Consider the following 52,837-nt stretch of genomic DNA (forward strand, 5'->3'; position numbering starts at 1 on the left):
GTCCGGACGCAGGCAGTCCTCGACCGCGTCGCCTTCCTTCAGGAACTCGGGGTTGGAGACCACGTCGAACGGAATCACCGCGCCACGCTCGGCCAGCGCCTGGGCGATGGTCGCGCGCACCTTGTCGACCGTGCCCACCGGCACGGTCGACTTGTTGACCACCACCGCGTAACGGTCCAGGTGCTGGCCAATGCTGCGCGCCACTTCCAGCACATAGCGCAGGTCGGCGCTGCCGTCCTCGTCCGGCGGCGTGCCCACGGCGATGAAGATCACGTCGCCGTGGTGTACCGCAGGCTCAGCCTCGGTGGTGAAATCCAGCCGGCCGCTCTCGTGGTTGCGCTTGACCATCGGCGAGAGGCCCGGCTCGTAGATCGGCACTTCGCCGCTCTTCAGCCGCGCGACCTTGCCCGCGTCCACGTCCACGCAAAGCACGCGGTTGCCCATCTCCGCCAGGCAGGTGCCGGTGACCAGGCCCACGTAGCCGGTGCCGAACAGGGTGACATTCATCATCCGGGCAAACGCTCCAGAACAAAACGATCGCGGATTCTAACAGGCGCCACCCATGGCGATCGCAAAAAGAAAGGGCGCGGATCGCTCCGCGCCCTTGCCTGTCCGTGCGACGGGGACTTACTTGCCCGCCTGGTCCTGACCACCGGCCGGGGTCGGGCCGGTCTTCACCAGGGTCACGTCGAAAATAATCGTGGCGTTCGGCGGGAAGCCGTTCTGCGGCTGCGCGCCGTAGGCCAGGTTCGACGGGATGTAGAGCATGTAGTGCGCGCCGGTCTTCATCAGCTCGAGACCCTCGCGGAAACCCGGGATCACGCCCTGCAGCGGAATCGAAGCCGGCCCCTTGTCGTGGTCGCCCGACGCATCGAACTTCTCGCCATCGACGAAGGTACCCACATAGTTCACCTGCACGGTGTCGTTCGGGCCCGGACGCGCGCCAGTGCCTTCGCTGATCACCTTGTACTGCAGGCCCGACGCGGTGGTCTTCACGCCCGGGGCGGTCTTGTTCTTGGCGAGGAAGGCTTCACCCTTGGACTTGTTCTCGGAGGCGACCTTCTCGTACTGCGCCTTGGCCTTGGCCTGCAGCTTTGCGACGAAAGCGTCGCGCACGCTCTTGGCCTCGGCTTCGCTCATGGTCGGCTTCTGGCCCGACAGCGCCGACTGCACGGCGCGGGCGACCGTCGCCGGGTCGACTTCCTCGCGCACCAGCGGCGGCAGCTGGCCGGCCAGATCCCAACCGACCACATAGCTGGCCTTGGTCTTGTCGACCGTAGCGCCCGACTTGGCGGACTGGGCGTGGACCCCCGCGGTCATGCCCAGCGCAACGGCCAGGGTGGCCGCCGTCAGCGTGGGACGCAGAAAATGCTTCATTGAAGAAACTCCCTCGTGTTTGGATATGCCGGCAATGCGGCCGGGCCTCCCCGATGGAGGCAGGCGGGGCATTGTGAGGCGCGTCGAGCGGTCTTGGCAACGACACCGGCTGTCGACCGTCATGGTTTGGAAAGGTTCCCTTCACTCGTCCGGCGACGGCCGCTCCAGGGTGTCGCGCAGGGCCGCCTGCAGCCTGGCGTGCATCTTCACCAGCGCACGCCACAGCACCGCCGACAACAGCACCCCGGCCACCAGCAGCACGATCGCCACGCCACGCGGAGGCAGGATGGCCGACCCGAGCACGCTCACCAGCAACCCGAGCGCCAGCAACGTGCCCAGCGGAATGAGCCGCGCCAGCAGGCTGCGGATGGCATGCGTGTAGCCGCCGGCGAACTGCTCGCGGATACCCAGCTCCGCCAGCAGCATGCCCAGCGCTTCGGCCTTGCGGTAGATGGCGATCAGCATCGGCAGCGACAGGAACAAGGCCGCGGCGAAGATCAACGAATGCCGCGTCTCGCGCCCTACGCCGAACGTCGAGAACCACGCCCAGTTGTGCGCATTGACATAAGCGCCGATCACGAAGAGCGTCACCACCAGCACCACATTGATCCCGATATGCCAGAGCAGTCGGCGCAGCATGGCGGCGATCATCGCGTTCTGCTCGACCGGCCGCAGGCTGCCCAGCCAGTTCGCGTAACTGGTCAGCAGCAACCGCAGCGGACCGGGCGTGACACGCCGCATGCCGTCGACAATGCCGTCGGCGCGCCCCACCAGATACGGCGACGCGGCCATGCACACCACCGACACCGCCACGGCGATCGGGTAGATGAAGTCGCTGATGACCCCGAGCGAGGCACCCAGGGCGGCAATCACGAACGAGAATTCGCCGATCTGCGCCATGCTCAGGCCCGTGCGGATCGAGGAGCGAACCTCCTGTCCCACCGCAACCATGCCCATACCGACCGCCAGGGTCTTGCCGACCATCACCACGATGGCGATCCCGAGCGCGGGCAACACGTACTGCCACAGCAGCGCCGGATCGATCTTCAGACCGATAGCCACGAAGAACAAAGCCGCGAACATGTCGCGAAGCGGCTCGACCAGCCGCATCACGCGGTGCGCATTGCGCGCCTCGGCGATCACCGCACCGGCCAGGAACGCGCCCAGTGCCACGCTGAAGCCCAACCACGCGGCGAATAGGCTGGCACCGAAACACACGCCAAGCGCACTCACCAGCAGCGTTTCGTCGCGGCCGAAACCGGCGACGTAATCGATGAGTCGCGGCAACAGCAACAAACCCAGGATCATCCCCGCGACCACGAACAGCCCGACCTGTCCCACCACGGTCAGTGCCGTCCCGGCCTCCATGGCTCCGCCGATCGCCACCGCACTGAGCACCGTGAGAATCACGATCGCCAGCACATCCTCGGCCACCAGGATGCCGACCACCCGCTGGGCAAACGGCAGGTGCCGCAAGCCGCCCTCGGCCAGGGTGCGCGTGGCGACCATGGTCGAAGACAGGGAGATCAGCGCGCCCAGGAACAGCGCGTCCATCCGGTTCCAGCCGAGCGCCTCGCCCAGGCCCGTGCCGACCCAGAACATCAGGCCGACCTCGATCACCGCGACCATCAGCACACCCATGCCGACCTCGCGCAGCTTGCGCACGCTGAACTCCAGGCCCAGCGTGAACATCAGCAGCACGACGCCAAGATTGGAGATGTCATCGATCGCGCGCGGGTCGCCCACCAGCACGCCAGGCGTGTGCGGGCCGATCAGTACACCGGCCAGGATGTAGCCCAGCAGCACGGGCTGGCGCAGGCGCTGGAACAACACGGTGGTGGCGCCCGCCACGATCATCACCATCGCCAGGTCGCGGATGAAACCGATCTCGTGCATGCATGCTCCGGCGCGTATGGCCGTCCAGCTTACGTCACAAGATGAAGGTGTCGATGCGGCGTCGCGCGCGTGACGGACACGCGCAAAATTTTTCTAAAAAAAGCTTGACGGAATCGCGAACCCTGCCTATTCTTTCGGGCTTCCAGCGGCGGGGCCATAGCTCAGCTGGGAGAGCGCCTGCATGGCATGCAGGAGGTCGGCGGTTCGATCCCGCCTGGCTCCACCAACCTAATCCGTCCCCATCGTCTAGAGGCCTAGGACATCACCCTTTCACGGTGGCGACCGGGGTTCGAATCCCCGTGGGGACGCCAGTCTAAACCTGACACCTACCATGGGCGTCCTGGTCAACTGGAAAAAGGTCGGATAGGCCCCGTTGGAAGCGCAAGAGAAGTGGAGCGGTAGTTCAGTCGGTTAGAATGCTGGCCTGTCACGCCGGAGGTCGCGGGTTCGAGTCCCGTCCGCTCCGCCACTAATGAGAAACCCGCCAAGTGCGGGTTTTTTGTTGGGCTTTATTTGTGCGCTCGTCCCTGAGCGCAACAGCAAAACCGGCATCCATGCCCGCCCTCTTCGCAAGGGCTTCGCCCTTGAATAGGACTCGGTCAACCGTCCGTTTCAATTCGCTCGAGCGTTCCGGCGGAATGCCCTTGTTCGGCCAGGTACTCCAGCCAGCGCGACAGAAACCCGTTCATCCGCAACCGATGCTGCAGCACCGTGTGCGCTTCCGGGAACGGTCCCAGCACCTGCCACAGATGCCGACCCGGATGGCAGTGCAACGCTTCGGCCACATGCGCGTCGGTGTACATGCGCAACTGCGCCGATGGCGTCGGATGCCCGGTGTGCGCATCCACGAAGCCGTAGGTCAGCTCCAGCTCCAGCGTATAGGGATGACGCTCCTGCACATGCATGTGCACGTCCAGACCGTCGTCCACGCTGGAGCGGTAACGTCCAGGCGCCAGCGTCTGCGGCGCGAACAAGTGCGCCAGGCGGTGATAGTTCTCCGCGTAAAGCCCCATCAGGAACTCGAAGCGTCCCGGGAGCAAGGCGGAGCGGTTGTCCAGTACGGCACTCATCAAGCTTGGATATACCTCAAAACATGGTGCGCTCGATACCGAAGCGCTCGAAGATCTTGCTGGCGATCTCCTCGATCGAAACGTGGGTGGTGTTGAGCGAGGAAATGCCCGCCTGGCGCATCAGCCGATCAGCCTGTTCCAACTCCCAGCGGCACTGCTGCACGGTGGCATAGCGGCTACCCGGCCGGCGTTGTTCACGGATCTGCGCCAGCCGCTGCGGGTCGATGGTGAGGCCGAACAGGCGATCCTTGTACGGCCTGAGCCGCTTGGGGAGTTCCAGCTTGTCCAGGTCGTCGTCGGTCAGGGGGTAGTTGGCGGCTTTCACGCCGTAATGCAAGGCCATGTACAGGCAGGTGGGCGTCTTGCCCGACCGCGACACGCCGATAAGGATCAGGTCGGCCTGCTCGTAGTCCACGTCCACACCGTCATCGTGCGCCAGTGCATAGTTGGTGGCGTTGATGCGTGCCTCGTACTTGTCGAAATCGACCAGGCCGTGGGAACGGTTGACTGCGCCTGAGCGCTTGGTCCCCAGCTCTTCTTCCAGCGGCCCGATGAACGGCGCGAACACGTCCAGCATCAGCGCGCCGCTCGCCGCCACGATCTCGCACAGGCCTCGATCGGCCATGGTGTTGACCACGATCGGACGCTCGCCGGTCTGCGCGTAACGCGTCTTGATCCGCAGCGCAGCGGCCTCGGCCTTATGCGAATCGTCCACGAACGGCAGGCGATGCTTGTCGAACTGGATACCCTCGAACTGCGCGAGGATGGAGTTGCCGATCGTCTCCGCCGTAATACCAGTGGAGTCGGAGATGAAGAAAACCGTACGTTGCATGACTGCCATCCATTTGTCCTCGCGGCCAGGCCTGGCACCTTAGCGCAAGCGCCAAAGCCTGTCCCCGCTTGACTCCGCGCTGACTGGTATGCAGTTGGCGCGGGATCGTGAACAAATGGTCTTCTTGTGCCATGCACCATCGACAGCGGACAATACCAGTCCTTTGCGGCCCGAAATGCCCGGCCTGCGCAGCACGTATTACCCAAGCTTTCCTTAAGGAGATTCCCTTGAACGACCTGGTGCTTTGGCTGGACAACCTGCGCATGACCGACCTGGGCAAGGTCGGCGGCAAGAACGCCTCGCTCGGCGAGATGATCGGCAACCTCGCCAAGCTCGGCGTATCGGTACCCGGCGGCTTCGCCACCACGGCCGAGGCGTTCCAGCAATACCTGGACAAGAGCGGCGTCGCCAAGCGCATCCGCGCCCGGCTCGATGGCCTGGACGTGGAAGACGTCGAGGCGCTGACCGCCGCCGGCAAGGAGATCCGCAGCTGGGTCACCGAAACGCCGCTGCCGCAGGATCTGGACCAGGCGATCCGCGACGCATACGCCAAGCTGTGCAAGGACGCCGGCGCGGAGAACATCGCCGTTGCCGTGCGCTCCTCGGCCACCGCCGAGGACCTGCCCGACGCCAGCTTCGCCGGCCAGCAGGAAACCTTCCTCAACGTGGTCGGCATCGACGACGTGCTGCACAAGGTCAAGGAAGTCTTCGCCTCGCTCTACAACGACCGCGCGATCGCCTACCGCGTGCACCAGGGCTTCAAGCACGAGGACGTGTTCCTCTCCGCCGGCGTGCAGCTGATGGTGCGTTCGGACATCGGCGCCTCCGGCGTGCTGTTCACGCTGGACACCGAGTCGGGCTTCCGCGACGTGGTGTTCGTCACCGGTTCCTACGGCCTGGGCGAGATGGTCGTGCAGGGCGCAGTGAACCCTGACGAGTTCTACGTCTTCAAGCCGACGCTGAAAGCCGGCAAGCCCGCCCTGCTCCGCCGCAGCCTCGGCGCCAAGCAGCAGCGGATGGTCTATTCGGACCAGCCGGGCGAGCGCGTGCGCATCGAGGAGACACCCGCCGAGCTGCGCAACAAGTTCTGCATCTCCGACGAGGACGTGCAGGAACTGGCCAAGCAGGCTCTCGTCATCGAGCAGCACTACGGCCGCCCGATGGACATCGAGTGGGCGAAGGACGGCAACACCGGCAAGCTCTACATCGTGCAGGCGCGCCCGGAGACGGTGAAGTCGCGCGCCCACGCCACGCAGCTCGAACGGTTCCAGCTCAACGAAAAGGGCAAGGTGCTGGCCGAGGGCCGCGCCATCGGCCAGAAGATCGGCTCGGGCAAGGCCCGCGTGGTCAAGTCGATCAGCCAGATGCATGAGTTCCAGAACGGCGACGTACTGGTCGCCGACATGACCGACCCCGACTGGGAGCCGATCATGAAGCGCGCCGCCGCCATCGTGACGAACCGCGGCGGCCGCACCTGCCACGCGGCGATCATCGCCCGCGAGTTGGGCGTGCCGGCGGTGGTCGGCACCGGCAACGCGCTGCAACTGATCCCGGATGGCGCGGAAGTGACCGTGTCCTGCGCCGAGGGCGACACCGGCATGATCTACGAGGGCAAGCTCGCCTTCGACCGCATCACTGCAGACCTGGGCGCCATGCCCGAAGCGCCGCTCAAGATCATGATGAACGTCGCCAACCCGGAGCGCGCGTTCGACTTCGGCATGCTGCCCAACGCCGGCATCGGCCTGGCCCGCCTGGAGATGATCATCGCCAGCCACATCGGCGTGCATCCGAAGGCGCTGCTCGAATACAACCGCCAGGACGCCGAGACCAAGGCGAAAATCGACGAGCGCATGGCGGGCTACGCCGATCCGGTGTCCTTCTACGTCGACCGGCTGGCCGAAGGCATCGCCACCATCGCCGCGTCGGTGTACCCCAAGCCGGTGATCGTGCGTCTGTCCGACTTCAAGTCGAACGAATACGCCGGCCTGATCGGCGGCTCGCGCTACGAGCCGCACGAAGAAAACCCGATGATCGGCTACCGCGGCGCCAGCCGCTACGTCGATCCGGGTTTCGCCGAATCCTTCGCGCTGGAGTGCAAAGCGGTCAAGAAGGTGCGCGAGACCATGGGCCTCACCAATGTGTGGGTGATGATCCCGTTCGTACGCACCTTGGGCGAAGGCCGCAAAGTGATCGAGGTCCTGGAGAAGAACGGCCTCAAGAAGGGCCAGGACGACCTCAAGGTCATCATGATGTGCGAGGTCCCGTCCAACGCCCTGCTCGCCGAGGAATTCCTCCAGATTTTCGACGGTTTCTCGATCGGCTCCAACGACCTCACCCAGCTCACGCTGGGTCTGGACCGCGACTCCGGCATCGTCGCCAGCCTGTTCGATGAGCGCGACCCGGCGGTCAAGAAGCTGCTCGCCATGGCCATCAAGACCGCCCGCGAGAAGGGCAAATACGTCGGCATCTGCGGCCAGGGCCCGAGCGACCATCCGGACCTGGCCGAATGGCTGATGGACCAGGGCATCGAATCGGTCTCGCTGAACCCCGACACGGTGGTCGACACCTGGCTGCGGCTGGCCAAGAAGAAGGCCGGTTGAGGTCGGAGCGGGCGTGCCGGGAGCGCTTGTCAGGACTCCCGGCTCCACGTAAAATCGCCGGCTCGCGTCGACCCGCGACCCTTTTGGAGAGGTGGCAGAGTGGTCGAATGTACCTGACTCGAAATCAGGCGTACGTGTAAGCGTACCGTGGGTTCGAATCCCACCCTCTCCGCCAGTTGAGACAAACGCCCCCTCGTGGGGCGTTTTGTTTTTCGCCTTTCTTTTGCGCAGCCCGGCGCCGTGGCATGCTGCGTGGCGCTCGCACCTTCAGGCACCCCATGATCGAGTTCGGACACGGCACCCACGTTGGCCTGCGCCGTACGCGCAACGAGGACACCTATTACGCCGATCCGGCACAGGGCCTGTTCCTCGTCGCCGATGGCATGGGCGGGCACCAGCACGGCGAGGTCGCCTCGGCGCTCGTGCGCGACGCCATCGTGGAGCAGGTCATGCGCGGGCGTGGTTTGGTGGAAGCGGTGCGCGGTGCGGGCGAGCATCTGTTCCGGCATTCCAGCGCCACGGCGGACCAGTTCCCGATGGGCACGACGGTGGCTGCGCTGCGCCTGACTGGCGACCGCTACGAGGTGGCCTGGGTCGGCGACAGCCGCATCTACCTTTGGCAGGGCGGCGCGCTGCGCCAGGTCAGCCACGACCATTCGCTGGTGCAGGAACTGGTGGCCGCCGGTCAGCTCGATCCGGCACTGGCCGACCGGCATCCGCAGCGCAACGTGCTTACGCAGGCGCTGGGCGTAACCTCGATCGAGCAACTGCATATCGGCATGGCAAGGGGCTCTGCCGAACCAGGCAGCCGCTTCGTGTTGTGCAGCGACGGCCTGACAGAGAGCCTGTCGGACGCCGCCATCGCCCGCATTGTCGGGCGTACCGACCTGGCTGCGCAGGAATGCGTCGATCACCTGCTCCTGGCCGCGCTGGACGGCAGCGCGGACGACAACATCACGGTGATTTTGGCGCGCGTCAGCTAGCGCCTGCGCGTTCTCGTTTCCTGCAAGCCGAGGAAGTGAGCGTCGCGCGCACCACGGCCCTCAAAAGCCGAACGGTTCAACGCATCCGGACACGCGCCCATGTAGGAGCGCCCTTGGGCGCGACCGCCAGCCACACCGAAACGTCGCGGTCGCGCCCAAGGGCGCTCCTACATAAAGCGGCGCATTCGGCGACGATCAGGCTTCGGACAGCGCCGGTTCGGGTTGTTCCAGTCGACGCCAAACGCTGCCGCCCTGGGCGGCCTTGTCCAGCGCATCCAGCCGGGTTTCGTGCGCGGCGATTTCGCTCGCGTCCGCACGCAGCACGCGCGGACGGCGCAGCAGCGTGACCGGCGTAAGCACGGCTGCACCGGCTTCCTCGTTGGCGCCTTCGAAGGCCAGGTCCAGCGCGACCTGACCGGAGGTCATGTACAGGTAGACGTCGGCCAGCAGCTGGGCGTCGATCAGGCCGCCGTGCAGATCGCGCGCGGAGTTGTCCACGCCCAGGCGCTTGCACAATGCATCCAGGCTGTTGCGCTGGCCGGGGTAGCGCTCGCGCGCCATCACCAGCGTGTCGATCACGCGGCAACGGTCGGCAATGCAGCCCAGGTGTGCGCCCACGCGCGCGAGCTCCGCATCGAGGAAGCCGACGTCGAAGCTCGCGTTGTGGATGATCAGCTCGGCGTCGCCGATGAACTCGAGGAACTCGTGCACGACCTCGGCAAAGCGCGGCTTGTCCAGCAGGAACTCGTCCTCGATGCCGGTGACCTGCCGCGCGCCCTCGTCGATCGCACGCTCGGGGTTGAGGTAGGTCTGCCAGTGCCGGCCGGTGGGGCGGCGTTCGATGAGCTCCACGCAGGCGATTTCGATCAACCGGTGACCCTGGCGCACTTCCAGGCCCGTGGTCTCGGTATCCAGAACGATCTGTCTCATGCCCTGCCCCTGTGGCGCTCGGCCTGCTCGCGCGCGGCGGTGTCGACGCGTTCGTTTTCCACGTGGCCCGTGTGGCCGCGCACCCACGCCCAGCGTACCTGATGCGGCGCCTTGGCCGCTGCCAACCGCTCCCACAGATCCTGGTTCTTAACCGGCTTCTTGTCGGACGTGCGCCAGCCGTTGGCGACCCACTTCGGCAGCCACTGCTCGATGCCCTGCATCACGTAGCGCGAGTCGGTGGTAAGCACGACCTTGCATGGGCGCGTGAGCGCTTCCAGCGCGCCGATCGCGGCCATCAGTTCCATGCGGTTGTTGGTGGTGTCCGCTTCGCCGCCGGAAAGCACACGCTCGACGCCCTTGGCGCGCAGCAGGGCAGCCCATCCGCCCGGCCCGGGGTTACCCAGGCACGCGCCGTCGGTAAACGCTTCGACTTCAGTCATCATTCCTCGCGAAGAAAAATCAGGCAGCGGCGCTGCGGCGCGCACCCGGCGCCAGGCCGGCGACCGGCGCCGCGGCAATCGCCCGCGGGCGCAGGCGGATCGGCGCGGCGGCCAGGCGGCGCTTGCGTGCGATCAACAGATAGCCGCCGCCGAGCGGCCCGCCGTGATGAGGCACTCCGGCCGAGCTCGGCCACATCGGGCCGACGCGTTGCACACGCTCGACATTGAGTTCGGCCCCGCGCAGCCAGTGGCCGATGCGCAGCGGGGACTCCAGGTTCACTCCGCGCTGGCCGCGCCAGAGCAGCCAAGGCAGCCAGCCGCTGGCCGGATGCATGCCGGTGAGCGCGAGCATCCCGCCCGGAGCAAGCACGCGGGCCGCCTCGCGCAACAGGAACGGCGGATCGGACGCCACTTCCACGGCATGGCTGAGCAGCACCAGGCCGAAGGCGTCGTCCATGAAGGGCAGCGGCTCGTCCAGGCGCGTGCGCAGGTCGCCGGTTCCCTGGTTGCCGTCCAGATGCAGATGGACCCAGCGGTCGAGCATCGGCAAGGCTGGCGGCCTGGCCCGCGCGATCGCCGATACCTGCAGCGCATACGCGCCAGCACAGCGTTGCAGCTCGGGGGCGAGCGCCTGCGCTTCTGCGGCAAGCAGGCCGCGCATCGGCTTGCTGTCGTAGATATCTTGATCGCGCTCGGCCATTGTCGCGCCCGTTTTGCCGCAAAAGCGAAGTGTAGCCGCTGGCGGTCGCAAGCGCGTCACAGGTCGCGGAACCGGCCGCCTGCCTGAACACAGGTCACACATTTAACGGCTCACTAACGAGCCACCGGGGTACGCCACTTATAGTCGGCCGGTTCGCGCAAGCCGGATGCCTGCGCCAGTCGATACGAAGACTGCGGAGACTTCCTTGCACGTCGTACCGTTACCGGCGCTTGCCGACAATTACATCTGGTTGCTGCACGACGATGGCGGCCGGGCGCTCGTGGTCGACCCGGGCGACGCCGGCCCTGTCGAGGCCGTCCTGTCCGGGCGAGCGCTGCAGTTGCGGGCGATCCTGCTGACTCACCATCACGGCGATCACATCGCCGGTGCCGCCGCTTTGCGCGAGCGCCACGGCGCGACCGTCTACGGTCCCCGCGACGAACGCATCAGCGGGGTCGACTGCCGCCTCGGCCATGGCGATGTGGTCACGCTGGACCTTCCGCAGGTGCGCTTCGAGGTCATCGAAGTCCCTGGCCACACCCGCAGCCACATCGCCTACGCCGGCGAAGGCCTGCTGTTCTGCGGCGATACCCTGTTCAGCCTCGGCTGCGGACGCCTGTTCGAAGGCACGCCGGCGCAGATGCTCGCCTCGCTCGAACGGCTGGCCGCGCTGCCGGGCGACCTGAAGGTCTGCTGCGGGCACGAGTACACCCAGGCCAACGGCCGCTTCGCCCGTGAGGTCGACCCGGCCAATTCCTCGCTGGCTGCCCGTTGCGACGAGGCCGCCGAGGCACGCGCGCACGGCCGCCCCACCCTTCCCGTGCCGCTGGCCAGCGAGCTGGCCTGCAATCCCTTCCTGCGCATCGACAGCGAGCCGCTGACCGACTGGGCCAGCCGGCGCCACGCCGGTGGCAGTCGGGTCGAACGCTTCGCCGCGTTGCGCGCCGCAAAGGACGCCTTCCAAGGATGAAACACATACTGCGCCCCCTGCCGCTCCTCCTGCCGCTGCTGCTCGCCGCCTGCGCCACCGCGCCGGTGCCCCAGGCCGCCCCGCCCCGCGTGGAAGCACCCACGACCCAGGTGCCCGAGGTGCGCGCCGCACCCGGTGCGCCGCAAGTGCCGGTGACCACCACCAACGTCTGGGAACGCCTGCGCGACAGCTTCGCGATGACCGATTGCGCCGCCGATCCGGCGATCGACACCTGGGCCCGCCGCTACACCCGCTCGCCCAGGCACTTCGAGGCGCAGATGCAGCGGATCCTGCCCCGGCTGGTGTACGTCGAGGCGAGCGCCATGCGCCACGGGGTGCCGGGCGAGTTCGCGCTGCTGCCATGGGTGGAGAGCCACTTCAACCCGGTGGCGCCGCAGAAGAAGCGTGCTGCCGGCATGTGGCAGATCATGCCCGGCACGGCGCGCCACATGGGCCTGAGCGTCGAACGCAGCTACGACGCACGGCTCGATCTGACCGAATCGACCGACAAGGTGATGACGCTGCTCAGCCACTACCACGACTACTTCCAGGACTGGCGCCTGGCCGACTATGCCTACAATGCCGGTCGTTACGGCATCGACCGCCTGGTCAACCGTGAAGGCGCACCGGCGGCCGAGCCCGCGGTGCCCACACTGCCGGTGCGCGCGAGCACCCGCGCGCACCTGGTCAAGCTGATGGCGATCGCCTGCGTGGTCCAGCAGCCGGACCGGTTCCACGTCACCCTGCCCACGCTCGATACCGACCAGCAGCTGGTTGCCGTCGAAGTGAACCGGCGCCTTTCCCTGAAAACCGTGGCCCGCCACGCGGGCCTGCCGCTGGAGTCGTTGACCGTCATCAACGCCGGCTACCGCGACGGCGTCATCGACACCCGCCACGGCGGTCGCGTGCTGTTGCCCCGCCGGCATGCCGAACAGCTGCGTACGACGCTGCTGGCGCAGGCGGTCGCTGATCCCAGCGAACGGGTCGCAAGCGTGAGCGCCACGCCGGCACTTCCGGATCTGGGCGACGACCATGCCCCCGCCACCCGCAAGGCGGAGCACATCCCGGCCACGCCCACGGCCGAAACGGCGGACCCGCCGGCTGTCCACGTGGTCCATCGCGGCGACACGCTGTTCGACCTCGCCCACCGCTATCACGTGCAGGTCGCGCAGCTGAAGCGCTGGAACCACCTGCGCGGCAACGCGATCCGCATCGGGCAGAAGCTCAAGGTCAGCGCGCCCGAATGAGGCATCGCCGGGCACTACCGGCGCGCGCTCGCCGGTAGCCTCGCCACGCCGGAACATCCGCCCGCTCCATGGATGCGTGTGCCATCGCCCGGCATCCCACAAGGGTGCGCGTGCCCGGCCCCCGTGCAGAAGCCCCTTGCCCGCGCCCCGGATCGTGGTGGCTCCCAGGCAGTTCCTGCCAAGGGCGTTTCGATACCCCTGCGGAAGCAGCCGGGTCGGTGATACAACAGTCGGCCTGCTTCCACGGGAAAGGAACACGCCCATGCCATCGCTGCGCCTCCACCGCTCCCTTGCCGCGCTGCTCGGCGGTCTCCTTCTCGCAGGCGCCGCCAGCGCCGCAACGCCCAAGCTTGCCGACCATCCCTGGCTGCTCAAGGCTGACCGCGTGTTCGACGCCCGCAGCGAGCAGGCACACGCCGGCTGGGTCGTGCTGGTCCAGGGGGACAGGATCGCGGCGGTCGGTCCGGCATCACAGGTGCAGCTGCCGCCCGGCACGCAAACCATCGACCTGCCCGGCACCACCTTGCTGCCCGGACTGATCGACGCGCACTCGCACATCTTCCTGCACCCGTACAACGAGACCCTGTGGAACGACCAGGTGCTCAAGGAGACGCTGCCCTACCGCACCATCGAAGCCGTGCAGCACGCACACGACACCCTGATGGCCGGCTTCACCACGCTGCGCGACCTGGGCACCGAAGGCGCCGGCTACGCCGACGTGGACGTCCAGCACGCCATCGACCAGGGCTTGATTCCCGGCCCGCATCTGTTCGTTGCCACCCGCGCGACCATCGCCGCGCACTGCTATGGCCCCGGCCCGTCCGGCTTCCGCAGCGACCTGGACCTGCCGCAAGGCGGCATCCCGGTCAGCGGCGTGCCGCAGATGATCGACGCGGTGCGCGACCAGGCCGGCCACGGTGCCGACTGGATCAAGATCTACGCCGACTACCACTGCGGCAAGAGCCACGGCTCGGTCCCCACCTTCAGCGAGGAAGAACTGAAGGCCGGCGTGGAAACCGCCCACTCGCTCGGGCTGCCGGTTTCCGTCCATGCCACGACCGCCGAAGGCATGCGCCGCGCCGTGCTGGCCGGCGTCGACACCATCGAGCACGGCTACGGCGGCACCCGCGAGGTGTTCGAGCTGATGAAGCACCATGGCGTGGCCTACCTGCCCACGCTGGAAGCCGAAGCGGCCTACGCCCAATACTTCCGCGGCTGGAAGCCCGGCCAGCCGCTGGATGCCGACATGCAGCAATCGGCCCGTGCCTTCAAGCTGGCGCTGGACGCCGGCGTCACCATCGGCAACGGCAGCGACGTGGGCGTGTTCACCCACGGCCAGAACTACAAGGAGCTGGAGTGGATGGTCCGCGACGGCATGCGCCCGGCGCAGGCGCTGCTTGCCGCCACCGCGGTCGACGCGAAGATCCTGCGGCAGCAGGACCGGCTCGGGCAGCTCAAGCCAGGACTGGAAGCCGACATCATCGCCGTGGAAGGGAATCCCACCGGCGACATCGGCGTGTTACGGCACGTGTCGTTCGTAATGAAGGACGGGGTGGTCTACAAACAAGGCGCGACGGAAAAGCCGCGCTGACCGTTCACTGCGAAGGAACCCATCGTGGACAAAGCGCTGGAGAAGCAGCTGATCGACCTCGACGATCACGACCAACGGATCCGGGCAGAGCTCGCGGCGGATGGTTCCTTGTTCGATGGCTACCATTCGCGGATGGAAGCGGTCCATCGCGCCAATGCCGCTCGGCTTCGGGCGATCATCGCGGATCACGGATGGCCTGGATTCTCGCTGGTCGGAGAGCGCGGCGCCCAGGCGGCCTGGCGCATTGCACAGCACTCGATCGGCGAACCGGCTTTCATGCGTCAATGCCGCGATCTGCTATGCCAGGCAAGCGCAAACCATGACGCGCATGCCTGGCAGCACGCATACATGGACGATCGGATCAGGGTATTGGAGGGTCTGCCCCAGCGATATGGGACACAGTTTCGCGATGGTGACCACGGCCCCGAGCCGTTTCCCATGGAAGACCCCGAGAACATCGAAGCGCGGCGGCAAGCGCTGGGCCTGCCACCTCTCACGGAAATCGTTGCTCGGGCCGGCAAGAATCCATCGCCGGTTCGAGGGGATCCAGCCACCCGCGAAGCCGAAGAGCTGGCTTGGCGCAAACGTGTGGGTTGGGTCTGACTCCCGCCCAGACCATGAACCAAGCGACGGCGAGCTTGCCGGGTGCGAGATCGCACCAGCCCTGGAGTTTCCGCCCGGATCGTCGCGCCACAGCTACCGTATTCCCACCACCATCGAGTCAGGCCCCACCAGATGTTCGACGCGCGTCTGGCGAAAGCCCGCCTCTTCCATCCACCCCGCGCAGTCGGCCCCGGTGTAGTCGAACCCGCCGGGCGTCTCGATCAGCATGTTGAGGCTCATCAGCAGGCCGAACGCGTTTTCCCTGCGCTCGTCGTCGATGATCGACTCGTACACCACCAGTGCGCCGCCCTCGGGCAACGCGTCGTAGGCCTTGCCGATCAGCATGCGTTTGGTCGGCAGGTCCCAGTCGTGCAGGATGTGGCCCATCAGCACGACATCCGCCTTTGGCAACTCCTGGTCGAAGAAGCTGCCCTGGGCGAACGCCACGCGGTCGTCGACGCCGATTGCGCGGATGTAGTTCTCGAAGATCGGACGTACCCCCGGCAGGTCGAAGCCGGTCCCGCGCAGATGCGGGTTGGCGAGCGCGATCTGCGCGGCGAGGTCGCCCTGCGCGGTGCCGACGTCCACGAAACTTCGATGGTCCTTCCACGGGAACTGCCGGGCGATCGCCAGGTTTGCGCCGCGGCTGATGCCGGTCATGGCGGCCAGGAACTGTTCCAGCCGGGCGGGATCGGCATACAGCGTGTCGAACAGGTTGGGGCCGCCGTGCGCGACCTCGTTCTGCGGCAGGCCGGTGCGCAGCGCCAGGGTCAGGCCGCGCCAGAACGGATACAGGCGGGTGTTGGCCATCTCCAGGATGCCGCCCACGTACGACGGCTTGGCGCGATCGAGGAACAGGTCGGTCTCGGCGGTATTCGCGTACACGCCATCGGTGCGCACGAGGAACCCGAGCGCAACCAGTGCGTCGAAGAAGTCGCGCGCCGAGCGCGGGTGCAGGCCCAGCGCGTCGCGCAGTCCCACCAGATCGGTCGGCCCGCGCGCGAGCTGGGTGAACACGCCGAGCTCGATCGCGCTCAGCAGGGTCTTGGAAGCCCAGAACGCCAGGCCGGTCTGCAGGATGGCATCGGGAGAAGGTTGCGCTTGCATGGGCTCGCTCCGTCCGTAACCGCGCTGGCGGTGGTGGGTGCGTCGGCCCGAGGGCATGCGTAACCGGAACCGGGGGGTTGGCGAAGCATCGTATGTCCCCTTACCTGGTGCGCAGGTCGGGGGCGGCACATCATGCCACCGGTTTCGTCCAATAGTGTTCACATGCGCCTCTGGACCCTCCACCCCAAGCACCTGGACCGCCAGGGCCTGCTCGCACTGTGGCGCGAGGGCCTGTTGGCGCGCGCCGTGCTGCGCGGCGAGACGCGCGGTTACCGGCAGCACCCGCAACTGGCGCGCTTTCGCGGCCACACGGCGCCGGAGCTGGCGATCGACGCCTATCTCGCCGCCGTGCAGGAGGAAGCCAGCGCGCGCGGCTATGCCTTCGACCGCAGCAAGCTCGGCGCGATCCAGGCCGTGGTTGGCATTGAGGCGACGTCCGGACAGCTGGCCTACGAGTGGGAGCACCTGCTGCGCAAGCTGGCCGTGCGCCATCCCGCGCTGGCCGAACGCTGGCGGGGCGAGGCGCCCGCGTGCCACCCGCTGTTCGTCATCGCGCCCGGGCCGATCGCGGCCTGGGAGCGCCCCTGAACCATCGCTTGGAACGCGGCCACGAGGCCCTATGTCCTTGGGATGCCCGCACGACCGAGCCCAGCCGCGCCCTTTGCCGGTTGCATCCACACGAGGTAGCTATGCCGACCTACAGCAAGACGCCCGAGGCGCTCGCCCGCCTCACCCCCGAGCAGTTCCGCGTGACCCAGCAGAACGGCACCGAGCGGCCGTTCGACAACGCCTTCAACGATCACCACGAGCCTGGCCTCTACGTCGACGTGGTTTCGGGCGAGCCGCTGTTCACCTCGCTGGACAAGTTTGACGGCCACTGCGGCTGGCCGAGCTTCAGCCGCCCGGTCGAGCCGGACCACGTGCTGGAGAAGCGCGACATGAGCCACGGCATGATCCGCACCGAGGTGCGCTCCAGCCACGGCGACAGCCACCTGGGCCACGTCTTCCCGGATGGCCCGCGCGAAACCGGCGGCCTGCGCTATTGCATCAACTCCGCCTCGCTGCGTTTCGTCCCGCTCGACGCGCTCGAGCGCGAGGGGTATGGCGACTACCGCAAGCTGTTCGACACGACAAAGGAGGCCCACCGATGAGCACCGAACGCGCCGTCCTCGCCGGCGGATGCTTCTGGGGCATGCAGGAACTGCTGCGCCACCAGCCGGGCGTGATTTCCACCCGCGTGGGCTATGCCGGCGGCGACGTGGCCAACGCCACCTACCGCAACCACGGCAGCCACGCCGAGGCGGTGGAGATCCTGTTCGACCCGCAGAAGATCAGCTTCCGCCGCCTGCTGGAGTTCTTCTTCCAGATCCACGACCCCACCACGCCCAACCGCCAGGGCAACGACCGCGGCACCAGCTACCGCTCGGCGATCTACTACACCACCGAGGAGCAGGAGCGCGTGGCCGAGGAGACCCTGGCCGACGTCAACGCCTCGGGCCTGTGGCCGGGCAAGGCGGTGACCGAGATCGAGCCGGCGGGCGATTTCTGGGAGGCCGAGCCGGAGCACCAGGACTATCTGCAGCATTACCCCACTGGCTATACCTGCCACTTCGTGCGGCCGGACTGGAAACTGCCGCGCCGCGCCGAGGCTGGCTGACGACACGACAGGCATGGCGGTTGCGCGCAGGGTGCGCTCCTGCACGCGACCGCCCTCCCCTGTAGGAGCGCACCCTGTGCGCCCCCGGGTCGCCCAGCACTGCCCATTCACAACGCCTTGAACTCGCGCCCGGTATCACGCGCAGGCCCTTCCCGCACGCAAGGGCAGCCAAGAACCCTGGAACCCAACCGGGCCCAGCCTGACGATCGAGGAAGCCATCCACGCCGCGGCCTGGCGCGTCACCAGCAAGCATCTGCCGCCTGCCCCGAGCGCTCGGGCCGGACACGGCCACTTCCCTTACCGACACCGCTGTGGCCTCTGCTGCAGCGCCTTTCGTTGTTCCCCGCCGAGGAACCGAACGCCGATGTCCCTGTTCCCCAAGTCACTGAAGAAAACCAGCCTGGCCGCCGCCAGGCGCCTGTACACCGAGCTGCAGCAGACGCAGCGCCAGGCGCACTACAACCAGCAGGCGCAAGCGGTGCTGCGCGCGGTGGAAAGCCAGCGCGGGCCCACCGACCGCTCGGCCGTGCGGCAGGCAGACGAGTACGCGCGGGAGGTGCTGGGCAGCGCCCGCTACGCGCCCTGGCTGCACGTCTACGCTGCGGTGAGCGGCAGCTTCCGCGAAGGCTGGATTCCCGACAATTACTACGGGCTAGTGGTCGATCCGCACAAGAGCGGCGAGGTGGCCAAGGTCGCGCTGATCAAGTCCTTCACCAACCGCATCCTCAACACCGAGGCGCTGCCGGACCTCGCCTACGTCATCGACGGCCTCTACTACGCGCGCGACTACCGCCCGGTGTCGCAGCGCGAACTGACCGACATCCTCTTCGCGCGCGACGACCGCGCCGTGTTCAAGGCCGACAACTCCTACCAGGGCCGCAGCGTGACCTTCATGACGCGCGAGGACTTCCCCGCGGAGGGCCATCTGCCACTGCCCGACGGCGTCTTCCAGGCGCCGATCCGCCAGCACGGCTTCTTCGCCGCGCTGAGCCCGAGCGCCACCGCCACGTTGCGCATCACCACCGCCCGCGAGCTCGACGGCAGCATCGCGGTGAAGGCCGCCTACCTGCGCCTGGGCCGCGTCGATGACGACATCGTGCGCAGCCGCAGCCACGTGCGCGTGGCGGTCGACCCGGCCAGCGGCGCGCTGGACGAAACCGGCTTCCTGCACGACTGGCGCACCATCGACGCGCACCCGGACACCGGCCTGCGCTTCGGCGGCCGGGTCATCCCGCACTTCGCCACGGCCACGCAACTGTGCCGCTCGCTGCACCAGGGTTGCCCGCACATGCCGTGCCTGGGCTGGGACCTGTGCATCGACGAGGACGACCAGCCGCGGCTGATGGAATGGAACGCACGCTACAACGACATCAAGTTCTCCGAGGCCACCCACGGCCCCTGCTTCCGCGGCCTGGGCTGGGAGAACCTGTGGAGACAGCACGCGGCCGCCTGAGTCCGCCCATCCCCGGCAGCCGATGCGCATCGTTTCCTGGAACGCCGAAAACCTCGCCCCCTGGCTGGCGGAGGGCTCCTCCGGCTTGCCGGACCTGCATGCCCGGCTGGGCTCGCCCGACGTGCTCTGCCTGCAGGAGGTGCGCATCCGGCCGCAGGACCAGCCACTGGTCGCACGGATGCAGTCCGCCCTGCCCGGCTTCACCTGCCACGCCTCGCTCAACCGCGATCCGCACAACGGCCGGTTCCGGGGCGGTCGTGCCTATGGCGTGGCGACCTGGCTACGTGACGGGTTCGAGGCTACGCCCCTGCGTTTTCCCTGGGACACCGAGGGGCGGGTGATCGTCACGTGCGTGCCCGCGCTGGGCATGGCGATCGCCAACGTCTACGCGGTCAACGGCACCGGCCGCCCGCACTGGGACGCCGAGCGCGACGCTCCGCACGGCGACCGCCACCAGTTCAAGCAACGCTTCATCGAGCGCCTGGGCGAGGAGATGCGGGTGCTGCAGGCCGGCGGCATGGCTCTGGTGCTGATCGGCGACTGGAATGTCTCCCGCACGCGCCAGGACACCACGCCACGCCTGCGCACGGAGGAGCCGCACGCGACCGCGCGGCATCGCTTCAACGAGGAGTTCATCGCCGGGCTGCGACTCATCGATGCCTTCCGCCAGCTGCACCCGGACGCACGCGCGTACACCTGGTTCCATCCGCGCAGCCGGCATTGGCTGGATGCGGCGCGGGTGGATTTCGCGCTGCTGGGCGAGGGGCTGCTGCCGCGCCTCGCCGGCGCCGGTATCGAGGACGACCCCGCCATGCGCCCTGGCAGCGACCACGCGCCATTGTGGGTCGAGCTTTGCGGGTGATTTGGAGCGGGACACCCGGCATAGCCGCCTCTCCCCGCAAGCCTTGGCCCCTCACCCCAGCCCTCTCCCCGGAGGGGAGAGGGAGCAGAGGCGCGTGACGAGCCCCTCAACCCGGGGCAGAAGCGCGCAACAAGCTGCCTCGCCCGGGGCAGAGGCGCGCAACAAGCTCCCTCTCCCCTCCGGGGAGAGGGCTGGGGTGAGGGGCCGGGGCTCGCCTCGAACTGCCCTGTGCGCCCCCGTGTCGATTTTCCACACCCTCGATCGTCTACAAGAGGCAACCCCGCCAGAGGAGCCCATGCCATGTCCTACATCGACGGTTTCGTGATCGCCGTACCCACAGCCAACCGGGAAAAGTTCATCGAGCACGCCCGCACGCTCGATCCCTACTTCCTCGAATACGGTGCCACGCGCGTGGTCGAGTGCTGGGGCGACGACGTACCCGAGGGCAAGGTCACCGACTTCCGTCGCGCCGTGCAGGCGACGTCGGAGGAAGTGGTGGTGTTCTCCTGGATCGAATGGCCCGACAAGGCCACGCGCGATGCCGGCATGGAAAAGATCATGAACGACCCGCGCCTGAGCCCGGAAAAGACCCCGATGCCGTTCGACGGCAAGCGGATGATCTTCGGCGGGTTCCGGCCCGTCGTCGCCGTCGGCCAATAACCTTGTAGGAGCCCGCTTGCGGGCGATGCTCCTTCTCCGGACGGAAGAAGAGCGTCGCCCGCAAGCGGGCTCCTACAGAGGGAACGCGGTCAGCCCGCCCGGTAGTAGTCCCGCTCCCGATAGCTGCGCGCGTACAGGCCGAACGCCAGCGCCGCCAGCAGCGCGAACGCGGCAAAGAAGAACATCTGGAACGCCACCGTGCTCATTCCGGTGCGCGCAATCGAATCGGTCACCGCGTCATTGCGCACGGCCGCGTTCGCCAGCAGCACCCACAGGTTGCCGATGGTGGTGGTGAGGTTCCAGAAACTCATCACCACGCCTTTCATCGACGCCGGCGCCTGGCTGTAGGCAAACTCCAGCCCGGTCGCGGAAACCAGCACTTCGCCGAAGGTGAGCAAGGCATAAGGCAAGACCTGCCACACGATCGACAGTGCATCGCCGCCATCGATCGCCAGCTGCAATCCGCCCACCACGATCCACGCCAGTCCGCTGAAGGCGATGCCCGCGGTCATCCGGCGCAGTGCGGTCGGCGCATATCCCCATCGCCGCAGCAGCGGGTAGAGCACCAGGTTGTTGAACGGGATCAGCAGCATCACCAGCATCGGGTTCAGCGCCTGCATCTGCGCCGGGTGGAACCAGTCGGGCATGCTCATGCGCCCGCCCTGCACCACCCAGGTCGACGCCTTCTGGTCGAACAGCGAGAAGAACGGCGTGGTCAGCGCGAAGATCACCAGCACGCGCAGCACGTTGCGCGCGCCGTCCACCGCCGCGTCCGGGTGTGCGCCGCGGGCGCGGTCCATCTGCATCCAGGCGCCGCCGCCGATGCCCGCGATCGCCGCGACCAGCGCGATGCAGGCGGCAATGACGAAACCCAGCCCCGGGATCAACGCAAAGGAGGCCAGCGCCGCGGCCACGCCGGCACTCGCCACCCACAAACCGGGCCGTGCCTGCCCCGGCCGCCGGCTGAGCAGCGCCGTGCGCACCACCTGCGAGAAGGCATCCCGGTCCGGCGGCGCGGGCGGCACCATCACGTACTGGCGGCGTCCCAGCCAGAACACCACCGTGGCGACGAACATCAACGCGCCGGGGATGCCGAACGCCACCGCCGCGCCGAACTGGCGCAGGAAGATCGGCATCAGCAGCGAGGCGAAGAACGAGCCGAAGTTGATGATCCAGTAGAAGGCGTCGAATACCACCTTGGCCAGATGCTTGTTCGACTGGTCGAACTGGTCGCCCACGAACGACGCCACCAGCGGCTTGATACCACCCGCGCCCAGCGCGATCAGGCCCAGCCCGATGAAGAAGCCAACGCGGTGGTCCTCGAACATCGCCAGGCAGGCGTGGCCCAGGCAATAGACCAGGCTCATCCACAGCACCGTGTGGTACTTGCCGAAGAAGCGGTCGGCGATCCAGCCGCCCAGCAGCGGGAAGAAATACACGCCGATGACGAAACTGTGGAACACATCCTTGGCCGCGAGCGTGCGCTCGGCCTCGGGCATGTAGGCCAGCAGGCTGCTGATCAGGAAGGGCGTGAGGATGTTGCGCATCCCGTAGAAGGAGAAGCGTTCGCAACCCTCGTTGCCGATGATGTAGCCGATCTGCCGCGGCAGGCGGCCGCGCGGTTCGTGGGTAGTGGTGCTCATCCGGGCTCCCGTGGATCGGGAGGGCCACCGCCGGCGCCTCCCCAGCGCCCGACTGTAGCAAGAAGCCCCGGCGTCCCGGGCGCCCGCCTGCCGGCGTCCGGGACACTGGCGCGGATTACTTGCCCGGCGCCATCACGGCCTTGAGCTTGTCGTTGTCCAGGTACTTGCTGAAGCCGGCAAAGCCGGCCGTCACGTGCGGATCGGACATCAAGCCGCGCATCGCCACCTGTCCCAGCGTGCCGAAGCTGGTTTCGATCGCCTGCGGGCCTTCGTACTGCACGGCATCGTGGGTCTGCTTGCCGCAGCTGTCGGTCATCAGGCGGACCAGCAGGTCGGCCATGCCGCGGTCGGCCTTGTCGCGCTCGGCGCTGCTGACCTGCGAGATGTCGCTGACCGCCGGATGCAGCGCGGCCACCAGAAAGATCCAGCGCACGAGCTGGATGCGATCCTGCTCGGAGGTGTGCGCCACGAGGCAGCGCCCGAGGTCGTCGGTGTAGACGCCCGCATGGCCGGCCTGGCTGGCCATCAGGCCCACGCTGACGACCAGCGTCTTGATGAAATGACGGTTCATTGGTTCCCCTGTGGCCCTGGCGGGCCTGCGTGGCTTACGACGCGACCATCGCGCCATTCATCCCCAGCGGCGCGATTATGCGGCAAGCGGGCGCGGCCATCGGCTAGGCGCTTTCGTCGTCGCCGACGACGCCCTCGATCCGCCGGTCGGGCACCAGCCACATCACGGCCACCGCCGTATAAAGCGCCTGCGCGACCCACGCTGCCCACAGGGTGGAAACGATGCCGAGCGCGTAGAGCACCGGGGAAAGCTTGCCCTTCCAGTCGCTGCCGATCGCACGCAGCAGCACCGAACCGGCGCCCTGCACGCGGATGAGCGTCCGCTGCAGCAGCCAGTACGCGATTGCCGCCATCAGCAGTACCACGCCGTAGGCGGCGGTGGGCGCGGCGGCGAAGTGGTTCTCGCCCATCCAGGCGGTGGCGAAGGGAAACAGCGACAGCCAGAACAGCAGATGCAGGTTCGCCCACAGCGCGCCGCCGGACACGCGCCCGGAGACCGCCAGCATGTGATGGTGGTTGTTCCAGTAGATGCCCACGTAGACGAAGCTCAGCACGTAGCTCAGCAGCACCGGCAGCAGCGGCGCCAGCGCCGCGGGCGAGCTGCCGTGCGGAACCTTCAACTCCAGCACCATGATGGTGATGATGATCGCGATCACGCCGTCGCTGAAGGCTTCCAGGCGGCCCTTGCCCATGCCGGGCCGGCGACCATGGTGTTTGCTGGCATCCATCCGATCCCCTCGTGGTCTGGCCGGGCCGCCACGAGCGCGGCGCCGGATGCTCGCGGACTCTATCAAGAAGACGCCTGCGGCATGGCCCGCATGTGACGCGCCCCTCACGGCCATTTCAGCCCCGGCGCGCGACCCTCGTCCGCCCACGTCGGCCCGCCGGCGTCCACCACTGCGAGGAGGCGCCGCCATGTCGCTCATCGATCTTGTCATGCAGTACGTCGGCACGCCGGCGCTGGAAAAAATCGCCGCACGCTTCGACCTCTCGCCGGCGATGGTGGAACGCGCCGCCCAGGCGCTGCTGCCAGCCCTGGCCGGCGGGCTCATGAAGCATGCGCAGGCCGGCTCCCTGCCCGCCGGGCCGCCGGCCGAGGCGCCACCCGGCAGCGACGAGGCACAGGCCCACGGCAACGACGTGCTGGGCGCGGTCCTCGGTTCCAAGGATGCAAGCCGGTCGCTCGCGCAGGAAGCCAGCACGCAGACCGGCATCAACGTCGACACGCTCAAGAAACTGCTTCCCCAGTTCGCCAGCCTCGCCGCGAAGGCCACCTCGAACGCGCACGCGCAGGGAGGCATCGGTGGCCTCGTTTCCCAGCTCGGCGGCCTGCTCTGAACCTCCACCCGACTGAAGGACACCCCGTGAGCATCTTCGGCACCATCCTCAACAAGATCTTCCACCACGCTTCATCGCCGGCCCCCTCGTCCTCGCCGACCGTTGCGCCGACGGCGGGCCATGCCACGGCGCCGGCGCAAGCGCCCGCCCCTGCTCCCGCCCCGGCGCCCACACCCCAGCAGCCGGTCGACGTGGAAGCCGTGCTGACCAAGATGGCAGCGTCCAAGGACAACGCGGGCAACTGGAGGCAATCCATTGTCGACCTGCTCAAGCTGCTGGACATGGACTCCAGCCTTGCCGCGCGCAAGGAGTTGGCCAACGAGCTCAACGTGCACGTGGGCGCCGACGGCAGCGCGGAGGAGAACATTGCCCTGCACAAGGCGGTGATGAAGAAGCTTGCCGAAAACGGCGGCAAGGTGCCGGACAGTCTCAAGCACTGACCGCCCCCCGGAAGCGGTCCGCCGGGCGGGCCGCTCCGTGCGTACGAGGATCGACGCTTACGCCCGCTTCAGTTTCCCGCTGCGCCCGATGGCCCGCCCGGATGATCGCGTGCAACGCCACCGCCGCGCCGAACGCCGTCACCTCGCGACTTCCGGCCGTGCCAGCCAGGCGCCAGTCTGCCTGTCCTGCGCCTGCTCTTTCCCTGCGTCTGCTTGCGTCCTCCCGTGACGCGGGATGAAGCGCATTTAGACGGGCCTGTCATCGCGTTTGCTTCATGCTGTTGCCGTCATGCACATGACGGAATAGACGGCCAAACGGGTGACGTCACCACGCCCCGCCACCGGCCGCAGGCGGCGGAGACCGCCACAGACCAACCCATGGACACCACCGACACCCGTGGCGCGGCAGGGATGCAGGGAGGTTCCGCGCACGGGCGCCGCCGGTCCATACCGAGGAGGCGCAGATGAACACACCCCAGGACAGCAACCGCCCGTCCGCCCGCGGGCAGGCCACGGGCCCTGGCGTCGGCGATGGCGCCGAAGACATGGCCGAGAAAGTACGCACCGAAGGCCAGGAGCAGGTGCAGCACTACCGCAACGCCGCCGCAGACAAGGTCGACACGCTGGCCGACAGCGTCAAGGCGGCCGCGGCGCAGATGAGCGACGACGACGTCGCCCATCTGTCGCAGCACGTCTCGGACATGGCCGGCAGTCTCGGCCGCATGGCTGACGGACTGCGCGAGAAGAGCGCCGACGAGATCCTGCACGACGTCCGCCGGATCGCACGCGAGAACCCCACGCTGTTCATCGCCGGCAGCATCGCGATCGGCTTCGGGCTGACCCGCTTCGCGCGCGCCTCGGCCAGCAACGCCACGGACCGCGAGCGGCGCTCTTTCCCGGCCACCAGCGAACGCACGGGCACCACCCGCTGGACCGACGCCGACGCGGCCGTCCCCGGCACCACCGCGCGCCCGGCGACCGGCAACGACACGATCGACACCACCGCGCCCGGCGGCCTGACCGGCGCCATCCCCGCGGTACCCGGCCCGTCCGCTTCCACGGCTGACGCCATCTCGGCCCGTGCCGGCGCGGCCGCAAGCGACGACATCGACGGCGGGCAAGTCAGCCTGTCATCCACCGACACTTTGCGCGGGAGGAACCAGCCATGAGCAAGTCTTTCGAACAACCGCAAACCTTCGAGAACCGGCCGGCGCTGCGCGCGGTCCCCTCGCGCGAGGACGACAGCTCGATCGGCGGCCTGCTCAAGCAGCTCGCGCGCGAGATCCCGGTGCTGTTCACCAAGGAGCTGGCGCTAGCCAAGGCCGAGATGCGCGAGAACCTGCGCGCGACCAAGGCGGGCGTGGCGGCGGTGGCGACCGGCGGCGCCGTGATGCTGGCCGGGCTGATCATCCTGCTGATGGCCGGCGTGTACGGACTGAGCACCGTGCTGGCGCCGTGGCTGTCCGCCCTGATCGTCGGCGCGGCGGCCCTGGTCTTGGGCTGGATCATGGTCACGGCCGGCAAGAAGCAGTTCGAGCCCGGCGCGCTCAAGCCCGATCACACCATCCACTCGTTGCAGAAGGATGCCGATGCCATCCGCGGGAGGACGCCATGAGCACCGCAGAGCGGATCGACGCCGAATCGCACAAGGATCCCGCGCGACTGGAGCGCGAGATCGACCAGCAGCGCGCGGACATCAACCACATCGTCGACGCACTGGAGAACAAGCTCTCGCCCGGCCAGCTGTTCGACCGCATGGTGCACTTCGGCAAAGGCAACGGCCGTGAGTTCGCGCAGAACATCGGCAATGCGGTGAAGGCCAACCCGGTGCCAGCCCTGCTGACCTCCGTCGGCCTGTTGTGGCTTTACGCCAGTCGCGACGAGCCGGCGCCCATGCGCAGCAACTTCGCCGGCAGCCAAGCCGACGACGGCACCGGCGTGATGGACCGCGCGCGGGAAATGGGCAGCGAAGTGTCCGACACAGTGTCCAGCACCTGGAACCAGGCCAAGTCGCGCGTGGCCGACACCGCCGCGCGCATGGCCGACACGGCCCATGGCGCGCGCGACACGCTGATGCACCAGAAGGACCGCGCCGTGCAGGGCTACAACACCCTGCTGCGCGACAACCCGCTGGCGCTCGGGGCCATCGGCGTCGCCATCGGCGCGCTGCTTGGTGCGGCGCTGCCCACCACCGAGCCGGAGAACCGGCTGATGGGCGAGGCCAGCGATCATCTTGCCGACAAGGCGAAGGAAGCCGTGCAGACTGGCGCCGACAAGGCGCGCGACGTCATGCACGACATGGGCGAACCGAAGGACAACGTGCGGCACTGAGCGTGATGGGCGGAACCGCTGCACCCGGCTCCGCCCGAGCCTTCACCCGCCTGTCGCCTGCCCTCCCGCAGGAAGAGAGCTGGTGCGTGGGACCTGAGGGAAGCACTGCGGCTTCCGCCCTGCGCGACGTGCTCAGCGCGAACGGAGTCGAGCCGAAGCGCCGCGCGCCGGGTCCTTCCCCGACGGCGCGTCCTGCAGCCCCCGCCAGATCGCGTCGACCAGTTGCCCGTCCGGATCGTGCTTCTGCTCCCAGTACATCAACCCGCCAAGCCCGTGGGACTTGACGTATGCCGCCTTCGCGGCGATCGACTGCGGATCGTCGTAGGTGATGAAGACATGCCGGCTCCGGTTCCACAGCCAGGGCGCCATGGTTTGTGCGTCCCAGTGGCGCGCGAAACCGTCGTGGCCGATGTATGACCGCGCCAGTTCCGGCCAGGGGTGTTCGCCCTGGTAATGGCCATAGGGCTGGTACAGCCCTTCGTGGTCGGCACCCACCTCGGCGAACTCGCGTCCGTAGAAGGCGACGCCGGGCAGCAGTTTGCAGGGCGGCACGCCGGCAGCGAGGAACTGGCGCACCGCACCGTCGGCCGTGCGTGCGCCAGCCGGCGCCAGGCGCGAGCGGTACAGCCCCGCGTGGTGCCCGGTCGTCGGCGTCATCCGGTTGACGAAGTCGTAGGTCATCAGGTTGAACCAATCGACCAGGGGCGCAACCGCGGCGATGTCGATGCCGTCGACAAACGGCCCGTCCGCGACTGCGATGCTGAGGGCGTAATGCCGCCCCTTGCCCGCCTGCCGGTCGAGCGCCTGGCGCAGCGCTTTCAGCAACAGGGTGAAGTGGGCGCGGTCGTCGGGACGGTGCGCGATGCCCGAGTCGCCATGGCCGGGGTATTCCCAATCCACGTCCAGCCCGTCGGCTCCCTGCGCAGCAACCAGGGCCGCCGCGCTCCGGGCGAACGCCTGCCGGCCTTGAGCCGTCGCGGCCGCCTCGGAGAAGCCGCCTGCGCCCCAACCGCCTACGGCGATGGTCACCTGGAGCGAAGGCTTGATGCGCTTGAGCGCAAGCAACCGGCGCAGACGCTCGGCCGCGTCGCCATCGAGCACCACGCGTCCTTGTTCGACGTGGGCGAAGGCGAAGATCAGCGTGTCGATGCGCTCGAGCGTGCGCGCCTGCGTGGCGTTCCAGTCCGTGGCATAGCCGACCACGCGATAGCGAGCTGCCTGTGCCGCGCCGGCGAGCATGGCCAGCGCGCAGGTCAAAACAATGAGGACGAACCTCGATAAGCGCAGGCGCATGGGTACAGATCTCCGGGCGGACGCGGGCAGTTCCTGACGAGTTCGTGAGCCGACGTGAAAGATCTAGCTGGAATGATCCAGGATGATTTTCCAGCCCGCGGCCGTCTTCTCCCACAGCAGCGAATAGACGCCGTCGTCCTGCGCCACCTCGCCATGCTCGCTGCGGTCGAGATGGAAGCGCCCGGTGACCACGGCGTAACGCACCTCCCCCTGTGCACAGGGCAGCAGCCGCACGTCCACATCCGAGAAGGTCAACCGGCCCATCTGGGCCTTGTTCGCGTAGTGCTTGCGGTAGCTCGCCAGGATCGCCTGGTAACCCTTGCGCACCGTGCTGCCCACGAACGTGGTGTCGGGCGCGTCCTTGTAGCCATGCATGAACGTGTCCACGTCGCCTTGGTTCCACGCGGCCTGCTGGTCGGCCAACACCTGGCGAATGGCCGCTGCATCGTCGGTGGCGGCCATAGCGGGTGCGGCGACGACCAACGAGAGGAGGACTACCCAGCGTGACAGTTTCATCGCGTGCTCCGTGGTGGCGAAGATCCTCGCAGCTTAATCCTTGCGGGGCCCCGCGGCCTGGAAGACCGCCACCCGGTCCGCCCGCACCGGTTCGTCCGTGCACAGCCAGGTTTCATCCGCGACGAGGCGTGTGCAGGGGCCGAAGGTACACACCTTGATCGGGCGTTGCGTGCCTTCGTCACGCAGCGCATCGAGCACCGTGCGAAGCACCGATCCCACGAACGGGGTATAGAGGAAGAACACCGTACCACCGGACAGGTCCGCATCGCGCGCGTCCTGCGCGCGGAACTCGACGTCGTGAAGCCCCAGCGCACGCGCCGCGCGCCGCGCCACCTGGACATGCGACGGCTGCCATTCCACGCCCACGGCACGGGCACCGGTGCAGATCGAGGCCAGCATCGGCACGTGCCCGAGCCCCGAACCCAGGTCGACCAGGACGTCACGCGGACCGAGGCGGCTGCGCGCGAGCATGTCCAGCGCGTGGCGCGCGGGCGTCGGCTGGTAGAACACCATCTCCGGTTCCAGCGGGCGCGATGCGGCGCCCGGGTCCGTCAAACGCAGGACGCCGGCCAGCAGTTCGTCGAGTGCGTCGTAGTGCTCGCCCTCGATCGGGCCCGGGCTTTCCTGTTGCCAGCGCCGGAAGAGCGCGGGGCCGTGCCCAGCGCGAATGGCCGCACGCAGGCGCCGGCCGAGCGTGGCATCGGCCCGCTCCAGTCGTGCGCGCAGCGCCTGCGCGCGGTCGGCGACGCCACCTGCGCCGTCCCACGAGAGAACGGGCGAGAGGCTGTCTAACCAGTCCAGGGCTTCGGCGCGCGAGCGCCAGCGGTCAGCGCTTTCGAGCGTGCCATCGCGGGCCAGGGCATCGAGCCTGTCATGGAGGCAGTTGGCAGTCATGGCCCCAGCATGGCAGCGGACGCGATGCGCCGCGAGGCCGGGCGCGCCCCTGAAACCCTAGCCCGCCAAGCGAAGCAGCAACACCCAGGCCTCGCCCGCCAGGTACAGGCCCAGGCCGAACACCAGATGGGTCATCAGGCTGCGCCGCCGGGCCACGCCGGGGCGCGGCGTGCGCGACGCGGCGATACCCGCACCGAGCGCCGGCTGCAGCACCAGGAAGGGCGCCAGCACGCTGACCAGCCCCACCGCCAGCGCGGGACCGGGCGTCGGTGCGTGCGCCCACTCGACGCCGGCCACCGCGAGCAGCATGGCGGCGATGCCGATCCCGATCGCGTAGTGCGCCGCCCAGCCGATCGCGCGCTCGCCCGCCACGCGCGGTGCAGCCTTGATCGCGTCATGGCGCAGGCGTCCGCGGACCAGATGGCCGAGCCAGCGACCGACCATCGCATAGTCGAGCACCGGCACGCCGAAGAGGCGCTTCTGGCCCAGCCACCAGGCATCCATGACGAGGGTGGCGCCGATGCCGACGACGCCGGCGTGGAAAAGGAAGTGTGCAAGCTCAGCCATGGCGGTGCCCCGGCAGGTGCTGTTGCGTCGTCATCTGGGTTGTCTCCCGATCGAGATTGGGAGAGCCTACGAACTCAAGTCCGCTTGAGGTCAAGCATGAAACTGCTCGATATCGCGGAGGTCGCCCGGCGCACCGGCCTGCCGCCTTCCACGTTGCGCTTCTACGAGGAGAAGGGGCTGATCGCCTCGGTCGGCCGGCACGGCCTGCGGCGCCTGTTCGGGCCCGACGTGCTGGAACGGCTGGCGCTGGTCACGCTGGGGCGTAGCGCCGGCTTCGCGCTGGACGAACTGGCCGGACTCTTCAAATCCGGCGACAAGCCGCGCATCGACCGCCAGCAGCTGGCGGCAAGGGCCGACGAGCTGGACCGGACCATCCGGCAGCTCGCCGCGGTGCGCGAGGGCCTTCGCCACGCGGCGACCTGCCCCGCGCCGAGCCATCTCGAATGCCCCCGGTTCCAGCGCCTGTTGCGCGTCGCCACGGCCAACCAGGTGCGCCGCCCGTCCAAGGCGCCGCCTCGCCGCAAGGCGCCACCGCGTCAGTGACGCGCGCTTGATCGGCCGGTAACACGCGCGGGCACAGGATGCCGCCGGGAAAACCGGGCTGGCCGCGCTGTCCACCTGCGGGAGGCCCCTCATGCCTGCCTCAATCGCTCCGCTTGTTCTTGCCGCGAGCCTGTTCGCCATACCGATGGCCCAGGCCGACAACCCCAAACAGCCGTCCGATGCCCAGCTCATCGCCAGTGCCATGCGCGCGGCGCCCGCCGGCGTCGGTCGCCACGCCACCGTCATGGCGATGCAGCCGGACGGCACCATGCGCACGCTGCGCCAGGGCAGCAACGGCTTCACCTGCATCCCCGACGCGCCCGCCACGCCCGGGCCGGACCCGATGTGCGCGGACAAGGCCGCCATGGGCTGGGTGCACGCGTGGCTGACCCACGCCACGCCACCGGCCGGCAAGGTCGGCCTGATGTACATGCTCGAAGGCGGCACCGACGCCAGCAACACCGATCCCTACGCGAGCAAGCCGCAGGGCAACCACTGGATCAAGACCGGCCCGCACGTGATGGTGGTCGGCGCCGACCCGGCCTTCTACGACCAGTACCCGAAAGCGGTGGATCCCGATACGGACGCGCCCTACGTGATGTGGGCCGACACGCCCTACCGGCACCTGATGGCACCGATCCGCTGAGGTCCCGCAAGGGTGGGCTCCAGCCCACCAACGGGTGTGCGGGGAAAGACGGAAGGTGGGCTGAAGCCCACCCTGCGGGCGCGGTTACAACTGGGAAGCGAATTCGGCCCAGAAGCGGTCGGTGACCTGCTGCGTCCACGGCCGCTGCTGCAGTTGGGCGATCGTCACCGGCTCGGACACCGCAAGGTCGCGATCGAACACATCCGCCATCTTCCGCGCGAACGCGCCGTCGTAGATCGCGATGTTGGCTTCGTCGTTGAGGTGGAACGAGCGGCTGTCGAAATTGGCCGAGCCGGCAAGGGCCAGGTAATCGTCCACCACCATCAGCTTGTTGTGGAACAGTGACGGCGCGTAGCGCGCGATCTGCGCACCCGCTGCAAGGAAGTCGGCCCAATAGGTGCGCGAGGCATCGCCGACCATGTGGCCGTCGACATGGTCGCCCTCGACGATGATGCGCACGCGCACCCCGCGTGCCAGCGCATCGAGCAGCGCCTGCCGGACCGCCGCGTCCGGCACGAAGTAGGACGCCTCCAGGTCGATCGAGCGCCGTGACCCGGCAATCGCCAGCAGGAACATCCGCTGCGAGTTGTACTCGCCCACGCGGTCCGTGCTGGCGATCACCTGCACCGGCAGCGAGCCCGGCGCCGCGGAAGGTGACGCCTCAGGCGGCGGCAGGCGCTGGCCGCCGGTGGCCAGCCAGTGTTCCTCGAACACGCCGCGCATCCGCGCCACGGCCGGGCCCTGCAGGCGGAACATCATGTCGCGCTTCTGCCGGCCGTTGCTGGCATTGCCCAGCCAGGCGTCGTCGATGCCCATGCCGCCGGTCCAGGCCACGCGGTCGTCGACCACCATCAGCTTGCGGTGGGTGCGCTTGTTGAGGCTCGCCAGCTGGTCCAGCCGGATCGGACGATAGAAATGGAAATCGACGCCCGCGGCGCGCAGCCGCTCGGCATCGGCGACGTTGCCGCGCGAACCCATCCAGTCGATGACCACGCGCACCTTCACGCCCGCGCGTGCACGCTCGGACAGCGCCGCGACGAACACGTCCGCGATGTGTCCCCGACGCAGGATGTAGCTCTCCAGCTCGATGCTTTTCCGCGCCGAGCGGATGTCGGCCAGCATGGCCGGGAAGTAGGCATCGCCGTTCTGCAGGTCCACCGCCGCATTGCCCTGCGTGACGGGACTACCGAGCAGGGCTTCCGCCCGCTGCCGGAACGCCGGACTGTCGACCGGCGTCACGTGCGCCGGTGCCTGCGCCAGCCCCGGCCCCTCGGGCAGCACGTTGGCCGCGGTCAGGCCCGCCAGACCGACCGAGCCGGCAGCGACCAGCAACAGGCCGACCCTGAGCCAGGTCCTGCGCAGATGCGCGCCGACCCGCCGCACGCCCCACCGGCCGGAGTTGCCGGTCGGGGCGATTGCGCTGGGGTGGGCGGGGCCATGGCACGTGCGCGCGTTGCGCACGTCGGTTGGTGCACGCGTGGAAGACCGGCTGGCGGCCGACGGCGCGCGGGGGAATGGCTGCATGCGTATTTTCTGGTCAAACTGTCACCGAATCATGGGGTTGTACCGATGAACCCCAAGCAAGCACGGCTGTTGCACACGCGTCCACTGCGGAGAGAGACATGCACGGCATTCCCACGCGCTGCACGCTCGTTTCGGTGATCCCCATCCGGGGCGGGGGCGACAACGCACGCACCCTGCTCCTGCATCGCGCGAAAGCCCACCTGCACGGGCTGTGGACCTACGCCGCCGGACACCTGGAAGCGGGCGAGAAAGCGTGGCAGGCAGCCGTGCGCGAGCTGGCCGAAGAGACCGGCCTGCGTCCGACGGCGCTCTATTCGGCCGACCAGTGCGAGACCTATTACGACGTGCGCGAGGAATGCATCGCGGTCGTGCCCGCGTTCGTCGCCTACGTGGAAGCCGACGCCATCGTGCGTCTGGACGACGAGCATGACGATCACGTCTGGCTGCCCTTCCCCGAGGCCATCGCGAGCCTTCCGTTCGGCGGCCAGCGCACGCTCTACGCGCACGTCCATCGCGAGTTCGTCCTGCGCCCGCCAGCGCCGGCGTTGCGTATGCCGCTCTAGTTGCCAGCGGGCGCCTGGGCGCCGTCACCACAGGCCGTTCACGCCCAGCAGGCAGCACGCGTCGTATCACGGGCCTGTCGAAACGAAGCCATGCCCATGGTGCAAACGAGAGACGACGGCCTCCAGATCGAAGTGGATCGCCCCCACTCGCGGCGCGAGTGGCGCATCGAGCGCGTCGGTTGGGCGGTGATGGCGATCCTGCTCGCCGCCGGGCTGCTCGGATTGTTCGGTTACGGCCCGCTGAGCCAGACCATTGCCGGCGAGCCGGGCAAGCTCACGGTGACCTACGACCGCCTGCAGCGCGCCAGCGCCCCGAGCGAATACCACTTCACGGTCGCGCCCTCGCTGGCGCGCGACGGCATGTTCCGGCTGCGCTTCGACAACGTGCTGCTCGAAGAGGTGGAGATCCAGTCGATCATCCCCGCGCCGGAACACGCGCGCTCGGGGCCGGGCTATACCGAATACGAGTTCGCCATGGCGCCCGCCGAAGGGCCACCCGCGCGCATCCAGTTCCAGTTGCAGCAGGCCACGTTCGGCCACGTGCGCGGCAACGTCAGTGCCGACGGCGCCGCACCCCTGGTCATCGACCAGTTCATCCTTCCCTGAGGGCGGCCCATGGAATCGGTCATTCGCGGCGTCATCGTCTACACCTTCCTGTTCCTGATCTTCCGCATCGCCGGCAAGCGCACGCTCGCGCAGACCTCTCCCTTCGAGCTGATCCTGCTGCTGATCATCTCGGAGACCACCCAGCAGGCCATGGTCGATAGCGATCATTCGATCACCAACGCCTTCCTGCTGATCATGACGCTGGTCGGCCTGAGCATCGTCCTGTCCGTCATCAAGCATCATTCCCGGACCGCCAGCCGCTGGCTCGAAGGCCTGCCTGTGCTGGTACTTCGCGATGGCGCATGGGACAAGGAAGCGGGCGACAAGACGCGCGTGGACCCGTCGGAAGTGGTCGCCGCGGCGCGCTCCAAGCAGGGGTTGGAGCGGCTGGACGAGGTGAAGCATGCCGCGATCGAAAACGACGGCACGATATCGGTGGTGCCGCGCAAGGGGCACTGAGCGCCCGCGGCGTGCCGCGCACCGGGTGACAACGCGTAGCTCAGTGCCTGCTTTCGCTGGACGGCGCCGAGGGCGCCGCGTCCATCCGGTTGTCGACCCGCTCCACGCCCAGCATGTCCGATACCGCGGCCACCAGTGCGTCCACTTCGGAAAGCCGCGCCGAGCCGCTGAGCGTCACCAGGCCGTCCGCCACGTGGACCTCGACCCTGCCCGGTTGCGCCACCAGGTGTCCCAGCTTCGAGCGGATGCGGTCGCGTAGTTGCCGGTCGCCCGAGGGCGCGTGCTGGTGCAGATGGGCCGAAGCGCCGTGCAGCCGATCGGCCGCGTGCCTGGCCTTGTCCTGGGCGAACTCCTGGATGTCCTGACCCGCGGCACGCACCGTGTCGCGCGCCGTGGCCCGGCGGCGACGCCCCGCCACCGGGTCGAGCAGATACATCGCCGCCGCGCCCGCCGCAAACGCGGCGGCAAGTTTCAGTAGCTGTGCCACGTCTGCCTCCTGGGCTTGCCGATCCGAGGCGGTCGATGCTGCGCGAGGCCGTGGCAACGGCACGCGAAAATCAACTCCCGCCTGCGCCCGCCGGCGTGTCCGCACCGAACGGCCCGCGCAGGAGCAGTGCGCCGTAGACCAGCGTCAGCGCCGCGAACAGCACGGTGAGCAACAGCAGCAGCGGCGACGCCCCACCGGCCATCGCCGGGTGGCCCAGGCTGGACGCGCTGACCAGGTAGAGCATGAAGTTGGCAAGCACGGTCGGACGTCCGTAGATGCCGCCGACGATCATCCGGCGCTGGTTCCAGTTGAGCCAGGCCATGGCCAGCCAGCCCGCCGAGATCAACTGGCCGAGTACCGTCCCGCTGGCCGGCGTCCCCGGCATCAGCCGCGGAAGCAGTTCGTCGGAAGCGAACAGAAGGGCGATGCCGCCGAGGGCCAGGACGATGGCACTGACGGTCGTGATGAAGGAAGAGGTGCGTGCAGCGTTCATTCCATGGACTCCACTTCGCTGTTGATGGGTAATCAGGCTCGCAGCCGATCGATGGCACGGGCCAGGTTGGCCCTCGCCTGCCTTTCCCGCAGCGCGAAAGGCAGGTTGGCGTAGATCCGGGGGCGCGCCAGGAACTGCTCCAGCAGGCGCGACCTGCCCGCACGATAGAGCGGGCCCGGCACGTGCCGGTATTCCCGCCGGATGGCTTTTTCGAAGGTGTCGTACACGGCCGGCTCGGCGCCGAGGATCGACAGGTCGATGTCGACCAGGAACGACTCGTCGTTGGTGCGCGTGGGTGCCTCGTGCCGCGTGACCATGATCAGCGCGACCACCCGCGCGACGGCCTGGTCCGGCGCACCGCAGCGGGTAAGAAAGTCCTGTGCCCAGTCGGCGCTCTTCTGTTCGTTCTTCGACGACAGCGGGTTGTAGACCGCGTCGTGGAACCACAGCGCCAGTTCGACCTCGTGCGGCTGGTCGAGCGCCGACGCACACGCATCCAGATGACGCAGGCAGGCGTCGATGTGCGCGCCGGTGTGGTAATGCCGGTGGGTCTGTCCATAGGCGGCCACCAGCTCGCGCCATGTCTCATCGCTCGGCGGCAGATCCCAGGCATGCATCAGGGCGACCCAGCGCGCGCGGGACATGTCCCCGCGAACCGGCGCTTCTTCTTTTCCGCGAGCGTCGGACAGCTCCGCGCTTTCGATCTCCCGATTCATCGGCGCCCCTCTGTGCGCGTAGACAGCCAAGCCCGGTCCGCTTGCCCGATGGCAAAGTCGAGAGCCCGGCGCGCCTAGCTTAGGCAGAAGCCGGCCCGGCCGCCTATCCGTCAATGCACGGCAGGGTGCGCAGCCCAAGGCGGCCCGGCCGCGCCGGTGCCGGAAGCCAGGACAGGCACATCGCCATGGCGCGTCGAACGCAACCGGGCCGTCACAGGACGTCTCTCTGACCGTACCGTCGCTCGCAGGCCGATGCCCATGAAACCACTCGTGCCCCTCCTCGCCGCCATCGCCATGGCGCTCGCCCAGCCGGCATGCGCCGACCGTTCCGAGCCCGACTTCAGCGCGCTCGCGAAGCTCGTGGCGAACACCAACGCGGCGATCGACCACCCGACCGGCATGGCGATCGCGGTGGTGCACGATGGCAAGGTCGTCTACCAGGGCTACTTCGGGTTGGCCGACATCGCGCGCCGTACGCCGGTCACCGCGCGTACCGATTTCTACATCGCCTCAGCCACCAAGCCGTTCACTGCCTTGGACGTGTTGCTCAAAGTGCAGCAGGGCAAGGCGGATCTGGCGATGCCCATGCAGGCGATGTTTCCGGGGCTGCATTTTGTCGGCATCGACGCCGGTGCCGTCACCCTGCGCGACCTGCTAATCCACACCTCCGGCATCGACAACGAACCGCTGGTCTGGGCCACCGCGTTCAGCGGCCTGCACGATCCGGGCACGCTGCGCGCGCTAGTGGCGCGGTCGGGCAGCGACGCCGACGCCGCGCACGGCACGTTCAAGTACACGAACGTGGGCTACAACATCGTCAGCGTCTGGCTGGATGCGCGCTTCAAGCGTCCCTGGCAGGAACAGCTGCAGCACGACCTCTTCGATCCGCTGGGCATGCGGCAGACCTCCGCCTACATCAGCCAGGCCCGGGCACGCGGTTGGCCGATGGCCTTGCCCTATTCACTGGCTTCGACCAATCCGCAGGCGCCGCTATACCTCACCAAGTCCGACGACACCATGCAGGCAGCCGGCGGCATGGTGTCCACCGCGCCGGACCTGGCGCGGTTCCTGATCGCGCAACTGCAGCCGCCCGTCAGGAGCCATCCGCTGCTGGCCCGCGCCATCGGGCGATCGCACGTAACCCAGGCAAGCCTCCAGGCCCACTACCTCGACTTCGTGCGCACCGGTTATGCATGGGGCTGGTACACGGGCGAGTACAAGGGCCACCGCATGCTCCACCACTTCGGCGGCTTTGCAGGGTTCCACGCGCACCTGTCGCTCATGCCGGACGAAGACGCCGGCCTGGTGGTTTTGTGCAACGAGGACATGCTCTGTCCGCGCGTGACCAGCCTGGTCGCCGATTACGTATACGGCGCGCTGCTCGGACAGACCGGCAACGAGGCGGCGGTCGAAAAACGTTTCGCTGCGCTGCCGGGCGAAGCCGCCGAGCTGCGCCGGCAAGTACGCAGGCAGCGTGCCGCGATCCTTGCCCGTCCCTGGCATCTCACGCTGCCGCGCGTGGCTTATGCCGGCACTTACACAAACCCCCTGCTCAGCGCGATGCAAATCGACGTCGATCGCCACGGCACCCTCGCCGTCCAATGGGGCCGCCTGCACGCCATCGCCACCGGCTATCCCAAGGACGACCAGGTCCGCGTGGAACTGGTACCCAACAGTGGCAACGTGCTGGCCTTCCAGGTAGACCGCGGCAAGGTGGTCGCGGTCCGGCTCGAAGACATGGTTTTCGCAAGACAGGTCGACAGCGCGAACCCACCCTGATCCGCAAGCCTTGCGAACGATCGCATCCGCTGCCGCCACCACCGCCGCGTCCACTCGCAGCGACGCGGTTTGAGGGTCACGCGCCCGCTGGCGGATTAGAAATCCGACAAACCGAAACGCGCCACGCCCTTGTTGCGGCCGGGCGGATCGAGCGTGCCCAGGTCAAGCGCCAATGGCGTGCCGATCCATTCGGCCAGTCGCGTGTGATCGGCGAGGTCGTCATCCGTCAACGGGTGGATCAGTGCGGTGAGACCGGACGCCCGGATGATCTTGCGCAGCACCTCCAGCCCGTCGGCGGTGAAGTGAATCTCGAACTGCGGCAGGGGATGCGGCCCGGCCTTGCCATCCCTCAAGCTGCCGACGAAGCGCAACGGCGCAAGCTCGCCGGCGGCCATCCGGTCGCTCAGCACGCAACGCATGGTCTCGGCGAGCGGGCGGCTGGTCGCTTCGTAATAGATGTGCGCGTGGTACGGCGCGTGCGCCTCGCCCATGGGTTGCGTCCTCCAGGAAAACCTCGTCGATGCGACGGGACGGGTCCGCGGCGTGTCGGCCCGTGTCTTCGTTATATCCGTATCGGCTTGGATCCACCTCATGCCATGGCTCCAACAGGCTGGCCGGGCGGCAGCACCGGCTGCCGGACGTCACGCATCGGCCGCTCACGCGGTGCCGCCGGGGTCCCAGGCATCGGCGCGTTCCCGGCGGGGCGAACCTTGCCGCTGCCGGGCTTTTCGCCGCGCGGGGGACGCGCGATCCAGTCGATGCTGGGGATGTCCAGGTGAAGGCTCGGCATGGCGACGCTCCTTGCTGCGGAAGGGGTGCGCGGCATGTTGAGGCCACACCAAGTCGCGATAAACGTGCCAGACTTTGCTTGATAACCAACCTTACGGTTTTGAATCATGAACAAGCTGGCTGGCATGGAGATGTTCGTGCGCGTGGTGGACTGCGGCAGCTTCGCGGCTGCGGCCGAAGCCAGCGGCGTCTCCGCAACCATGGTCGCCAAGCACGTCGCGGCGATCGAGCAACGGCTGGGCGCCCGCCTGCTCCACCGCACCACGCGCAAACAGCAGCTCTCCGACGTCGGGCGGCTCTACTACGAGCGCTGCAAACAGGCCCTGGCCGAAGTCGCACTCGCCGAGGCGAGCGCACTGGAACTGCAGGCTGCGCCGAAGGGGCGGCTGCGACTGGTGGCACCGGTGGGTTTCGGCAGCCACATGGTGCCGGCGCTGGCCGAGTACATGGCATGCCATCCCGAGGTCAGCGTCGAACTCACGCTGGACAACCGTCCGCCGAACCTCGCCGATGGCGGCTTTGAACTCGGCATCCTGGTCGGCGACGTCACCGAGCCGGGCGTGGTCGCACGGCCGTTGCGCCACTATCGGCGCATCCTGGCCGCCTCGCCCGGGTACCTGGCCCGCCATGGCCATCCGGCGCGACCGGACGATCTGGCCCATCACGAATGCCTTGGCATGTCGTACTGGCGACGATCCGACGTGTGGCGACTGGTCGGGCCGGACGGCGTCACGTGCGCGGTCACCGTGAGCGGGCGCTTCACCGCCAACCAGGGCAACGCGCTTCGCATCGCCGCGCTCGGCGGCATCGGCATCGCGCTGCAGCCCGAACCGCTGCTGGCCGAGGACCTTGACGCGGGGCGGCTGGTGCGGGTCCTGCCGGGCTGGTCGCTCACGCCTTCCCCGATGCACCTGATCTACGCGCAGGACCGTCACCCCACGGCCAAGCTGCGCAGCGCGATCGATTTCCTGCTGGCGCGCTACGGACAAGATCCTTCGACCGCATCGCCGGAATCCATGATCCAGCCCGCGCCGGCCGCAAGAACGCGCCGCTGAACTCGACGCACGACCCCGGTTGCCTGAACTGCCCGCAACGCGGGACTTAACCGGCGCTGTCGTTCGGCGCCGGTTAGCCATAATCAGCCGTTCCGGAACGGCCTTTTGACAGCTGCTGGACCGGCCCGCAGGACTAATGACCCACTGTCTGAAAGCTCACGGGACATACCATGCTCGATAGCGCAGAACTGCTCGGCCAGGCCCTGGGCGACTGGTCGGGCCACCCCAACAAGGCCTACGTCGGAAAGATCGACCGGGTGCAGGCGTCCTCCACGCAAGTGTGGACGCCGGAGTACTACATCGATCACTACCTGCAGTCGCACAACCGCCCGGTCACCCACTGGAACCGCAACGTGGTATCCGCGGCCCTCGGCAAGTTCAGGGGGCGGGCGCCGTTCAAACGGTGGGAGCTGGACGAGTTTCTCGACAGTACCTGGCGCTTCGCGCCGGACTGAGCAGACGACGGCATAGTCGGCATCGGGGAACGTTGCCTGGTGCGCGTGTCGATCTGCCCGCCCTTCATCCGTCGACAGACTGAAAGCCACCGCACTGTCCGACCTGGAGAAGGAACATGCCCGCCAAGAACATGCCTGCCAAGAACACGATCTGCCTCTGGTACGACGGCACCGCCCTGGACGCCGCGACGTTCTACGCCAAGACCTTTCCCGACAGCGCCGTGGGCAACGTCCACCGCGCCCCCGGCGACTTCCCCGCCGGGAAGCAGGGCGACGTGCTGACGGTGGAGTTCACGGTCATGGGCATTCCCTGCCTGGGCTTGAACGGCGGGCCGGCGTTCAAGCCGACCGAGGCGTTCTCCTTCCAGGTGGCCACCGACGACCAGGCCGAAACCGACCGCCTGTGGAACGCCATCATCGACAACGGCGGCCAGCCGAGCGCCTGCGGCTGGTGCAAGGACAAGTGGGGCCTGTCCTGGCAGATCACCCCACGGGCCCTTACCGCTGCGGTCACCGATCCGGACCCGGCCGTGGCCAAACGCGCATTCGACGCGATGATGGAAATGACGCGGATCGACATCGCAGCGATCGAGGCCGCGCGACGCGGCTGAAAAGCACAAGCTGTCGCGACACCTGCGCGCCGCAGCACAGCGGAAAGTTCGCTCCGGCCATAAAACCCGCCCGCGACAGGTAAATCCTCGTTCACGAAAGTATTTGATTCGCGGCCGAACACTTATTACTGTGCACAGGCTGGGTTTCAAGGGTCACGTGAACTGTGGCCCGTGCTGTAGAGAGCAGTTTCACCTACACCGTTGCACCCGTTTCCTCCTTGTGACCAGCAAACCGCCGCACCATTGCGGCTCATCCATCCGCTCCAAGGAGATACAACGATGTCGCAACCCGAAACCGGTACCGTCAAGTGGTTCAACGATGCCAAGGGCTTTGGCTTCATCAGCCGCGCCAGCGGCGATGACGTGTTCGTGCACTTCCGCTCGATCGTGTCCTCGGGCTTCAAGAGCCTGCAGGAAGGCCAGAAGGTGTCCTTCGTCGTGACCCAGGGCCCGAAGGGCCTGCAGGCCGACCAGGTCCAGCCGCTCTAAGGCTCTACGCCTCGCATGATGAAAAAGCCCGGCCTCGCGCCGGGCTTTTTTTTGGCCGGGCACTCAGCCTCGGGGCCGGCTAGCGCCTGCCAGGCAGGTGCCGTAGCGTTCGTTCAGTTCGAGGGAACGTTGTCCTGGCGGCCGGTCGGCTTGTCGCCTTCGCGCACGGGGCGCTTCTTGGCCTGCTTGGCATCCTGCTCCTTCTTCTTCGCAAGCTCGCGCTGGCGTTTTTCGAACGCGTAGTTGATCTTGGCCATCTGTAAATCCTCTGGATTGGTAACGGCAGCGATCGCTGCGGCAGGGTTCATCCGATGCCGTCGGATCGGTGCGGGCATGGGGCAGGCAGTCACGCACGCCTGCGGAATGGACGGAGCCTGGCTCCGGGCCACGCTCGTCGCGCGTTTGCGGGCGCCGGGAGAGCGAACGCGCGTGGGGATGAAGCGCGAGCGCGGAGCGACATCCTACACCCGCGCCTGCATCCGCACGCCACGCGCCAATCCAACGCAGCCATCGGCACGCATTGATGCGATCATGACGAATGACCGACTTCACCACCCTCCCCCTCAAGCCCGCCCTGCTCGCCAGCCTCGAAACCCACGGCTACGCCGCCATGACGCCGGTGCAGGCACAGAGCCTGCCGCCGATCCTCGCCGGACGCGACGTGATCGCCCAGGCGCACACCGGTAGCGGCAAGACCGCCGCGTTTGGCCTGGGCCTGCTGCAGGCGCTGGACGTCGACACCATCCGGCTGCAGGCGCTGGTGCTGTGCCCCACCCGCGAACTGGCCGACCAGGTCAGCAAGGCGATACGGCGGCTCGCCGCCAGCCTGCCCAACGTCAAGCTCTTGACCTTGTGCGGCGGCATGCCGCTGGGTCCGCAGCTGGCTTCGCTCACGCACGATCCGCACATTGTGGTGGGCACGCCCGGGCGCGTGCAGGAACACCTCAAGCGCGGCAGCCTGCACGGCGGCGGCATCAAGGTGCTGGTACTGGACGAGGCCGACCGCATGCTCGACATGGGCTTTGGCGAGGCCATCGACGACATCGTCGGGCGCATCGCCAAGCACCACCAGACCCTGCTGTTCTCGGCCACCTATCCGGAGGCGATCCGCGCGGCCAGCAAGCGGCTGCAGAAAGACCCGGTGGAAGTCACCGTGGAAACGCCGGTCGAAGCGATGCCGGCGATCGAGCAGCAGTTCATCGAAGTGGAGCCGGCGAACAAGCCCGACGCACTGGCCCAGTTGCTCGCACGCGACCGCGACCAGCACGCGCTGGTGTTCTGCAACATGCGCCGCGACGTGGACGCCGTGGCGCAGGAACTGGACCGGCGCGGCTTTTCCGCCCTCGCCCTGCACGGCGACATGGAGCAGCGCGACCGCGACGAGGTGCTGGTGCGCTTCGCCAACCGCAGTTGCAGCGTGCTGGTGGCCACCGACGTGGCCGCGCGCGGCCTGGACATCGCGGCGCTGCCGCTGGTGGTCAGCCACGACATCGCGCACGACCCGGACACGCACACCCACCGCATCGGCCGCACCGGCCGCGCCGGCCAGTCGGGCGTGGCGATCACGCTGTGCGCGCCGCGCGAGCGGCCCAAGGCGCAAAACATGGAAGAGGCCCTGGGCGAACCGCTGCCCTGGCGAGCATTCAAGCTCGCGCCGCCGCGCGGCAAGACGCTGCACCTGGCGCCAATGAAAACCCTGGTGATCGACGCCGGCCGCCAGGACAAGCTGCGCCCCGGCGACATCCTCGGCGCGCTCACCGGCGAGGCCGGCCTCAAGGCCGAGGACATCGGCAAGATCGACGTCTACGCCACCCGCGCCTACGTCGCCATCACCCGCGCACTGGCGAACAAGGCGCTCGAGCGCCTGCGCGCCGGTCGCATCAAGGGGCGCAACTTCCGGGTGCGGCCGCTGGGCTGAGAAAAAGGCTGTGCGGCAGGTCGCGGTCGAACGGAAGGCCCAGCTGGCAGTCATGCCCCAGCGGTCATAATCGCATTTCCATGACCGCCCATACCCACGCATGAAAACACCCATCGGCCTGCAGGAGTTGATCGACGACGGCGTCATCGACGAAGTCCTGCGCCCGCTGAAGAGCGGCAAGGAAGCTTCCGTTTACGTCGTGCGCTCGGGCGAAGAAGTGCGCTGCGCCAAGGTCTACAAGGACATGGCACAACGCAGCTTCCAGCAGCGCGTGCAGTACCAGGAAGGCCGAAAAGTGCGCGGAAGCCGGCAGGCGCGGGCCATCGGCAAAGCCAGCAAGTTCGGTCGCAAGGAGGCCGAGGCCGCCTGGAAGAACGCCGAGGTGGACGCGCTCTACCTGCTGACCGACGCCGGCGTGCGCGTGCCCAGGCCCTATGGCTACTTCAACGGCGTGCTGGTGATGGACCTGGTCACCGACGCCGACGGCCAGTCGGCACCGCGGCTGGGCGAGGTGGAGCTGTCGGCCGACACCGCCCGCGACTACCACCGCATCCTTGTCCGTCAGGTCGTGCGCATGCTCTGCGCCGGCCTGATCCACGGCGACCTTTCCCCATACAACGTGCTGGTGGCGCCCGACGGTCCGGTGATCATCGACCTGCCCCAGGTCGTCAGCGCCTCGGGCAACAACGCCGCCCGCACGATGCTGCGCAGGGACGTTAGCAACATCACCATCAGCCTCGCGCGCTTCGCGCCGGAACTGCTGGACACGTACTACGCCGAGGAAATGTGGGCGCTGTTCGAGCAGGGCGAACTGCGGCCGGACAGCGAGCTGAGCGGCCGCTTCGCGTTCGACGAAAGCGAGGTCGACGTGGACAGCGTGATGCAATCGATCATCGACGCCCGCGAAGAAGCGATCATCCGCCAGCAGGGGCGCGAGGCGGCGCTGGCCGAGGACTGAGCAGGCCGATGCTGAAGGAACCCCAAGGCGCTTGACCGTCTCCTCACCGCGTCATAAGGCGGGCTGTCCGACGATGCGCCCGGCACGGCAGAAAGGCCCGTGCCTTCCCTCATCGCGGAGTTTGATATGGCCAACAGCGACAACACCCGTGGCGGCTCGCACGAGCAGCATGTCAAGGCAGGCGAGCAGAGCCACAAGAACGACGACAAGTCGAAATCGGCAGGCAGCTCGTCCGGCAATCACGGCAGCCAGGGCGGTACTCACGAGCAACACGTGAAAGCCGGCGAGCAGAGCCACAAGAACGACTGATCCACCCCACACAACGATGTCGCATCGAGAGGCGCTACGGCGCCTCTCCGCGTTCCAGCCGGACCCGGCGGCCAATTCGACAACCGCGTGGACGCCTGCCTGCGCCCCCCGGTGCAGGTCGTGCGCAGCACATCGGAACGCAATGGCGTCGATGAGAAGCCGCGTGCGTGCGAGTACCCTCGGTCGCGGGACGCGGCGATCCGCCCGCTCAATCGCGCCGCTGTGCCACCGACAGGCCAATCAGCCGCGAGACCACCAACGCCAGGTACATCACGCCGGTGAACATCTCCAGGCTGGCGATGGCGCGGGCCAGCGGGCTGAGCGGGATCACGTCGCCGATGCCCGTGCTGGTGAACAGCGCGAAGCTCAGGAACACCAGGTCAGTCCAGGCGCGCGGCGCCCCGACGTCCACCGCGCCGCCGAACGCGCCGGGCTGCCAGGCCTGGCACAGCACCAGCAGGTAGCTGAAGGCCCATACCAGCAGGGTCAGCGTGGCGCCGGCGGCGTACAGCTCATCGGTGGTGGCGCGCTGGTCGGCCAGCATGTACGACACCAGGCTCCCCGCCGCATAGAAATAGAACGCCGCTTCGAGCGCGGCCTGCCAGGGCAGCAGCTGCCCGATCCCCAGGCCGATGTAGAGCGCATTCAGCAGGACCGCGGCTGCGGCCAGGCACAGGCCCGGCCACAGGCGCGCGGAGGTGTGCCCGATCATGCGCAACGCCAGCAGCAGGATCAGCACGCCGAAAGCGCCGACCAGGATGCGCGCGGCATGCGTCTGCTCCACGAATGGATACAGCAGCACGCAGGCCAGTTGTGCCAGCAACAGCAACGCCGAAGGGTGGCGGCGCAGCAGCACCCGCCATCGTAGGGACCGGCTGCGGGTGGATGTTTGGGAAGCACGCATGTTCGATTCCGGTAGACGCAGGGAGCGGCTCCCTTTTGCAAGGCTACTTGCCAGCGGGATCCGCGGCCAAGACCATCGAATCTCAGCTGCCACGTTGCCAACTACGTCGGATACCGATACATCGAACCTTGTTGCCCGGCACTGGCGAACTTCAGGCGGCATGAAACCGGCAGGTCATCGGCACCGGCAAATTCGTCAGAGCACGCCCCTCCGTACTTGCCCGCTGGCCGAGCGGTCGCACCGCCATGACCTCGTGACCCGGGGTCAAACGCGATTGACCAGTTCCTCATAGGAGGGCAGCCCGCCATATTGTTCGCATGTTTTTGCATAGGCCGACTTCAGGTCGTCGATAGCCAGGTCAAAACTTAGCAATAACTGTTCGAGATCGGCCGCGTCGTCTGCGTCAACCTCTTCCAGTTGGCGTTCGATCGAGCGCGCTTGCACAGGGGGTGAAGACGCCAGCCACGTGGCAGTCGCACCATGCACGCCAGGCCTGCGTTAACGTCGCGGCGAGACGAGTGGAGACCACCCATGCGGATCCTCATCACCGGCGCAACCGGCCTGGTCGGCCAGGGCGTGCTACGCGAGTGCCTGCGTGCCCCGGACGTGGCGCAGGTGGTCGCGTTGGGGCGACATTCCACCGGCGTCCAGGACGCGCGACTGGAGGAGCTGCTCTGTCCGGATTTCGCCAAGGTGGAAACGCTCGGCGATCGGCTGGCAGGGTTCGACGCGTGCCTCTACTGCGCCGGCGCGCCCTTGGTGGGGATCACCGCGGAGGCCTATCGGCACGTCACGCTGACGCTGACGCTAAAGGTGGCCGAGGCCTTCGCCCGGCACAATCCGGGGGGCCGCTTCCTCTACATCTCCGGCGCCTATTCGGACCCGGGCAGCCGGATGATGGTGGCAAGGGCCAAGGGCGAAACCGAGCGCGCCCTGGCCGGCCTGCCGATTACCACGGTGATGCTGCGGCCCGGCGGCATCCGCCCGGTGGAAGGCGTGCGTTCCTCGCACAAGCCGCTGGACCTTCTGTACCGGCTCGGCTCGCCCGCGCTGGCCCTGGCCGTGCGCCTGCTGCCCGGCCAGATGACCACGACCGCCCGCGTGGGCCGGGCGATGCTCGCGCTGGCGCGTGATCCGTCGCCGTCACCGGTGGTCGAGAACGATGGGATCAATCGCCTCGGGCGCGAGCCTTCACCCACTGGAGAGGAGCCGAGTTCTCTTCCCTGAAGACGAACTCGACACCGTTACTCTCCTGCCTGGCCGGATGCCCTGTAGGAGCGCACCTGTGCACGACCGCCATGCCGGGCTGTTCCGGATGGCGAAGTTGCCGGTCGCGCACAGGTGCGCTCCTACAAAGTTCAAAGGCATGCAGGAGGCCCAAGGACGCGGCTCCCGCATGCGTGGGGACTCGAAGGCCTAATGCCGCCCTCGGCTTCCGTTACCAGATGCGTACGCGATCCTGCGGCGCACGCCACATCGGCTGGCCCGGTTTCACGTCGAACGCCTTGTAGAACGCGGGGATGTTCGACATCGGCCCGAGCACGCGCCACTTGGCCGGGGCATGCACGTCCGACAGCAGGCGCTGGCGCAGCCGCTGCTCGCGCTGCTGGCTCATCCAGCCCAGCGCGTAGCCGAGGAAGTAGCGCTGCGTCGGCGTCAACCCGCCGATCTTCCTGCCTTCCTTGAACTGCGCGGTCTTCTCGAACGCCTCCAGGCCCAGCAGCACGCCGCCGTAGTCGGCAATGTTCTCGCCCAGGCTGGCCTTGCCGTTGATGTGCAGGCCCGGCAGCGGCTCGTAGGCATTGAACTGGTCGACCATCTTCTGCGCGGCGGTGTTGAAGCGCTCCGCGTCCTGCGCCGTCCACCAGCCCGACAGGTTGCCCTGCGCGTCGTACTGGCGGCCCTGGTCGTCGAAGCCGTGGGTGATCTCGTGGCCGATGGTGCTGGCGGCGACATAGCCATAGGCGACCGCGTCGTCGACCTGGTCATCGGGCACGCCCGGCACCATGAAGATCGCCGCGGGCAGCACGATCTCGTTGTTGGACGGGTTGTAGTAGGCGTTGTACGTCTGCGGGGTCATGTCCCATTCGGTGCGGTCGACCGGCTTGCCGAACTTGGACAGGTTGTCCTGGAACTGCCAGCGCTGCGCCGCCATGACGTTAGCGGCATAGGACGCGCGCCCCACGACCAGCGCCGAATAGTCCTTCCACTTGTCCGGATAGCCGACCTTGGGCGTGACCGTGGCGAGCTTGGCCAATGCCTTGGCCTTGGTCCCGGGGCTCATCCAGTCCAGCCGCTCGATGCGGTCGTGAAAGGTGCCGCGGATCGCCTCGACCATCGCCGCGTAGCGCTGCTTGGAGGCTTCAGGGAAATACTGCTTGACGAAGATGCGCCCGAGCACCATGCCCATGGCGTCGTTCTCCTCGTCCAGTACGCGCTTCCAGCGCGGGCGCTGCTCCTGCTGGCCCGACATCGTGCGGCTGTGGAAGTCGAAGTACTCCTTGTCCAGCGCACTGGACAGGAACGGTGCGTAGCCGTCCACGAGGTGATAGCGCAGGTAGTCCTTGAGCACCGGTAGCGGCGTCTCGCGCAGCAGGCGGTCCTCGGCGGCAAAGAACTCCGGCTGGCCGACGATCACGTAGGACGGGTGGATGCCCCACCCCGCCAGCCTAGCGTGCCAGTCGATCGACGGCGTGTATTTCGCGGTGAAGTCCGCCGGCGCCATCTTGTTGTAGTTCGTCTCCGGATCGCGCAGGTCCTCGAGCTTGCGCGAGGCCTTCGCCAGCGCGGTTTCGAAAGCCATCACCTGTGTGGCTGCCGCCCTCGCCGCGGCCGGGTCGCGACCGAGCAGCTCGAAAGTGCGCGCCATGTGCTCGACGTACGCGGCGCGGATCGTCGCCACGCCCTTTTCCGGATTGAAGTAGAAGTCGCGCTCGGGCAAACCCAGGCCGCCCTGATGGATCTGCACCGCCATCGTGGCGCTGTCCTTGTCGTCCTGCGCGACACCGATGCGGAACAGCGCGCGACCGCCGATCGGCCTCAGCGCGAACACCGTGTCGAGCACGCCGGCGGGCGAGGCGATTGCGTCGATGCGCGCCAGTTCGGCATGCAGCGGCTGCAGTCCCAGCCGGTCGGCCTTCGCCACGTCCATGGCGGTGGCCCAGAAATCCCCGATCTTCTGCTGATCGCTGCCGGGGGCGGCCTTCTGCTTCGTTGCGGACTCGCTGATGCCGCGCAAGCGCGCGTAAAGCTCGTCGTCCACCTCGTTGCCGATGCCCCACGCCGCCTCGGAGGCCGGGATCGGATGGGCCTTCAGCCAGGCACCGTTGGCGTACTGGAAGAAGTCCACACCCGGGTCGACTGATGTGTCGATGTGCGAGGCGAGGAAGTCTTTGGACGACGCCCGGTCCGCGGCAGAAGCGCCAGCGGCGTTGAACACGAGCGCCGCCGACAGCAGCGTGACACGGAGGGAAGTTGCCAGACGAACCATGGAATATTTCCAGAAAAAGGAAGGGTCAGCTTGCGCGAAGCGAGGTCATGCTGAAACCGTAGACTTCATGGCGGCCGTTGCGATGGAGAACGAAGCCCGGGACTTCGCCTCCATCCGGCCGCCTTGGGGCTTACGGGATCACGCGATCCGTTTCCACCGTGACTTGCGGACGTTCAGCGGTTTCAACCGCCGAACTTGCCATCTCTCTCGCAAGTACGGCATCGAACCCACCGAGCAACAGGTCATGCGTGGCCAGGTTGAACAGCCGGTTCAGCGCCGACCGCTGCGCCAGCAGCACGTCGGGAAAGCCGCCCTTGCCATGCGCCAGCCGTCGATACTGCTCGTCGCACCATTGCCGGAACGCCTCCAGCACCTCGCGGAACTGGGGCCCGGCATCGTTGATGCGGCTCCTGGCCAGCGCAGGCTTGTTCGCGGCCAGACACAGTTCGCGCTCCACGGCCAGCGCCGCGGGAATGAGATCCAGCATGCCCAGCATGAACTGGAGAGCCAGGTCGTACTGCGCTTCCGTCGTCTGCTCCGGTGATTCGACCAGTTGCGGCAGGCCACGGATAAACACGAGCAACTGGTGCCGCGACTTGGCCAGATCATCCAGGCGCAACTCGGCCTGGCCGGCCATCTCGCTTTGCGGCGCGCGCGACTGCAGCAATTCGTAGGCGGCGTGGATGGCTCCGGTGTAGTCGCTCATGTGTTTGAGGTACTCGCGACGATCCTGCTGATCGACAGTCAGCGCGACGCCTTTCACCGCGCGCTCCACCTGGTCGATCTTGCGTGCGAGGTAAGCCGTGGCCACCACGATCGCGCCCACGACGACAGCCGTGCTCACCGCTGCCGCCGTGACCGCTGCCGCCTGAGCCCCCTGGACGGCCTGGCCGATCTGCAACAGTTGCTCGGCCGATTGAAGCTCCTGTGCGCTCACCGGAACCAGGGGAAGCTGCGCCACGATGCCAGCCTTGCCGGAACCCGCTGCCCAATAGACGTTGCCGTTCGAGGCGGACAACATCATCTTTTCCGTTTTCAGTCCCTCCAGAACGTGGGCCGAGACGCTCGACAAATCCACCCGCAGCAACGAACCAAGGACGGCGCTCATGCCACCTCCCTCGCGTCCATGGGCGACAGGAGAACCCGGCGCCGGATACGGATCACTTCGAGCACGGCCGGCAGGGTCACCCGGTACGCCGGGCTGGTGAGCAACATCAGCGCCGACGTCGCGGCGGCAATATTCAGTCCTGGCATGAGCGCCGCGCCCATGCGGGGCGCCACCACCGCCAGGACGGATGGCAGGGTCAGACGCCCCAGGAAAGGAAGCGTGGTCGAAGCTATGGCCGGAGCGGCAAGTGCAGCCAGGTACGACGCCTTGGCATCGACAGCAACACGCTCAAGCAGATCGTCGAGGTCCACGTTCCCCTGCAGGCTTTCCTTCAGGCCTGCACCGTCGGCCACCTCCTCCATGATCCGGCCCAGATGGTCTGGCTGGAACCTGGCCTTCTCGCCCGAGATCAGGGCGACCAGCAACTGGTCCTCAAGCTCCTTGATGTCGGTTGACGGTTTGACGCCAAGTTTCAGGTGGCCGCAAATGTCGATGACGATCTCGCGATAGGCCACCCCGGTGTGATCCTGGGTAAGGCTGCGCCAGGCGTTGGCGATGGAGTCGCCTCCATACGCCTGCAGTTCGGCCGCAATGGCTTTCCAGGCCGGCCGCAGGTCACCTTGCTCGGCCGCCGCGCGGTAGGACGGATCGTCCAGCAGCTGTTGCGTGCGGCGCTTTTCTCCGTCGGACTCATCGTGGGTCAGGACGCGAACCAGCCGTTGCAGGTCTTCATGACCGGACAGGGCCAAAACCGCCAGGCCCTCGTCCTTCCGATACTTCAATGCCATCGTTTCCCCTTTGCTTGAAAAGCTGCTGTCCACCATCGCCAGTACGGCGAGAGCGCAGGGAAGATTACCGGGAACCTTTCCAGCCGGCATGCGCGCTGCGGCAATGGCCCAGCAAGGTGCCTCCGCTCGCAGGTGCCCGCACGACAAGCCACGACCCGGCCGGCCCACACCAGCGCCCCATCCCGCGCTAAACTATTGGTTTTGCCTTGAAAAGCATGGCGCAAGCTGCACTCCGCCCGACGGTTCGCGGGCCCACGTTCATCCGTCTGCTGGCGCGCCTGGCAGAGGTCGACGTGGCCGCGCCCGGCCAGTCGTTGCCCGACCGGCTGGGCCAGTGGCTGGACTGGAACCACGCGCTGTCGCTCGCGGCAGCGCTCGATGGCAGGCCGACCTCGCCGCAGGTCGGCTCGCCGGCCACGGACGACCTGCACGCCGAGTGCGTGCGCGCGCGCGAAATACTCACGACGGCGATCCACGGCGATCCGCTGCTCGCGCCTGGTGCGTCGGCCGATACCGGGAACGACTTTGCTGCCTACCGCCAACTTTGCCTCGCCCGCCAGCGCGCCCTGCAAGCGACCACCGGCCGCCTGCGCGGCAAGCTGCGCGACGCGCTCATGCAAGCCTCGCCCGAGCTGGCGCGGCTGGCCGAAGTGGACGCAGTGATGGAAGCGACGCTCACTCCGCGTGAGCACACGCTGCTGGCCAAGGTGCCCGACCTGCTGCACCAGCGCTTCGAACGCCTGCGCGCCGCCGGGCACGCCTCCCCTACCTGGCTCGATGGCTTCCGCCGCGACATGCAAAGCGTGTTGCTGGCGGAGCTCGATCTTCGTTTTCAACCGGTCGACGCGCTGCTCGCGGCGCTTCGCACCTCCTGACACGGTTCTCCATGTTCAAACGTCTGCTGCTTCTTTGCGTGTTCACCCTCGGCCTGGCCGCCATCGGCTGGATCGTCTTGGGCTACGTCGGCAACAACCCGCTCGGCATGGCCGTCGCTTTGCTGATCGGCGTCTGCTACCTCGCCGGTGCATTCGAGCTTTTCCGCTACCGGCAGGCGACTGCGACGCTGCGCCAGGCGGTCGACGACCTGGCCGAGCCGCCTGCCGATCTCGGCCGCTGGGTCGATCGCGTGGCTCCGGGCCTGCGCCACGCGGTGCGCCTGCGTGTCGAGGGCGAGCGCGCCGCGCTGCCGGCGCCGGCGATGACGCCCTACCTGGTGGGCCTGCTGGTGCTGCTGGGCATGCTCGGCACCCTGCTCGGCATGATGGCCACGCTGCGCGGCACCGGCACGGCGCTCGGCAGCGCCAGCGACCTGCAGGCGATCCGCGGTTCGCTGGCCGCGCCGGTCAACGGCCTGGCCTTCGCCTTCGGCACCTCGATCGCCGGCGTCGCGAGCTCCGCCATGCTCGGCCTGCTATCCGCACTGGTGCGGCGCGAGCGGCTGCAGGCGGTACATGCGCTGGACGGGAAGATCGCCACCACGTTGCGCGTCCACTCACAGGCGCACCAGCGCGAGGAAGCCTTCCGCCTCTTGCAGCAGCAGGCCGCGGCGATGCCCGCGCTGGTCGACCGCCTGCAGG

The 52,837-nt window shown here is 67.8% G+C and carries 60 protein-coding genes, 4 tRNA genes and 1 pseudogene (1 of these 65 cut by a window edge); 37 read left to right on the forward strand and 28 right to left on the reverse strand.

Annotated features, from left to right (window positions below; translation table 11 throughout):
* The 3 genes and pseudogenes from ACFWZ3_RS15200 to ACFWZ3_RS15210 all read right to left on the reverse strand — a co-directional run.
* Positions 1–507: pseudogene (locus tag ACFWZ3_RS15200) on the reverse strand (UDP-glucose 6-dehydrogenase); the annotation flags it as partial.
* Positions 508–627: 120 nt separating this feature from the next.
* Positions 628–1,377 (reverse strand): FKBP-type peptidyl-prolyl cis-trans isomerase N-terminal domain-containing protein, encoded by a 750-nt coding sequence (locus tag ACFWZ3_RS15205; protein ID WP_439708527.1) that lies wholly within the window; start codon positions 1,375–1,377, stop codon positions 628–630.
* Positions 1,378–1,518: 141 nt separating this feature from the next.
* Positions 1,519–3,273: a cation:proton antiporter gene (locus ACFWZ3_RS15210; RefSeq protein ID WP_439708528.1), complete on the reverse strand. Its 1,755-nt coding sequence runs from the start codon at positions 3,271–3,273 to the stop codon at positions 1,519–1,521.
* Between the two features lie 150 nt (positions 3,274–3,423).
* Here ACFWZ3_RS15210 and ACFWZ3_RS15215 point away from each other — a divergent pair.
* The 3 genes from ACFWZ3_RS15215 (at position 3,424) to ACFWZ3_RS15225 (ending at position 3,742) form a co-directional block, all read left to right on the forward strand.
* Positions 3,424–3,499, forward strand: a tRNA-Ala gene (locus ACFWZ3_RS15215).
* A 9-nt stretch (positions 3,500–3,508) separates the two neighbouring features.
* Positions 3,509–3,584: transfer RNA gene (locus ACFWZ3_RS15220), tRNA-Glu, on the forward strand.
* Positions 3,585–3,665: 81 nt separating this feature from the next.
* Positions 3,666–3,742: transfer RNA gene (locus ACFWZ3_RS15225), tRNA-Asp, on the forward strand.
* A 130-nt stretch (positions 3,743–3,872) separates the two neighbouring features.
* On the opposite strand, the gene ACFWZ3_RS15230 is transcribed toward ACFWZ3_RS15225, so the two are convergent.
* The gene (locus tag ACFWZ3_RS15230) at positions 3,873–4,343 is read right to left on the reverse strand and encodes a DUF1249 domain-containing protein (protein WP_439708529.1); all 471 of its coding nucleotides are present in this window, start codon (positions 4,341–4,343) and stop codon (positions 3,873–3,875) included.
* A gap of 16 nt (positions 4,344–4,359) precedes the next feature.
* Positions 4,360–5,175, reverse strand: a complete 816-nt coding sequence (gene ppsR / locus ACFWZ3_RS15235) for a posphoenolpyruvate synthetase regulatory kinase/phosphorylase PpsR (protein WP_439708530.1) — start codon at positions 5,173–5,175, stop codon at positions 4,360–4,362.
* Between the two features lie 227 nt (positions 5,176–5,402).
* Between ppsR and ppsA the strand changes: the two genes are divergently transcribed.
* The 3 genes from ppsA (at position 5,403) to ACFWZ3_RS15250 (ending at position 8,758) form a co-directional block, all read left to right on the forward strand.
* Positions 5,403–7,775, forward strand: a complete 2,373-nt coding sequence (ppsA, locus tag ACFWZ3_RS15240; protein ID WP_439708531.1) for a phosphoenolpyruvate synthase — start codon at positions 5,403–5,405, stop codon at positions 7,773–7,775.
* 85 nt (positions 7,776–7,860) lie between these two features.
* A tRNA-Ser gene (locus ACFWZ3_RS15245) sits at positions 7,861–7,950 on the forward strand.
* Positions 7,951–8,053: 103 nt separating this feature from the next.
* Positions 8,054–8,758 carry a PP2C family protein-serine/threonine phosphatase gene (locus tag ACFWZ3_RS15250; protein WP_439708532.1) on the forward strand — a complete coding sequence of 235 codons (705 nt, stop codon included), beginning with the start codon at positions 8,054–8,056 and terminating at the stop codon, positions 8,756–8,758.
* A 195-nt stretch (positions 8,759–8,953) separates the two neighbouring features.
* Here the strand turns inward: ACFWZ3_RS15250 and dnaQ are convergent, their stop codons facing one another.
* The 3 genes from dnaQ to ACFWZ3_RS15265 are packed head-to-tail and all read right to left on the reverse strand — an operon-like array spanning position 8,954 to position 10,828.
* Positions 8,954–9,688, reverse strand: coding sequence for a DNA polymerase III subunit epsilon (dnaQ, locus tag ACFWZ3_RS15255; RefSeq protein ID WP_439708533.1), 735 nt, complete (start codon positions 9,686–9,688; stop codon positions 8,954–8,956).
* Complete coding sequence (rnhA, locus tag ACFWZ3_RS15260; RefSeq protein WP_245187829.1) at positions 9,685–10,128, reverse strand: ribonuclease HI; 444 nt, start codon at positions 10,126–10,128, stop codon at positions 9,685–9,687. The genes dnaQ and rnhA overlap by 4 nt, the downstream gene beginning before the upstream one ends.
* A gap of 19 nt (positions 10,129–10,147) precedes the next feature.
* The gene (locus tag ACFWZ3_RS15265; protein ID WP_439708534.1) at positions 10,148–10,828 is read right to left on the reverse strand and encodes a methyltransferase domain-containing protein; all 681 of its coding nucleotides are present in this window, start codon (positions 10,826–10,828) and stop codon (positions 10,148–10,150) included.
* A 205-nt stretch (positions 10,829–11,033) separates the two neighbouring features.
* Here ACFWZ3_RS15265 and gloB point away from each other — a divergent pair, with 205 nt between their 5' ends.
* The 4 genes from gloB (at position 11,034) to ACFWZ3_RS15285 (ending at position 15,239) form a co-directional block, all read left to right on the forward strand.
* Positions 11,034–11,798, forward strand: a complete 765-nt coding sequence (gene gloB / locus ACFWZ3_RS15270) for a hydroxyacylglutathione hydrolase (RefSeq protein WP_439708535.1) — start codon at positions 11,034–11,036, stop codon at positions 11,796–11,798.
* Positions 11,795–13,045, forward strand: a complete 1,251-nt coding sequence (locus ACFWZ3_RS15275) for a transglycosylase SLT domain-containing protein (RefSeq protein ID WP_439708536.1) — start codon at positions 11,795–11,797, stop codon at positions 13,043–13,045. Before gloB ends, ACFWZ3_RS15275 begins: the two co-directional genes overlap by 4 nt.
* Before the next feature lie 262 nt (positions 13,046–13,307).
* Positions 13,308–14,636, forward strand: a complete 1,329-nt coding sequence (locus tag ACFWZ3_RS15280; RefSeq protein ID WP_439708537.1) for an amidohydrolase family protein — start codon at positions 13,308–13,310, stop codon at positions 14,634–14,636.
* Positions 14,637–14,660: 24 nt separating this feature from the next.
* Entirely contained in the window at positions 14,661–15,239 is a 579-nt protein-coding gene (locus ACFWZ3_RS15285) for a DUF6624 domain-containing protein (protein WP_439708538.1), read from the forward strand.
* A 93-nt stretch (positions 15,240–15,332) separates the two neighbouring features.
* Here ACFWZ3_RS15285 and ACFWZ3_RS15290 read toward each other — a convergent pair whose 3' ends face one another.
* Positions 15,333–16,346, reverse strand: coding sequence for a methyltransferase (locus tag ACFWZ3_RS15290; RefSeq protein ID WP_439708539.1), 1,014 nt, complete (start codon positions 16,344–16,346; stop codon positions 15,333–15,335).
* A gap of 162 nt (positions 16,347–16,508) precedes the next feature.
* Between ACFWZ3_RS15290 and ACFWZ3_RS15295 the strand changes: the two genes are divergently transcribed.
* From ACFWZ3_RS15295 to ACFWZ3_RS15320, 6 genes are all read left to right on the forward strand, one after another.
* Positions 16,509–16,934 (forward strand): pyrimidine dimer DNA glycosylase/endonuclease V, encoded by a 426-nt coding sequence (locus tag ACFWZ3_RS15295; protein ID WP_439708540.1) that lies wholly within the window; start codon positions 16,509–16,511, stop codon positions 16,932–16,934.
* A gap of 101 nt (positions 16,935–17,035) precedes the next feature.
* On the forward strand, positions 17,036–17,497 hold the full coding sequence (msrB, locus tag ACFWZ3_RS15300) for a peptide-methionine (R)-S-oxide reductase MsrB (protein WP_439708541.1): 462 nt from the start codon (positions 17,036–17,038) through the stop codon (positions 17,495–17,497).
* On the forward strand, positions 17,494–18,003 hold the full coding sequence (gene msrA / locus ACFWZ3_RS15305) for a peptide-methionine (S)-S-oxide reductase MsrA (RefSeq protein WP_439708542.1): 510 nt from the start codon (positions 17,494–17,496) through the stop codon (positions 18,001–18,003). The genes msrB and msrA overlap by 4 nt, the downstream gene beginning before the upstream one ends.
* Positions 18,004–18,367: 364 nt before the next feature.
* A complete protein-coding gene (locus tag ACFWZ3_RS15310) occupies positions 18,368–19,456 on the forward strand; it encodes a sugar-transfer associated ATP-grasp domain-containing protein (RefSeq protein WP_439708543.1) in 1,089 nt (362 codons plus the stop codon).
* A 22-nt stretch (positions 19,457–19,478) separates the two neighbouring features.
* On the forward strand, positions 19,479–20,318 hold the full coding sequence (locus ACFWZ3_RS15315) for an exodeoxyribonuclease III (protein ID WP_439708544.1): 840 nt from the start codon (positions 19,479–19,481) through the stop codon (positions 20,316–20,318).
* A 300-nt stretch (positions 20,319–20,618) separates the two neighbouring features.
* Positions 20,619–20,978 (forward strand): DUF1428 domain-containing protein, encoded by a 360-nt coding sequence (locus ACFWZ3_RS15320; RefSeq protein WP_439708545.1) that lies wholly within the window; start codon positions 20,619–20,621, stop codon positions 20,976–20,978.
* Positions 20,979–21,067: 89 nt separating this feature from the next.
* On the opposite strand, the gene ACFWZ3_RS15325 is transcribed toward ACFWZ3_RS15320, so the two are convergent.
* The 3 genes from ACFWZ3_RS15325 to ACFWZ3_RS15335 form a co-directional block, all read right to left on the reverse strand.
* Complete coding sequence (locus tag ACFWZ3_RS15325; protein ID WP_439708546.1) at positions 21,068–22,621, reverse strand: POT-type proton-dependent oligopeptide transporter; 1,554 nt, start codon at positions 22,619–22,621, stop codon at positions 21,068–21,070.
* Between the two features lie 115 nt (positions 22,622–22,736).
* A complete protein-coding gene (locus ACFWZ3_RS15330; RefSeq protein ID WP_439708547.1) occupies positions 22,737–23,192 on the reverse strand; it encodes a hypothetical protein in 456 nt (151 codons plus the stop codon).
* Between the two features lie 103 nt (positions 23,193–23,295).
* Entirely contained in the window at positions 23,296–23,919 is a 624-nt protein-coding gene (locus tag ACFWZ3_RS15335) for a TMEM175 family protein (RefSeq protein ID WP_439708548.1), read from the reverse strand.
* A 187-nt stretch (positions 23,920–24,106) separates the two neighbouring features.
* Between ACFWZ3_RS15335 and ACFWZ3_RS15340 the strand changes: the two genes are divergently transcribed.
* The 5 genes from ACFWZ3_RS15340 to ACFWZ3_RS15360 all read left to right on the forward strand — a co-directional run bounded on the left by ACFWZ3_RS15340 (position 24,107) and on the right by ACFWZ3_RS15360 (position 27,300).
* On the forward strand, positions 24,107–24,529 hold the full coding sequence (locus ACFWZ3_RS15340) for a DUF937 domain-containing protein (protein ID WP_439708549.1): 423 nt from the start codon (positions 24,107–24,109) through the stop codon (positions 24,527–24,529).
* A 26-nt stretch (positions 24,530–24,555) separates the two neighbouring features.
* The gene (locus ACFWZ3_RS15345) at positions 24,556–24,969 is read left to right on the forward strand and encodes a DUF3597 domain-containing protein (RefSeq protein ID WP_439708550.1); all 414 of its coding nucleotides are present in this window, start codon (positions 24,556–24,558) and stop codon (positions 24,967–24,969) included.
* 464 nt (positions 24,970–25,433) lie between these two features.
* Positions 25,434–26,138, forward strand: coding sequence for a hypothetical protein (locus ACFWZ3_RS15350; RefSeq protein ID WP_439708551.1), 705 nt, complete (start codon positions 25,434–25,436; stop codon positions 26,136–26,138).
* Positions 26,135–26,584 carry a phage holin family protein gene (locus tag ACFWZ3_RS15355; protein ID WP_439708552.1) on the forward strand — a complete coding sequence of 150 codons (450 nt, stop codon included), beginning with the start codon at positions 26,135–26,137 and terminating at the stop codon, positions 26,582–26,584. Before ACFWZ3_RS15350 ends, ACFWZ3_RS15355 begins: the two co-directional genes overlap by 4 nt.
* The gene (locus ACFWZ3_RS15360; protein WP_439708553.1) at positions 26,581–27,300 is read left to right on the forward strand and encodes a DUF3618 domain-containing protein; all 720 of its coding nucleotides are present in this window, start codon (positions 26,581–26,583) and stop codon (positions 27,298–27,300) included. The genes ACFWZ3_RS15355 and ACFWZ3_RS15360 overlap by 4 nt, the downstream gene beginning before the upstream one ends.
* Positions 27,301–27,432: 132 nt before the next feature.
* Here the strand turns inward: ACFWZ3_RS15360 and ACFWZ3_RS15365 are convergent, their stop codons facing one another.
* The 4 genes from ACFWZ3_RS15365 to ACFWZ3_RS15380 form a co-directional block, all read right to left on the reverse strand.
* The gene (locus tag ACFWZ3_RS15365; protein WP_439708554.1) at positions 27,433–28,593 is read right to left on the reverse strand and encodes a glycoside hydrolase family 18 protein; all 1,161 of its coding nucleotides are present in this window, start codon (positions 28,591–28,593) and stop codon (positions 27,433–27,435) included.
* Positions 28,594–28,656: 63 nt separating this feature from the next.
* On the reverse strand, positions 28,657–29,109 hold the full coding sequence (locus ACFWZ3_RS15370) for a YybH family protein (protein ID WP_439708555.1): 453 nt from the start codon (positions 29,107–29,109) through the stop codon (positions 28,657–28,659).
* 33 nt (positions 29,110–29,142) lie between these two features.
* Positions 29,143–30,003, reverse strand: coding sequence for an SAM-dependent methyltransferase (locus ACFWZ3_RS15375; protein ID WP_439708556.1), 861 nt, complete (start codon positions 30,001–30,003; stop codon positions 29,143–29,145).
* A gap of 57 nt (positions 30,004–30,060) precedes the next feature.
* Positions 30,061–30,570 (reverse strand): DUF2938 domain-containing protein, encoded by a 510-nt coding sequence (locus ACFWZ3_RS15380; protein ID WP_439708557.1) that lies wholly within the window; start codon positions 30,568–30,570, stop codon positions 30,061–30,063.
* A gap of 96 nt (positions 30,571–30,666) precedes the next feature.
* On the opposite strand from ACFWZ3_RS15380, the gene ACFWZ3_RS15385 reads away from it, so the two are divergent.
* Positions 30,667–31,113 carry a helix-turn-helix domain-containing protein gene (locus tag ACFWZ3_RS15385; RefSeq protein ID WP_439708558.1) on the forward strand — a complete coding sequence of 149 codons (447 nt, stop codon included), beginning with the start codon at positions 30,667–30,669 and terminating at the stop codon, positions 31,111–31,113.
* Between the two features lie 91 nt (positions 31,114–31,204).
* Entirely contained in the window at positions 31,205–31,759 is a 555-nt protein-coding gene (locus tag ACFWZ3_RS15390; protein ID WP_439708559.1) for a hypothetical protein, read from the forward strand.
* A gap of 84 nt (positions 31,760–31,843) precedes the next feature.
* On the opposite strand, the gene ACFWZ3_RS15395 is transcribed toward ACFWZ3_RS15390, so the two are convergent.
* Positions 31,844–33,283: a phospholipase D-like domain-containing protein gene (locus tag ACFWZ3_RS15395; protein WP_439708560.1), complete on the reverse strand. Its 1,440-nt coding sequence runs from the start codon at positions 33,281–33,283 to the stop codon at positions 31,844–31,846.
* A 98-nt stretch (positions 33,284–33,381) separates the two neighbouring features.
* Between ACFWZ3_RS15395 and ACFWZ3_RS15400 the strand changes: the two genes are divergently transcribed.
* The 3 genes from ACFWZ3_RS15400 to ACFWZ3_RS15410 all read left to right on the forward strand — a co-directional run bounded on the left by ACFWZ3_RS15400 (position 33,382) and on the right by ACFWZ3_RS15410 (position 34,911).
* A complete protein-coding gene (locus ACFWZ3_RS15400) occupies positions 33,382–33,846 on the forward strand; it encodes an NUDIX hydrolase (RefSeq protein WP_439708561.1) in 465 nt (154 codons plus the stop codon).
* 96 nt (positions 33,847–33,942) lie between these two features.
* On the forward strand, positions 33,943–34,452 hold the full coding sequence (locus ACFWZ3_RS15405) for a hypothetical protein (protein ID WP_439708562.1): 510 nt from the start codon (positions 33,943–33,945) through the stop codon (positions 34,450–34,452).
* Between the two features lie 9 nt (positions 34,453–34,461).
* Positions 34,462–34,911 (forward strand): DUF421 domain-containing protein, encoded by a 450-nt coding sequence (locus tag ACFWZ3_RS15410; RefSeq protein ID WP_439708563.1) that lies wholly within the window; start codon positions 34,462–34,464, stop codon positions 34,909–34,911.
* A 40-nt stretch (positions 34,912–34,951) separates the two neighbouring features.
* Here the strand turns inward: ACFWZ3_RS15410 and ACFWZ3_RS15415 are convergent, their stop codons facing one another.
* The 3 genes from ACFWZ3_RS15415 to ACFWZ3_RS15425 all read right to left on the reverse strand — a co-directional run bounded on the left by ACFWZ3_RS15415 (position 34,952) and on the right by ACFWZ3_RS15425 (position 36,535).
* Positions 34,952–35,398 carry a BON domain-containing protein gene (locus ACFWZ3_RS15415; protein WP_439708564.1) on the reverse strand — a complete coding sequence of 149 codons (447 nt, stop codon included), beginning with the start codon at positions 35,396–35,398 and terminating at the stop codon, positions 34,952–34,954.
* A gap of 70 nt (positions 35,399–35,468) precedes the next feature.
* Entirely contained in the window at positions 35,469–35,891 is a 423-nt protein-coding gene (locus tag ACFWZ3_RS15420; RefSeq protein ID WP_439708565.1) for a hypothetical protein, read from the reverse strand.
* Between the two features lie 32 nt (positions 35,892–35,923).
* The gene (locus ACFWZ3_RS15425) at positions 35,924–36,535 is read right to left on the reverse strand and encodes an HD domain-containing protein (RefSeq protein ID WP_439708566.1); all 612 of its coding nucleotides are present in this window, start codon (positions 36,533–36,535) and stop codon (positions 35,924–35,926) included.
* Between the two features lie 330 nt (positions 36,536–36,865).
* Between ACFWZ3_RS15425 and ACFWZ3_RS15430 the strand changes: the two genes are divergently transcribed.
* A complete protein-coding gene (locus tag ACFWZ3_RS15430) occupies positions 36,866–38,386 on the forward strand; it encodes a serine hydrolase domain-containing protein (protein WP_439708567.1) in 1,521 nt (506 codons plus the stop codon).
* A 95-nt stretch (positions 38,387–38,481) separates the two neighbouring features.
* Here ACFWZ3_RS15430 and ACFWZ3_RS15435 read toward each other — a convergent pair whose 3' ends face one another.
* On the reverse strand, positions 38,482–38,877 hold the full coding sequence (locus tag ACFWZ3_RS15435) for a DOPA 4,5-dioxygenase family protein (protein WP_439708568.1): 396 nt from the start codon (positions 38,875–38,877) through the stop codon (positions 38,482–38,484).
* A 98-nt stretch (positions 38,878–38,975) separates the two neighbouring features.
* Complete coding sequence (locus ACFWZ3_RS15440) at positions 38,976–39,176, reverse strand: hypothetical protein (protein WP_439708569.1); 201 nt, start codon at positions 39,174–39,176, stop codon at positions 38,976–38,978.
* A 106-nt stretch (positions 39,177–39,282) separates the two neighbouring features.
* On the opposite strand from ACFWZ3_RS15440, the gene ACFWZ3_RS15445 reads away from it, so the two are divergent.
* From ACFWZ3_RS15445 to ACFWZ3_RS15460, 4 genes are all read left to right on the forward strand, one after another.
* Entirely contained in the window at positions 39,283–40,230 is a 948-nt protein-coding gene (locus ACFWZ3_RS15445; protein ID WP_439708570.1) for a LysR family transcriptional regulator, read from the forward strand.
* Positions 40,231–40,400: 170 nt separating this feature from the next.
* On the forward strand, positions 40,401–40,685 hold the full coding sequence (locus tag ACFWZ3_RS15450; RefSeq protein ID WP_439708571.1) for a hypothetical protein: 285 nt from the start codon (positions 40,401–40,403) through the stop codon (positions 40,683–40,685).
* 131 nt (positions 40,686–40,816) lie between these two features.
* Positions 40,817–41,296, forward strand: a complete 480-nt coding sequence (locus tag ACFWZ3_RS15455) for a VOC family protein (RefSeq protein WP_439708627.1) — start codon at positions 40,817–40,819, stop codon at positions 41,294–41,296.
* Between the two features lie 279 nt (positions 41,297–41,575).
* Positions 41,576–41,785, forward strand: a complete 210-nt coding sequence (locus tag ACFWZ3_RS15460) for a cold-shock protein (RefSeq protein WP_209614505.1) — start codon at positions 41,576–41,578, stop codon at positions 41,783–41,785.
* Positions 41,786–41,898: 113 nt separating this feature from the next.
* On the opposite strand, the gene ACFWZ3_RS15465 is transcribed toward ACFWZ3_RS15460, so the two are convergent.
* The gene (locus tag ACFWZ3_RS15465) at positions 41,899–42,042 is read right to left on the reverse strand and encodes a hypothetical protein (protein WP_439708572.1); all 144 of its coding nucleotides are present in this window, start codon (positions 42,040–42,042) and stop codon (positions 41,899–41,901) included.
* 281 nt (positions 42,043–42,323) lie between these two features.
* On the opposite strand from ACFWZ3_RS15465, the gene dbpA reads away from it, so the two are divergent.
* The 3 genes from dbpA to ACFWZ3_RS15480 all read left to right on the forward strand — a co-directional run bounded on the left by dbpA (position 42,324) and on the right by ACFWZ3_RS15480 (position 44,970).
* Positions 42,324–43,703, forward strand: coding sequence for an ATP-dependent RNA helicase DbpA (gene dbpA, locus ACFWZ3_RS15470; protein ID WP_439708573.1), 1,380 nt, complete (start codon positions 42,324–42,326; stop codon positions 43,701–43,703).
* Positions 43,704–43,803: 100 nt separating this feature from the next.
* Complete coding sequence (locus ACFWZ3_RS15475; protein WP_439708574.1) at positions 43,804–44,661, forward strand: PA4780 family RIO1-like protein kinase; 858 nt, start codon at positions 43,804–43,806, stop codon at positions 44,659–44,661.
* 126 nt (positions 44,662–44,787) lie between these two features.
* Positions 44,788–44,970 (forward strand): hypothetical protein, encoded by a 183-nt coding sequence (locus tag ACFWZ3_RS15480; protein WP_439708575.1) that lies wholly within the window; start codon positions 44,788–44,790, stop codon positions 44,968–44,970.
* A 208-nt stretch (positions 44,971–45,178) separates the two neighbouring features.
* Here ACFWZ3_RS15480 and ACFWZ3_RS15485 read toward each other — a convergent pair whose 3' ends face one another.
* Together ACFWZ3_RS15485 and ACFWZ3_RS15490 are read right to left on the reverse strand one after the other, a co-directional pair.
* On the reverse strand, positions 45,179–45,874 hold the full coding sequence (locus tag ACFWZ3_RS15485; protein WP_439708576.1) for an ion channel: 696 nt from the start codon (positions 45,872–45,874) through the stop codon (positions 45,179–45,181).
* Positions 45,875–46,138: 264 nt separating this feature from the next.
* The gene (locus tag ACFWZ3_RS15490) at positions 46,139–46,360 is read right to left on the reverse strand and encodes a hypothetical protein (RefSeq protein WP_439708577.1); all 222 of its coding nucleotides are present in this window, start codon (positions 46,358–46,360) and stop codon (positions 46,139–46,141) included.
* A gap of 45 nt (positions 46,361–46,405) precedes the next feature.
* Between ACFWZ3_RS15490 and ACFWZ3_RS15495 the strand changes: the two genes are divergently transcribed.
* Positions 46,406–47,101: an NAD-dependent epimerase/dehydratase family protein gene (locus ACFWZ3_RS15495; RefSeq protein WP_439708578.1), complete on the forward strand. Its 696-nt coding sequence runs from the start codon at positions 46,406–46,408 to the stop codon at positions 47,099–47,101.
* Between the two features lie 211 nt (positions 47,102–47,312).
* Here the strand turns inward: ACFWZ3_RS15495 and ACFWZ3_RS15500 are convergent, their stop codons facing one another.
* From ACFWZ3_RS15500 to ACFWZ3_RS15510, 3 genes are all read right to left on the reverse strand, one after another.
* Positions 47,313–49,364, reverse strand: a complete 2,052-nt coding sequence (locus tag ACFWZ3_RS15500) for a M13 family metallopeptidase (protein WP_439708579.1) — start codon at positions 49,362–49,364, stop codon at positions 47,313–47,315.
* A 130-nt stretch (positions 49,365–49,494) separates the two neighbouring features.
* Complete coding sequence (locus ACFWZ3_RS15505) at positions 49,495–50,472, reverse strand: hypothetical protein (protein WP_439708580.1); 978 nt, start codon at positions 50,470–50,472, stop codon at positions 49,495–49,497.
* Complete coding sequence (locus ACFWZ3_RS15510) at positions 50,469–51,260, reverse strand: hypothetical protein (RefSeq protein ID WP_439708581.1); 792 nt, start codon at positions 51,258–51,260, stop codon at positions 50,469–50,471. Before ACFWZ3_RS15510 ends, ACFWZ3_RS15505 begins: the two co-directional genes overlap by 4 nt.
* Positions 51,261–51,475: 215 nt before the next feature.
* Between ACFWZ3_RS15510 and ACFWZ3_RS15515 the strand changes: the two genes are divergently transcribed.
* Together ACFWZ3_RS15515 and ACFWZ3_RS15520 are read left to right on the forward strand one after the other, a co-directional pair.
* Complete coding sequence (locus ACFWZ3_RS15515) at positions 51,476–52,135, forward strand: DUF3348 domain-containing protein (RefSeq protein ID WP_439708582.1); 660 nt, start codon at positions 51,476–51,478, stop codon at positions 52,133–52,135.
* 11 nt (positions 52,136–52,146) lie between these two features.
* Positions 52,147–52,837, forward strand: the start of a protein-coding gene (locus tag ACFWZ3_RS15520; protein WP_439708583.1) for a DUF802 domain-containing protein. The gene runs 1,406 nt beyond the window's last position; 691 of the gene's 2,097 nt are visible here — the first part of the coding sequence; its start codon is at positions 52,147–52,149; its stop codon lies beyond the right edge, outside the window.

It is taken from the genome of Frateuria sp. GZRR35, from assembly GCF_051900415.1.
Lineage (GTDB): Bacteria > Pseudomonadota > Gammaproteobacteria > Xanthomonadales > Rhodanobacteraceae > Frateuria_A.

Bases quoted from the DNA above. Each gene is read 5' to 3' on its own strand.
- ACFWZ3_RS15205 (WP_439708527.1), bottom strand. From the start codon at position 1,377: ATGAAGCATTTTCTGCGTCCCACGCTGACGGCGGCCACCCTGGCCGTT.
- ACFWZ3_RS15210 (WP_439708528.1), bottom strand. From the start codon at position 3,273: ATGCACGAGATCGGTTTCATCCGCGACCTGGCGATGGTGATGATCGTG.
- ACFWZ3_RS15230 (WP_439708529.1), bottom strand. From the start codon at position 4,343: ATGAGTGCCGTACTGGACAACCGCTCCGCCTTGCTCCCGGGACGCTTC.
- ppsR (WP_439708530.1), bottom strand. From the start codon at position 5,175: ATGCAACGTACGGTTTTCTTCATCTCCGACTCCACTGGTATTACGGCG.
- ACFWZ3_RS15250 (WP_439708532.1), top strand. From the start codon at position 8,054: ATGATCGAGTTCGGACACGGCACCCACGTTGGCCTGCGCCGTACGCGC.
- dnaQ (WP_439708533.1), bottom strand. From the start codon at position 9,688: ATGAGACAGATCGTTCTGGATACCGAGACCACGGGCCTGGAAGTGCGC.
- rnhA (WP_245187829.1), bottom strand. From the start codon at position 10,128: ATGACTGAAGTCGAAGCGTTTACCGACGGCGCGTGCCTGGGTAACCCC.
- ACFWZ3_RS15265 (WP_439708534.1), bottom strand. From the start codon at position 10,828: ATGGCCGAGCGCGATCAAGATATCTACGACAGCAAGCCGATGCGCGGC.
- ACFWZ3_RS15275 (WP_439708536.1), top strand. From the start codon at position 11,795: ATGAAACACATACTGCGCCCCCTGCCGCTCCTCCTGCCGCTGCTGCTC.
- ACFWZ3_RS15280 (WP_439708537.1), top strand. From the start codon at position 13,308: ATGCCATCGCTGCGCCTCCACCGCTCCCTTGCCGCGCTGCTCGGCGGT.
- ACFWZ3_RS15290 (WP_439708539.1), bottom strand. From the start codon at position 16,346: ATGCAAGCGCAACCTTCTCCCGATGCCATCCTGCAGACCGGCCTGGCG.
- ACFWZ3_RS15295 (WP_439708540.1), top strand. From the start codon at position 16,509: ATGCGCCTCTGGACCCTCCACCCCAAGCACCTGGACCGCCAGGGCCTG.
- msrB (WP_439708541.1), top strand. From the start codon at position 17,036: ATGCCGACCTACAGCAAGACGCCCGAGGCGCTCGCCCGCCTCACCCCC.
- msrA (WP_439708542.1), top strand. From the start codon at position 17,494: ATGAGCACCGAACGCGCCGTCCTCGCCGGCGGATGCTTCTGGGGCATG.
- ACFWZ3_RS15310 (WP_439708543.1), top strand. From the start codon at position 18,368: ATGTCCCTGTTCCCCAAGTCACTGAAGAAAACCAGCCTGGCCGCCGCC.
- ACFWZ3_RS15315 (WP_439708544.1), top strand. From the start codon at position 19,479: ATGCGCATCGTTTCCTGGAACGCCGAAAACCTCGCCCCCTGGCTGGCG.
- ACFWZ3_RS15320 (WP_439708545.1), top strand. From the start codon at position 20,619: ATGTCCTACATCGACGGTTTCGTGATCGCCGTACCCACAGCCAACCGG.
- ACFWZ3_RS15325 (WP_439708546.1), bottom strand. From the start codon at position 22,621: ATGAGCACCACTACCCACGAACCGCGCGGCCGCCTGCCGCGGCAGATC.
- ACFWZ3_RS15330 (WP_439708547.1), bottom strand. From the start codon at position 23,192: ATGAACCGTCATTTCATCAAGACGCTGGTCGTCAGCGTGGGCCTGATG.
- ACFWZ3_RS15335 (WP_439708548.1), bottom strand. From the start codon at position 23,919: ATGGATGCCAGCAAACACCATGGTCGCCGGCCCGGCATGGGCAAGGGC.
- ACFWZ3_RS15340 (WP_439708549.1), top strand. From the start codon at position 24,107: ATGTCGCTCATCGATCTTGTCATGCAGTACGTCGGCACGCCGGCGCTG.
- ACFWZ3_RS15350 (WP_439708551.1), top strand. From the start codon at position 25,434: ATGAACACACCCCAGGACAGCAACCGCCCGTCCGCCCGCGGGCAGGCC.
- ACFWZ3_RS15355 (WP_439708552.1), top strand. From the start codon at position 26,135: ATGAGCAAGTCTTTCGAACAACCGCAAACCTTCGAGAACCGGCCGGCG.
- ACFWZ3_RS15360 (WP_439708553.1), top strand. From the start codon at position 26,581: ATGAGCACCGCAGAGCGGATCGACGCCGAATCGCACAAGGATCCCGCG.
- ACFWZ3_RS15365 (WP_439708554.1), bottom strand. From the start codon at position 28,593: ATGCGCCTGCGCTTATCGAGGTTCGTCCTCATTGTTTTGACCTGCGCG.
- ACFWZ3_RS15370 (WP_439708555.1), bottom strand. From the start codon at position 29,109: ATGAAACTGTCACGCTGGGTAGTCCTCCTCTCGTTGGTCGTCGCCGCA.
- ACFWZ3_RS15375 (WP_439708556.1), bottom strand. From the start codon at position 30,003: ATGACTGCCAACTGCCTCCATGACAGGCTCGATGCCCTGGCCCGCGAT.
- ACFWZ3_RS15380 (WP_439708557.1), bottom strand. From the start codon at position 30,570: ATGGCTGAGCTTGCACACTTCCTTTTCCACGCCGGCGTCGTCGGCATC.
- ACFWZ3_RS15385 (WP_439708558.1), top strand. From the start codon at position 30,667: ATGAAACTGCTCGATATCGCGGAGGTCGCCCGGCGCACCGGCCTGCCG.
- ACFWZ3_RS15390 (WP_439708559.1), top strand. From the start codon at position 31,205: ATGCCTGCCTCAATCGCTCCGCTTGTTCTTGCCGCGAGCCTGTTCGCC.
- ACFWZ3_RS15395 (WP_439708560.1), bottom strand. From the start codon at position 33,283: ATGCAGCCATTCCCCCGCGCGCCGTCGGCCGCCAGCCGGTCTTCCACG.
- ACFWZ3_RS15400 (WP_439708561.1), top strand. From the start codon at position 33,382: ATGCACGGCATTCCCACGCGCTGCACGCTCGTTTCGGTGATCCCCATC.
- ACFWZ3_RS15405 (WP_439708562.1), top strand. From the start codon at position 33,943: ATGGTGCAAACGAGAGACGACGGCCTCCAGATCGAAGTGGATCGCCCC.
- ACFWZ3_RS15410 (WP_439708563.1), top strand. From the start codon at position 34,462: ATGGAATCGGTCATTCGCGGCGTCATCGTCTACACCTTCCTGTTCCTG.
- ACFWZ3_RS15420 (WP_439708565.1), bottom strand. From the start codon at position 35,891: ATGAACGCTGCACGCACCTCTTCCTTCATCACGACCGTCAGTGCCATC.
- ACFWZ3_RS15425 (WP_439708566.1), bottom strand. From the start codon at position 36,535: ATGTCCCGCGCGCGCTGGGTCGCCCTGATGCATGCCTGGGATCTGCCG.
- ACFWZ3_RS15430 (WP_439708567.1), top strand. From the start codon at position 36,866: ATGAAACCACTCGTGCCCCTCCTCGCCGCCATCGCCATGGCGCTCGCC.
- ACFWZ3_RS15435 (WP_439708568.1), bottom strand. From the start codon at position 38,877: ATGGGCGAGGCGCACGCGCCGTACCACGCGCACATCTATTACGAAGCG.
- ACFWZ3_RS15440 (WP_439708569.1), bottom strand. From the start codon at position 39,176: ATGCCGAGCCTTCACCTGGACATCCCCAGCATCGACTGGATCGCGCGT.
- ACFWZ3_RS15445 (WP_439708570.1), top strand. From the start codon at position 39,283: ATGAACAAGCTGGCTGGCATGGAGATGTTCGTGCGCGTGGTGGACTGC.
- ACFWZ3_RS15450 (WP_439708571.1), top strand. From the start codon at position 40,401: ATGCTCGATAGCGCAGAACTGCTCGGCCAGGCCCTGGGCGACTGGTCG.
- ACFWZ3_RS15455 (WP_439708627.1), top strand. From the start codon at position 40,817: ATGCCTGCCAAGAACACGATCTGCCTCTGGTACGACGGCACCGCCCTG.
- ACFWZ3_RS15460 (WP_209614505.1), top strand. From the start codon at position 41,576: ATGTCGCAACCCGAAACCGGTACCGTCAAGTGGTTCAACGATGCCAAG.
- ACFWZ3_RS15465 (WP_439708572.1), bottom strand. From the start codon at position 42,042: ATGGCCAAGATCAACTACGCGTTCGAAAAACGCCAGCGCGAGCTTGCG.
- dbpA (WP_439708573.1), top strand. From the start codon at position 42,324: ATGACCGACTTCACCACCCTCCCCCTCAAGCCCGCCCTGCTCGCCAGC.
- ACFWZ3_RS15475 (WP_439708574.1), top strand. From the start codon at position 43,804: ATGAAAACACCCATCGGCCTGCAGGAGTTGATCGACGACGGCGTCATC.
- ACFWZ3_RS15480 (WP_439708575.1), top strand. From the start codon at position 44,788: ATGGCCAACAGCGACAACACCCGTGGCGGCTCGCACGAGCAGCATGTC.
- ACFWZ3_RS15485 (WP_439708576.1), bottom strand. From the start codon at position 45,874: ATGCGTGCTTCCCAAACATCCACCCGCAGCCGGTCCCTACGATGGCGG.
- ACFWZ3_RS15495 (WP_439708578.1), top strand. From the start codon at position 46,406: ATGCGGATCCTCATCACCGGCGCAACCGGCCTGGTCGGCCAGGGCGTG.
- ACFWZ3_RS15500 (WP_439708579.1), bottom strand. From the start codon at position 49,364: ATGGTTCGTCTGGCAACTTCCCTCCGTGTCACGCTGCTGTCGGCGGCG.
- ACFWZ3_RS15505 (WP_439708580.1), bottom strand. From the start codon at position 50,472: ATGAGCGCCGTCCTTGGTTCGTTGCTGCGGGTGGATTTGTCGAGCGTC.
- ACFWZ3_RS15510 (WP_439708581.1), bottom strand. From the start codon at position 51,260: ATGGCATTGAAGTATCGGAAGGACGAGGGCCTGGCGGTTTTGGCCCTG.
- ACFWZ3_RS15515 (WP_439708582.1), top strand. From the start codon at position 51,476: ATGGCGCAAGCTGCACTCCGCCCGACGGTTCGCGGGCCCACGTTCATC.